Origin of the sequence: Pseudomonas sputi, assembly GCF_021603585.1 — a bacterium.
In the GTDB taxonomy this organism is placed as follows: Bacteria; Pseudomonadota; Gammaproteobacteria; order Pseudomonadales; family Pseudomonadaceae; genus Aquipseudomonas; species Aquipseudomonas sputi.
Genome location: NZ_BQHI01000001.1, coordinates 1 through 57,671 on the forward strand (window position 1 = coordinate 1; position 57,671 = coordinate 57,671).

The 57,671-nt window shown below is 59.6% G+C and carries 47 protein-coding genes (1 of these 47 running past the window's edge); 23 read left to right on the forward strand and 24 right to left on the reverse strand.

Going from position 1 to position 57,671, the window contains the following annotated elements:
* The first annotated feature begins 243 nt into the window (after positions 1–243).
* The 3 genes from L6D81_RS00005 (at position 244) to L6D81_RS00015 (ending at position 5,592) form a co-directional block, all read left to right on the forward strand.
* Positions 244–1,647 (forward strand): KAP family P-loop NTPase fold protein, encoded by a 1,404-nt coding sequence (locus tag L6D81_RS00005; protein WP_236177158.1) that lies wholly within the window; start codon positions 244–246, stop codon positions 1,645–1,647.
* Between the two features lies 1 nt (position 1,648).
* Positions 1,649–4,570 carry a hypothetical protein gene (locus tag L6D81_RS00010; protein ID WP_236177165.1) on the forward strand — a complete coding sequence of 974 codons (2,922 nt, stop codon included), beginning with the start codon at positions 1,649–1,651 and terminating at the stop codon, positions 4,568–4,570.
* Between the two features lie 662 nt (positions 4,571–5,232).
* On the forward strand, positions 5,233–5,592 hold the full coding sequence (locus tag L6D81_RS00015; RefSeq protein WP_236177167.1) for a DUF6124 family protein: 360 nt from the start codon (positions 5,233–5,235) through the stop codon (positions 5,590–5,592).
* A gap of 104 nt (positions 5,593–5,696) precedes the next feature.
* Here L6D81_RS00015 and L6D81_RS00020 read toward each other — a convergent pair whose 3' ends face one another.
* On the reverse strand, positions 5,697–6,101 hold the full coding sequence (locus L6D81_RS00020; RefSeq protein WP_236177169.1) for a DUF7079 family protein: 405 nt from the start codon (positions 6,099–6,101) through the stop codon (positions 5,697–5,699).
* 355 nt (positions 6,102–6,456) lie between these two features.
* Here L6D81_RS00020 and L6D81_RS00025 point away from each other — a divergent pair, with 355 nt between their 5' ends.
* Positions 6,457–6,666, forward strand: a complete 210-nt coding sequence (locus L6D81_RS00025; protein WP_236177175.1) for a hypothetical protein — start codon at positions 6,457–6,459, stop codon at positions 6,664–6,666.
* A 3-nt stretch (positions 6,667–6,669) separates the two neighbouring features.
* Here L6D81_RS00025 and L6D81_RS00030 read toward each other — a convergent pair whose 3' ends face one another.
* From L6D81_RS00030 to L6D81_RS00055, 6 genes are all read right to left on the reverse strand, one after another.
* Positions 6,670–7,461 carry a transporter substrate-binding domain-containing protein gene (locus tag L6D81_RS00030; protein ID WP_236177177.1) on the reverse strand — a complete coding sequence of 264 codons (792 nt, stop codon included), beginning with the start codon at positions 7,459–7,461 and terminating at the stop codon, positions 6,670–6,672.
* A 59-nt stretch (positions 7,462–7,520) separates the two neighbouring features.
* Entirely contained in the window at positions 7,521–8,396 is an 876-nt protein-coding gene (gene copD / locus L6D81_RS00035; RefSeq protein WP_236177179.1) for a copper homeostasis membrane protein CopD, read from the reverse strand.
* A gap of 3 nt (positions 8,397–8,399) precedes the next feature.
* Positions 8,400–8,774, reverse strand: coding sequence for a copper homeostasis periplasmic binding protein CopC (copC, locus tag L6D81_RS00040; protein ID WP_236177187.1), 375 nt, complete (start codon positions 8,772–8,774; stop codon positions 8,400–8,402).
* Positions 8,775–8,805: 31 nt separating this feature from the next.
* Entirely contained in the window at positions 8,806–9,696 is an 891-nt protein-coding gene (locus tag L6D81_RS00045; protein ID WP_236177194.1) for a copper resistance protein B, read from the reverse strand.
* Positions 9,697–9,707: 11 nt separating this feature from the next.
* On the reverse strand, positions 9,708–11,411 hold the full coding sequence (locus L6D81_RS00050; RefSeq protein ID WP_236177196.1) for a copper resistance system multicopper oxidase: 1,704 nt from the start codon (positions 11,409–11,411) through the stop codon (positions 9,708–9,710).
* A 95-nt stretch (positions 11,412–11,506) separates the two neighbouring features.
* The gene (locus L6D81_RS00055) at positions 11,507–11,989 is read right to left on the reverse strand and encodes a hypothetical protein (protein ID WP_236177199.1); all 483 of its coding nucleotides are present in this window, start codon (positions 11,987–11,989) and stop codon (positions 11,507–11,509) included.
* A 165-nt stretch (positions 11,990–12,154) separates the two neighbouring features.
* On the opposite strand from L6D81_RS00055, the gene L6D81_RS00060 reads away from it, so the two are divergent.
* The 4 genes from L6D81_RS00060 to L6D81_RS00075 all read left to right on the forward strand — a co-directional run bounded on the left by L6D81_RS00060 (position 12,155) and on the right by L6D81_RS00075 (position 14,704).
* The gene (locus L6D81_RS00060) at positions 12,155–12,814 is read left to right on the forward strand and encodes a ribonuclease T2 (protein ID WP_236177221.1); all 660 of its coding nucleotides are present in this window, start codon (positions 12,155–12,157) and stop codon (positions 12,812–12,814) included.
* 139 nt (positions 12,815–12,953) lie between these two features.
* Complete coding sequence (locus tag L6D81_RS00065; RefSeq protein ID WP_011335137.1) at positions 12,954–13,451, forward strand: PAAR domain-containing protein; 498 nt, start codon at positions 12,954–12,956, stop codon at positions 13,449–13,451.
* A gap of 3 nt (positions 13,452–13,454) precedes the next feature.
* Complete coding sequence (locus L6D81_RS00070) at positions 13,455–14,183, forward strand: alpha/beta fold hydrolase (RefSeq protein ID WP_197869993.1); 729 nt, start codon at positions 13,455–13,457, stop codon at positions 14,181–14,183.
* Positions 14,183–14,704 (forward strand): hypothetical protein, encoded by a 522-nt coding sequence (locus tag L6D81_RS00075; protein ID WP_236177228.1) that lies wholly within the window; start codon positions 14,183–14,185, stop codon positions 14,702–14,704. The genes L6D81_RS00070 and L6D81_RS00075 overlap by 1 nt, the downstream gene beginning before the upstream one ends.
* 21 nt (positions 14,705–14,725) lie before the next feature.
* Here L6D81_RS00075 and L6D81_RS00080 read toward each other — a convergent pair whose 3' ends face one another.
* Complete coding sequence (locus L6D81_RS00080; RefSeq protein WP_236177246.1) at positions 14,726–15,583, reverse strand: LysR substrate-binding domain-containing protein; 858 nt, start codon at positions 15,581–15,583, stop codon at positions 14,726–14,728.
* 110 nt (positions 15,584–15,693) lie between these two features.
* Between L6D81_RS00080 and L6D81_RS00085 the strand changes: the two genes are divergently transcribed.
* From L6D81_RS00085 to L6D81_RS00095, 3 genes are all read left to right on the forward strand, one after another.
* A complete protein-coding gene (locus L6D81_RS00085) occupies positions 15,694–16,401 on the forward strand; it encodes a haloacid dehalogenase type II (protein WP_011335133.1) in 708 nt (235 codons plus the stop codon).
* 12 nt (positions 16,402–16,413) lie between these two features.
* Positions 16,414–17,187, forward strand: a complete 774-nt coding sequence (locus L6D81_RS00090) for an aldolase (protein WP_236177247.1) — start codon at positions 16,414–16,416, stop codon at positions 17,185–17,187.
* A gap of 188 nt (positions 17,188–17,375) precedes the next feature.
* Positions 17,376–18,947 (forward strand): sensor domain-containing diguanylate cyclase, encoded by a 1,572-nt coding sequence (locus tag L6D81_RS00095; RefSeq protein ID WP_236177248.1) that lies wholly within the window; start codon positions 17,376–17,378, stop codon positions 18,945–18,947.
* Positions 18,948–19,046: 99 nt separating this feature from the next.
* Here L6D81_RS00095 and L6D81_RS00100 read toward each other — a convergent pair whose 3' ends face one another.
* From L6D81_RS00100 to L6D81_RS00110, 3 genes are all read right to left on the reverse strand, one after another.
* Positions 19,047–21,476: a TonB-dependent receptor gene (locus L6D81_RS00100; RefSeq protein ID WP_236177256.1), complete on the reverse strand. Its 2,430-nt coding sequence runs from the start codon at positions 21,474–21,476 to the stop codon at positions 19,047–19,049.
* A 99-nt stretch (positions 21,477–21,575) separates the two neighbouring features.
* A complete protein-coding gene (locus L6D81_RS00105) occupies positions 21,576–22,535 on the reverse strand; it encodes a FecR domain-containing protein (RefSeq protein WP_236177258.1) in 960 nt (319 codons plus the stop codon).
* Entirely contained in the window at positions 22,535–23,041 is a 507-nt protein-coding gene (locus L6D81_RS00110; RefSeq protein ID WP_236177260.1) for a sigma-70 family RNA polymerase sigma factor, read from the reverse strand. The genes L6D81_RS00105 and L6D81_RS00110 overlap by 1 nt, the downstream gene beginning before the upstream one ends.
* Positions 23,042–23,281: 240 nt before the next feature.
* Here L6D81_RS00110 and L6D81_RS00115 point away from each other — a divergent pair, with 240 nt between their 5' ends.
* The gene (locus tag L6D81_RS00115; RefSeq protein WP_236177262.1) at positions 23,282–23,722 is read left to right on the forward strand and encodes a carboxymuconolactone decarboxylase family protein; all 441 of its coding nucleotides are present in this window, start codon (positions 23,282–23,284) and stop codon (positions 23,720–23,722) included.
* 4 nt (positions 23,723–23,726) lie between these two features.
* Here the strand turns inward: L6D81_RS00115 and L6D81_RS00120 are convergent, their stop codons facing one another.
* Positions 23,727–25,319, reverse strand: coding sequence for a DHA2 family efflux MFS transporter permease subunit (locus L6D81_RS00120; RefSeq protein WP_236177265.1), 1,593 nt, complete (start codon positions 25,317–25,319; stop codon positions 23,727–23,729).
* Complete coding sequence (locus L6D81_RS00125) at positions 25,316–26,437, reverse strand: HlyD family secretion protein (RefSeq protein ID WP_236177267.1); 1,122 nt, start codon at positions 26,435–26,437, stop codon at positions 25,316–25,318. Before L6D81_RS00125 ends, L6D81_RS00120 begins: the two co-directional genes overlap by 4 nt.
* Before the next feature lie 235 nt (positions 26,438–26,672).
* Here L6D81_RS00125 and L6D81_RS00130 point away from each other — a divergent pair, with 235 nt between their 5' ends.
* From L6D81_RS00130 to L6D81_RS00155, 6 genes are all read left to right on the forward strand, one after another.
* Positions 26,673–28,400 (forward strand): ShlB/FhaC/HecB family hemolysin secretion/activation protein, encoded by a 1,728-nt coding sequence (locus tag L6D81_RS00130; protein WP_236177269.1) that lies wholly within the window; start codon positions 26,673–26,675, stop codon positions 28,398–28,400.
* A gap of 94 nt (positions 28,401–28,494) precedes the next feature.
* Positions 28,495–32,964 carry a hemagglutinin repeat-containing protein gene (locus L6D81_RS00135; RefSeq protein WP_236177281.1) on the forward strand — a complete coding sequence of 1,490 codons (4,470 nt, stop codon included), beginning with the start codon at positions 28,495–28,497 and terminating at the stop codon, positions 32,962–32,964.
* Positions 32,965–33,222: 258 nt separating this feature from the next.
* Positions 33,223–34,059, forward strand: coding sequence for a hypothetical protein (locus L6D81_RS00140; RefSeq protein ID WP_236177294.1), 837 nt, complete (start codon positions 33,223–33,225; stop codon positions 34,057–34,059).
* Between the two features lie 94 nt (positions 34,060–34,153).
* The gene (locus tag L6D81_RS00145) at positions 34,154–34,654 is read left to right on the forward strand and encodes a sigma-70 family RNA polymerase sigma factor (protein WP_236177296.1); all 501 of its coding nucleotides are present in this window, start codon (positions 34,154–34,156) and stop codon (positions 34,652–34,654) included.
* Positions 34,655–34,694: 40 nt separating this feature from the next.
* Positions 34,695–35,678 carry a FecR family protein gene (locus tag L6D81_RS00150; protein WP_236177298.1) on the forward strand — a complete coding sequence of 328 codons (984 nt, stop codon included), beginning with the start codon at positions 34,695–34,697 and terminating at the stop codon, positions 35,676–35,678.
* A 98-nt stretch (positions 35,679–35,776) separates the two neighbouring features.
* Positions 35,777–38,197, forward strand: a complete 2,421-nt coding sequence (locus L6D81_RS00155; RefSeq protein WP_236177300.1) for a TonB-dependent siderophore receptor — start codon at positions 35,777–35,779, stop codon at positions 38,195–38,197.
* A gap of 65 nt (positions 38,198–38,262) precedes the next feature.
* On the opposite strand, the gene L6D81_RS00160 is transcribed toward L6D81_RS00155, so the two are convergent.
* From L6D81_RS00160 to L6D81_RS00175, 4 genes are all read right to left on the reverse strand, one after another.
* On the reverse strand, positions 38,263–39,414 hold the full coding sequence (locus L6D81_RS00160) for an MFS transporter (RefSeq protein ID WP_236177302.1): 1,152 nt from the start codon (positions 39,412–39,414) through the stop codon (positions 38,263–38,265).
* Between the two features lie 209 nt (positions 39,415–39,623).
* Positions 39,624–40,961 carry a hypothetical protein gene (locus L6D81_RS00165; RefSeq protein WP_236177304.1) on the reverse strand — a complete coding sequence of 446 codons (1,338 nt, stop codon included), beginning with the start codon at positions 40,959–40,961 and terminating at the stop codon, positions 39,624–39,626.
* Positions 40,961–44,365: a hypothetical protein gene (locus tag L6D81_RS00170; protein WP_236177306.1), complete on the reverse strand. Its 3,405-nt coding sequence runs from the start codon at positions 44,363–44,365 to the stop codon at positions 40,961–40,963. Before L6D81_RS00170 ends, L6D81_RS00165 begins: the two co-directional genes overlap by 1 nt.
* Complete coding sequence (locus L6D81_RS00175) at positions 44,362–46,842, reverse strand: type VI secretion system Vgr family protein (protein WP_236177308.1); 2,481 nt, start codon at positions 46,840–46,842, stop codon at positions 44,362–44,364. Before L6D81_RS00175 ends, L6D81_RS00170 begins: the two co-directional genes overlap by 4 nt.
* A 269-nt stretch (positions 46,843–47,111) precedes the next feature.
* Between L6D81_RS00175 and L6D81_RS00180 the strand changes: the two genes are divergently transcribed.
* A complete protein-coding gene (locus L6D81_RS00180) occupies positions 47,112–48,107 on the forward strand; it encodes a diaminopimelate epimerase (protein ID WP_236177309.1) in 996 nt (331 codons plus the stop codon).
* A gap of 10 nt (positions 48,108–48,117) precedes the next feature.
* Here the strand turns inward: L6D81_RS00180 and L6D81_RS00185 are convergent, their stop codons facing one another.
* The 7 genes from L6D81_RS00185 to L6D81_RS00215 form a co-directional block, all read right to left on the reverse strand.
* Positions 48,118–49,683, reverse strand: a complete 1,566-nt coding sequence (locus L6D81_RS00185) for a glucan 1,4-alpha-maltotetraohydrolase domain-containing protein (protein WP_236177310.1) — start codon at positions 49,681–49,683, stop codon at positions 48,118–48,120.
* 136 nt (positions 49,684–49,819) lie between these two features.
* Complete coding sequence (locus L6D81_RS00190) at positions 49,820–50,476, reverse strand: carboxymuconolactone decarboxylase family protein (RefSeq protein ID WP_236177312.1); 657 nt, start codon at positions 50,474–50,476, stop codon at positions 49,820–49,822.
* A gap of 113 nt (positions 50,477–50,589) precedes the next feature.
* On the reverse strand, positions 50,590–51,825 hold the full coding sequence (codA, locus tag L6D81_RS00195; protein WP_236177314.1) for a cytosine deaminase: 1,236 nt from the start codon (positions 51,823–51,825) through the stop codon (positions 50,590–50,592).
* 13 nt (positions 51,826–51,838) lie between these two features.
* On the reverse strand, positions 51,839–53,110 hold the full coding sequence (gene codB / locus L6D81_RS00200; protein ID WP_236177316.1) for a cytosine permease: 1,272 nt from the start codon (positions 53,108–53,110) through the stop codon (positions 51,839–51,841).
* Positions 53,111–53,284: 174 nt separating this feature from the next.
* Positions 53,285–54,097, reverse strand: coding sequence for an alpha/beta fold hydrolase (locus L6D81_RS00205; protein ID WP_236177319.1), 813 nt, complete (start codon positions 54,095–54,097; stop codon positions 53,285–53,287).
* A gap of 84 nt (positions 54,098–54,181) precedes the next feature.
* The gene (gene queD / locus L6D81_RS00210) at positions 54,182–54,538 is read right to left on the reverse strand and encodes a 6-carboxytetrahydropterin synthase QueD (protein ID WP_007955941.1); all 357 of its coding nucleotides are present in this window, start codon (positions 54,536–54,538) and stop codon (positions 54,182–54,184) included.
* A gap of 86 nt (positions 54,539–54,624) precedes the next feature.
* Positions 54,625–55,704, reverse strand: coding sequence for a patatin-like phospholipase family protein (locus L6D81_RS00215; RefSeq protein ID WP_236177321.1), 1,080 nt, complete (start codon positions 55,702–55,704; stop codon positions 54,625–54,627).
* Between the two features lie 147 nt (positions 55,705–55,851).
* Here L6D81_RS00215 and L6D81_RS00220 point away from each other — a divergent pair, with 147 nt between their 5' ends.
* The 4 genes in view from L6D81_RS00220 to L6D81_RS00235 are tightly spaced (at most 3 nt apart) and all read left to right on the forward strand, a layout consistent with a single transcriptional unit that may run on beyond the window.
* Positions 55,852–56,160, forward strand: coding sequence for a PepSY domain-containing protein (locus L6D81_RS00220; RefSeq protein WP_236177323.1), 309 nt, complete (start codon positions 55,852–55,854; stop codon positions 56,158–56,160).
* A complete protein-coding gene (locus tag L6D81_RS00225; RefSeq protein WP_236177325.1) occupies positions 56,160–56,471 on the forward strand; it encodes a PepSY domain-containing protein in 312 nt (103 codons plus the stop codon). The genes L6D81_RS00220 and L6D81_RS00225 overlap by 1 nt, the downstream gene beginning before the upstream one ends.
* 3 nt (positions 56,472–56,474) lie before the next feature.
* Complete coding sequence (locus tag L6D81_RS00230; RefSeq protein WP_011335105.1) at positions 56,475–57,143, forward strand: response regulator transcription factor; 669 nt, start codon at positions 56,475–56,477, stop codon at positions 57,141–57,143.
* On the forward strand, positions 57,140–57,671 hold the start of the coding sequence (locus L6D81_RS00235) for a sensor histidine kinase (RefSeq protein WP_236177327.1). Its footprint extends 782 nt past the window's final position; the window shows 532 of its 1,314 coding nt (coding positions 1–532); its start codon is at positions 57,140–57,142; its stop codon lies beyond the right edge, outside the window. The genes L6D81_RS00230 and L6D81_RS00235 overlap by 4 nt, the downstream gene beginning before the upstream one ends.

Below are 57,671 nucleotides of genomic sequence, written 5' to 3' on the forward strand. Positions count from 1 at the left end.
GGGGAGAGTGGCTGGAGGGCGCCTAAACAGGGCGTAAATAGGGGGGGGGCGTAGCTTAAAAAAGGGCCTCAAGGAATAAATCAGTTCAAATTTTTCCTTAGGTGACGGACCTAAGCGTAGACACCTGCCAAAGAGTAGAATTTTTTTCGGGGCCTCTGCAACATGGGAAGTAGCGCTGCTACTATGCTTCGGAATAATTGAAGGGGCAGGCTTTTTGGGCATCCTTTTATTGGTTCTCTGTATATGGAAATTTTAATTATGAATCAAGAAATTCTGCTTGATGACCTTCCTACTCTTGAAGATAAACTGGAGTGGGGAGGGGAATTGAAGAGATTGATTCATCGAGTTGAAAACTGTCCTACTCCACACGTTTTAGGTATTCACGGAAACTGGGGGAGCGGGAAAACTAGTTTTATGAGGCAGCTCCAATATGGTTTGGGTGGTGAGTGTGAAGACGATGGCTCAATAAAAAAGGGGCAAGTTGCGAGGAAGCAAAAAGCGAAAAAGGCTATTGCGACGGTTTGGTTCGATTCTTGGCGGTATCAGCACGAGCCGACACCGGTTGTAGCTCTACTTCAGGAGATGCGAAGGCAGCTTGCAATAATGCCAGCTGTAAAGGAGAAGTTTTTAAAGTTTAGTGAAATTGCACTACGTTATACACTCGATGGTCTTAGTGATGTAGGTAAGGCAATTGGGATTGAGGCGCTGCCAAGTGGAGAGAAAATTCAGAAAATTGGTGAGGCCTGGGAATCAAGGCATCATGCTCAAGCACTAAATACGGATTCAATAAGAAAGCATTTGCATGAAACTATAGTTAGTTTGTTACCTAACGGTGAACGATCGAGAATTGTCGTATTTATAGATGATTTAGATCGTTGTAATCCGAAGGCTGCAATTAGACTTCTGGAAGGTTTGAAGATTTATTTGAATCTGCCTAACTGTGTTTTCGTTATTGGTATGAATGAAAGTGTTGTTCTTGATGCGATAAGAGATGAGATATCAGCCCCAAGTAATGCTACTCCACAGGAGATGCATTTGCATGCTAGCCATTATTTGGAGAAAATCTGCACTGATGTGTATCGACTTCCGTTGCCCGATAATTCAACTGCTTTGTTTAGTAAGCTATTGTCTGCTTCCGTTTCTGTAGAGTATGTGAATGCATTTAACTTGTGTGTCGGAAATACTGTATGCTTGCCTCCCAATCCCCGGCGTTTAAAAGCACTGGCCAATCAATGGGCAAGGTTTTCTGGTTGCATTGCTTTTCCCTCAACTGTAGAAGAGCAAAAGATCTGGGCTGCGAGAGTTATTGTGGCAGCTTATATTCATCAGTTTCACCGAGATATTTGGGAGCGATGGCATCATAATTTGGATTTTTGGGGAGATTTTTTAGCTTGGTGTAATGGAGAAAGAAGTTTTGCTCCAAATGGTGCTGTAATGACTCCGAGTTGGGCTCAAGCCCTCAAACTGACGACGAGAGTTTCTAATGCTGGGGCAGGGGGAGCTCCAGCATGGGCATTACAGTATCCTAATCCTGGAGATATCGATGTTTTTTGGGTGGATGAATTGATTCGTGAGTATCGTGATCATTTGCGCCCAATAGATTTTCAAGGTTTATTGTCCGGAAAACAGATTGTGAAGAAGGTCTAAAATGAAAACTACTTCAGCTCAGCTCATTGGCTTGTGGGACGACGTAGATCTTCGAGTTTATTTAGGGGAAGTCAAAAGGCGCCACGGCGTTGTTGAAGTGTTGGCATTGCCTTCGATGCATGATCTTCCTCCAATTCAAATAGAAACGCTATTTGTTCAGCCACAAGTGTCTACGGAACCTGTGAGTGCTGACAATGATCCCACCACTTGGCCCTCAGGAGATACACTTCTTTCTGAACTTCAGAAATTTGGGCAGTTGGTTGTTTTAGGGGATCCGGGCGGTGGAAAGACTACCTTGAGCAACTGGCTCGCTTGGAGACTTTCGTCGGGATTAACAACGCCTCTTCCTGAATATTTGGATAATCGTGTTCCTCTGCCTTGTATTCTTCGAGATATTCATGCGTCAGTATTTTCGGAAGATTTCAGTATATCCGATTTGGCTTGCTATATTTCAAAGCAATTGCTGGGTGAGAAATCTTCAGAAAAGCTGGAGGCTTCTTTAAGGAAGCGTGTCGAAGCAGGAGAATATGTACTTATACTGGACGGTGTCGATGAGATACCACTTGAGAATAGATATGTTGTCTCAAACTGGATGAGGATTGCTCATGGACAGAACGCCTGTGTTCTTGCAACCTCTCGAATTGTTGGTTACGAAGATGGGCCTGTTGATCGTCCGGCAAAAAATATCTCTGTAGAAGATGCGAATAAAAAGCTAGTCGATTTTAAAAGTTCGGTAGAACTGGTTTCCTCCCATATAATAAAAAAGGGAAGGCCCTATGGGAGTGGGTATAAATCCCTTGATATGAATTTTGATTCTTATCGCTGGGCTCAAATCAGATACCTAATGCCCTTTGATCAGAATAAAATCGCTCTATTTTCAGAAAATTGGTATAGGCAGCGTTGTCATACCGAGCAAGAAGCACGCCAGCGTACGACGGATTTACTTGTCTCATTGAGTCAGTCGGAAGTGACGCAAAAGTTAGCGCGCACTCCAAATTTGTTGAGTTTGATGGCTATTGTGCATCGAGAACGTGCACATTTGCCTGATGGAAAAGCGTTGCTTTATGATGAAATTGTAAATGCATATATTAATACTATCGACAAACAGCGAAAAATTGATCCGGGTGATGCGTTAGCTCCATATACTTGGAAAGAACGGAAGTCTTGGCTGGCTTATGTCGGCTTCAAAATGCAGCAACTACGTGGGACGAGTGGAGTACAAGAGCGAAACTCTGGCGTGTTAGTGGATGAGAGTAGTGTGGAAGCGTGGTTGACTGAAGCATTAATGGTTTCAGGAGTTGCTTCCGCTTCTAATGCAGCGAAAACATTCTTGAGTTGGGTAGCACGACGAAGTGGCCTGCTACTTCCTCGAGGAGAAGGTAAGTATGCATTTGTTCATTTAAGCTTCCAAGAGTATTTTTGTGCATGCTATTTGGAGTCTTGTATAGTTCGACCAGCGTTTATACGTAACAAACTCTCAAAAGACGAAGTGGTGACTAGAGAGAGCTTGGCTAGCTGGGGTGAGTACTATGCATGGCTTGAGACCTTTGTATTTTTATTTGAGTTGATCTCGGCGGAGAGGGGGGCGGATTGGGTTGAGGATCTTGCGAGTATAATGTTCGATTCGCAATCTGAGTTTGATTCTAATATCGCCGAACTGGCTGCGAGGCTACTGAAAAATAAACATATTCGGCTTGATGAGTTTTGGAGAGATCGTCTCGCAGATGGTTGTAGTGTTATTGCTCTTCGTGAGTGGGAACATTTGGGGATGTCTAGTTCAAGTACGGTTTTATTGTCCCTTGTTGCGCAAGGGTATGCCCATGTTGTGAGTCAACCTAGAGAGGAAGAGGGGGAGGATCAAGCAATTGATAAATATACCTCCTCCGTGGCTGGTATTTTTTCTCCCGAAAAAGTTAGGGTTTTGATAGTTTGTCAGTCATCGGAGAACTTCTTAGGTGTAGATTCTTCTATTTTGTTCAGTAGTCTTAAATGCTTGGTTTTAGATGGTGGAAACGTTGCTGATTTGTCACGGATAAAGTTTTCTAAAGGTTTGAGAGTTTTGAAGTTGCGTGACTTGCCCGTTCAAGAAATTTCACCAATTGCTAGCCTTAAAAATTTGGAAGAGTTGGAGGTGGATGGCCTAGCGCTTTCAGACTTGTCTGCAATTTCTTCACTTAAAAAGCTGTCTTCTCTGGAATTGTCTGGAATGGATGTTGGTGATCTGACTTCGGTCAGTCTTCTTAAGAAGATTAATTCGCTCACTGTCCGCAGAATGCCAGTAGCAAATCTAGACTTCTTATCAACAGTAAAGAAGTTAGGGTATCTGGTTCTGGATACGGTAGAGGTTTGTGATTTGTCAGGTTTGGTGTCTATTGGGAAATTGGGAGGCTTGACGCTTGAAAAGCTACCGTTAAAGAGCATTGAAAGTTTACGGGGTATGAAAAGGATAGAGCGACTTTGCTTAGAAGATCTTGAGATTACAAGTCTAAGCGGGATTGAAAGTATTAGTATAGAAGGGTTGGTTGTTTCCCGTTGTTCTATAGTCGATTTTTCTGATGTGCAAGAAGCTACACTTCGTAGCTTGATGCTGGATACCGTTCCGGTTAATGGTCTGAAATTCGTTTCGCGGTTTAAGAATTTGTTTTCGTTACATCTTTTAAATTTGAATGTTGATGATGTTTCGCCTCTGCAAAAACTGAATAATCTTAGAATTTTAACTATTTCGGATCTGGAAGTTTCTGATGTGTCGCCTTTATCCAAGCTTTCGCAGCTAAGGTACTTGGAAATTTGCTCTAAGTCTGTCTCTGATGTTTCATCGCTGGTTTCACTTTCTTCACTTCGGCATCTCGATCTCACTGGCTCAAGTGTCAAGGATTATTCTATGTTGGAGAGTACTGTGGGACTCAATATCGCAATGCATTAATTCTGTGTAGGGTTGATTGCTTTTGACGACGAGGGAGCCGTTATGCAGCTTCATCGTAGCTTTTTTGCGATGCTTAACCGACATGGCGGGAATGGTAGCGTTGTAGGGAGTTTCGCCATTGCATTTGTTTTAGCGTAGTGAGGAGGGGCGCAGGGCGAAAGGGCAGGGTTTGTTAATTTTGGATTTGGAGATGTAATTAATCTGTCCCCAATTCCGCTGCTGACGAGTGTGGGATATGCGGAATTGATCGCAATTACATTATTTATGAGAAGTATTTACTCAGCATTCGCACCAATTTAAACAATAAAAAAATTTATTGTTTAAATTGGTTTCACCATGAGCAGTCAATGCCTACACATCCTTGCGCCACCCCCTACACCTAAGACAGAATCCGCCGGCTTGTGCCTCTAGCACGGGGGTTCTATCGTTCCTGGGTCACTGAAAACCAGTGATCGGGTTTGGTAGCCCGGATTCCGTCAGAAGCACAAGACTACTGTCTTGCGGAGGCTTTCAGTGCCTTCGTTTTATGGTGGTCATGCGCAGGGCATCTTCGGATGCGCCGGGGTTCCTGACGGCCGGTCTACCAACCTGCGTATGGCCTCCACCCTAGTTTGGTAGCGAAGGTGGCGGCTCCTAACCTCTTATCCGTCGGGAGTTACTCCATGTTCAAACCAACACCCAACCCACCAGAAACCGATCCGGTTTCCCCCTACAAATTCCCCGATTCACGAACCCTGAACGAAGCCGCCGAGCGCGCCCTCGATCACTACCTCACCCCGCAGCAACGGATCATGGGCAGCCACACCAAACATGACCCGATGTACTTCGCCAACCCGGCCTACGACACCGAATCCCTGCTCGCCAACGCGAGCGAATCACTGGGATCGGCGAGCGAAATGCTCAACAACCTCGCCGCCACCCTGGAACCCGCCCACCGCAAAACCGCTATCGGCATTGCGCAGTTGGTGATGTTGGGATCTTTGGCGGTGAATCAGGCGCTGGATAACGTCGAGCCGAAGTAGGTCGTTGCGACCCTCTGTGGCAAATGGCGCAGCTTGCTGTCGCGGAGGGTCCGTCACCCGCGTGATGAAGGGAAGGGGAGTAGAGAATGTGCGCACAGCGCAGATTATTTTCGATAGTGCCTGGAGATTTCTTTCCATATGTATCTGTACCGGAACTCAAGCCAACGTATCAGCAGTTTGTCTATTTGGCGTCGATAACGGCTGCGCTCTCGGGCGCTCAGATTTTCACTAATGTCAGACGTTAGTTGTTCAAGGTTGAACGCAGACCAGATCATCGGGATCACTGTCTCAAGGTTCGAATGGCAGACAGGTGCGACCTCCTCGTAGAGAATTCGCTTTATTTCTTGCGGGTCGTAATCTTCGGTCTGGCGCGCGATGGATTCGTAGTTGACCTCGTTGTCTACAAACGCGTCGGACAGTGCCCAATAGACGTGGGAGCGCTCTTTCTCAGTCGCTAACGCCCAGTCACGCTTGATGGAGGATGTCTTCCCAGTGGTTGGTTCAGCCATTTTTTGACGTCCTGTCATGCGATGGTGTCAGCCTTGCTTCTAAGGGCGGCCGTGAATGTGGCTCTCAAACCGCGCAAAAAAACGAAATCGAGTTGATTTTTTCCGACGCTTAGAGCCGTTAAAAACCTATTATCAGGTCAGGATTTACCAACTGGCTGTTCGACGGCATTGCGTATTCTCTAGGTCTCGTAAGTTGCAAAAAACTATACCGAGCGAACTGGAAAGCCGATGTAAACCTTTGTGAAAGGCCGAACCTGAACCCACGCTGAAACCCCCGCAAGTTTCATCTCCCCGCCACCCGCGCAGGCCTACGATCCCTCTACAAGATCCCGACCCCACCTGAGCGCCACACACCATGAACAATCCACTCAAAGCGCTACTGCTCGTCGCCACCATCTCGGTTTTAAGCGCCTGCTCCGGCTCCGGTGGCTTGACCACCACTAGTTGTTTCTCCAGCGACTGTCAGTCGCCGCAGGCGCGGAACGTGAATACGTTGAAGTTCGGCGGGAGCGATATCGGTAACAGTTTCAACCAGTACAGCTCCGGCCTGATGCATGACGACTGAGGTTTACGGGGCCGCGGGTACGGCGATCCATTCGCTCAGGACTTTCTGGTATTGGCCGGTGACTTTGCTCAGGTGCAGCCACTGGTCGACGTAGAGTTTCCAGCTGATGTCGTCGCGCGGCAGCAGGTAGGCTTTTTCGCCGTATTGCATGAACTGGCTCGGGTTGACGGCGCACAGGCCGGGTTTGAGTTTCTGCTGGTAGAGGGCTTCGGAGGCGTCGGTGATCATCACGTCGGCCTTGTTGTCGAGCAGTTGTTCGAAGATGGTCACGTTGTCGTGCAAGGCCAGTTGCGCCTTGGGCAGGAAGGCGTGGACGAAGGCTTCGTTGGTGCCGCCGGCGGGTTCGACCAGGCGCACGTTCGGCTGGTTGATCTGGTCGATGGTCTGGTATTTGGACTGGTCGGCGCAGCGCACCAGCGGGATCTTGCCGTCGACGTCGAGGGTGTTGCTGAAGAAGGCTTTTTTCTGGCGTTCGAGGGTCACCGAGATGCCGCCGACCCCGATGTCGCATTTGCCGGCCTGCATGTCCGGCATCAGGGTTTTCCAGGTGGTCTGCACCCATTCGACCTTGACGCCGAGGCTGTCGGCCAGGGTTTGCGCCATGGCGATGTCGATGCCTTCGAAGCCGCCGTCCGGGCGTTTGAAGGTGTAGGGTTTGTAGTCGCCGGTGGTGCAGACGCGCAACTGGCCTTGTTGTTGAATGGTGTCGAGGTGCGAGGCCGGTTCCTGTGCCTGGGCCGCGCCGGCCATGGCCAGCAGGCCGCAGAAGATCATCGTGCTTTTTGGAATCGTCATGGAGATCGGGCTTGTGCAGTGGAGGTGCGGGCCAGTGTAGTGAATGCGTTTACCGGGTGTCATCCCGGTTCCGGGCTTAACGTGCCCAGCCACGCCACCAGTGCCACGATCAACAGCGCAATCACCAGTTCCAATGCCACACTGCGGCGCAAGGCGTTGGCCGCCACTTGATGCTGCCCGGCGCGCAACGATTGTTCGAGCAACGGCCCGAGGTGGAAGCGGTTCAACGCGGCCAGCACCAACATGCCTCCGAACAACACAACCTTGATCGCCAGCAGAATCCCGTAGGTGCCGAGCAGGACTTCGCCCAGTGTCGGGCCGACAATGAACAGGTAGTTCGCCACGCCGGTGACCGACAGGATCAGCACAATCCCTGCGCCGACGCCTTCGAAGCGTTTGACGGAATCGGCCAGCGAACGAATGCGCGCCTCGCTGCACAGTGCGTCGAGCCGCGACATCAAGATCAACGCGAGCATCGCGCCCAGCCACGCCCCCGCCGCGAGCAGGTGCAGGATGTCGCTGAGAAAATGCCAGAAGCGCTGAGATCCCTCGTCCATCGCCCCGTGCCCGCTCCAGGCCAGCGAGGCGAGGGCGACGGCGCCGGCCATCGATGCCGGCCACAATCGCGGCGAGATCATCACGGCGATCAGCGCAATCATCCGCAGCGTCCACGCCAGCCCGACGTCGGTTTCCAGCACCATCATTTGCAGGTGCGGCCACAGCGCCGCGAACGCCGTTTCGCCACTCATGGTGCGGGTCATCAGCACCAGTCCTGCCACTGACAGCAGGGCCCCGATCAACGCCATCCCGCGCAGCATCGGCCGAAACCGCAGCGCCGCGTCAACGCTGTACAGCCCGAACAGCGCCAACCCGAACAACAGCAGCAAATCCACGTACAGCGCCAGACGCAGAAGGATGTTGATCAGTTCAGCCATCGCTCACTTCACTTTGAACGTGACGTTGCCGGTGATCGGGTGTGTGTCCGACGACACCGCGCGCCATTCGACCTTGTAGGTGCCGGCCGGCAGAGGCGAAAGCGGGGTGATGAGCATGGTTTTCGGGTCGCTGCCAGCGCTGACTTTGGCCTTCATCGGCATCGGCGAGTGGGCCATGCCGGGCATTTCGGTCATCACCAGTTTGGCGCCGGAGAACTGGGTCAGCAGATCCTCCGAAAAACGCAGTTCGATTTTGCCGGGCGCCGCGCCGTCGGCACCTTCGGCGGGGGTCGAGGACAGCAGTTTCGGATGGGCCTGGGCCAGGGTGCTCAGGAGCAGGCCGCTGACGAGTACAAGGGTGATTTTCAATGTGCGCATGCAAGACCTCGGTGTTGTTTTTTTAGGGGATTCAGAACCACAGCCGCACGCCGAGGACGAGTCGCGCTTCACTGCGATCCTCGCCTTCTTCCCGGGCGTAATCGGCGGTATTGCCGTAAGAGCGGTTCCAGGTCACGCCGATGTACGGCGCGAATTCGCGGCGGATTTCGTAGCGCATGCGCAACCCGACTTCGGTGTTCGACAGGCCTGAGCCGATCCCGCGTTGCGGGTCGTTTTTGCCGTAGACGTTGAGTTCGGCGGTCGGCTGCAGGATCAGGCGATTGGTCAGCAGGATGTCGTAGTCGCCCTCCAGGCGCACCGCGCTCTGGCCGTTTTCACCGAGGAACGCCGTGGCTTCGGCTTCGAAGTTGTACAGCGCCATGCCCTGCAGACCGAACGCGGCCCAGGTTTGCGGGGCGCCGGGTTTGAAGTCCTGGCGCACGCCAGTGACCACGTCCCACCACGGCGAAACCGCATGACCCCACAGGGCCTGGATTTCCGCATTTTCGGTCTTGCCGTTGCTGCGCTCGCCCTCGGAGCGCAGCCACAGCCGATCGATGTCGCCGCCGATCCAGCCGGACAAATCCCAGGCCAGGGTGCTGGCGTCGTCGGCGTCCTGCCATTCGAGTTTGTCGGCGAGGAAGTACGTGTTGATGGCGCTGTCGTGGACCTGGTGTCCGGCGTGGCTGGTGAACACAGCGGCGCGGTCGGCATCGGTCAGCGCCGGGATCGGCGTGCGGCTTTCGGTCGGCGCGGCGGGCTGCATCATGCCGTCGTCCATGCTCTGCATGTCGGTCATTTGACTGTGATCCATGCCTTGCATGTCAGCCATCCGGCTGTGATCCATGCCCTGCATGTCGCTGGCGGCGAAGGCCGGAGCCATCGACAGGAGCGACAACGAAAACACGGCGAATCGGGTCATGGTCGGCGTCCTCATTCTTCTACCCGCACTTCGCGGAACATGCCCATTTCCATGTGGTACAGGAGATGGCAGTGATAGGCCCAACGGCCGAGCGCGTCGGCGGTCACGCGGTAAGTGCGGCGGGTGCCGGGCGGCATGTCGATGGTGTGTTTGCGCACCTGGAAATTGCCGTTTTCGTCTTCCAGGTCGCTCCACATGCCGTGCAGGTGGATGGGGTGGGTCATCATCGTGTCGTTGACCAGCACCAGGCGGATACGCTCGCCGTACTTCAAGCGCAGCGGCTCGGCGTCGGAGAACTTGATGCCGTTGAACGACCAGGCGAATTTCTCCATGTGGCCGGTGAGATGCAGTTCGATGGTGCGGCTCGGATCGCGGCCATCCGGGTCTTCGAAGGTGCTGCGCAGGTCGGCGTAGGTCAGGACGCGACGCCCGTTGTTGCGCAGGCCGAGGCCGGGGTCGTCGAGTTTCGGCGCGGTGGTCATGGCTTGCATGTCCACCAGCGGGTTGTCTTTTTCGCTGTCGGGGTGCGCCTGCATCGGGCCCATGTTCATGCTCGAGTGATCCATGCCGCTCATGTCCATCGAACCATGATCCATGCCGCCCATACCCATGTCGTCCATGGTCACCAGCGGGCGTGGGTCCAGCGCCGGCACCGGAGCCGACAAACCGGCGCGGGTGGCGAGGGTGCCACGGGCGTAGCCGGTGCGGTCCATGGCCTGGGCGAACAGGGTGTAGGCGTCGGCGGCGGGCTCGACGATCACGTCATAGGTTTCCGCCACGGCGATGCGCAACTCGTCGACGCTGACCGGTTTGACGTGCAAACCGTCGGCGGCGACCACGGTCATTTTCAATCCGGGAATGCGCACGTCGAAGTAGCTCATGGCCGAGCCGTTGATCAGCCGCAGACGCAATTTTTCGCCGGGGCGGAACAGGCCGGTCCAGTTGTCATCCGGGGCGTGGCCGTTCATCAGGAAGGTGTAGGTGGCGCCGCTGACGTCGGCGATGTCGGTGGGATTCATCTTCATCTGCGCCCACATCGTGCGATCGGCGACGGTCGCGCCCCAGCCTTTTTCGCTGACGTCATGGATAAAATCGCCGACAGTGCGCTTGTGGAAGTTGTAGTAGTCGGACTGCTTTTTCAGGGTCTTCATCAGGCTGGCCGGGTCTTCGTCGGACCAGTCGCTGAGCATCACTACGTACTCGCGGTCGTACTGGAACGGCTCGGGCTCCCGGGCATCGATCACCAGTGGCCCGTAGACGCCGGCCTGCTCCTGCAAGCCGGAATGGCTGTGATACCAGTAGGTGCCGTGCTGGCGAACCTTGAACTGGTAGACGTACACGCCACCCGGCTCGATGCCCTTGAAGCTCAGGCCCGGCACGCCGTCCATGTTGGCCGGCAGCAGAATGCCGTGCCAGTGGATCGAGGTGTCTGCCTTGAGCCGGTTGCGCACCCGCAGCGTCACGGTGTCGCCTTCGCGCCAGCGCAGCAGCGGTCCGGGCAGGCTGCCGTTGATAGTCATGGCGGTGCGGGGCCGGCCGGTAAAGTTGACTGGGGTTTCGCCGATGAACAGCTCGAAATCGGTGCCGCTCAGTTCATTTATCTGGCCGGGGCTGTTCAAGGCCCAGACCGGCGTGCGCCACAGGCCGAGGCCGCCGAGCAGACCGCCGGCGGCGAGGCCTTTGACGAAGGTGCGTCTTGAGGTGGTTGAAGGCATGCGCTGGAAGTCCCCGTTTGACCAATGACGGAGAAGCTAACCCGCAGCAGCTTTCAGCTGGCTGAGGCGTGGATTACAGTTTTGTCAGGTTCGACCTACAACCCAAGTCCCTCCTGAACCACCAGCAGCAGGTTGTTTTCCGTCAACGCAATCGCATCCAGCTGTTGCCCGGTCTCGGGCGTCTGCAACCACCAATGGCTTTCGCCGTGTTCGTCGACGGTGCGCAGCAGCGACGCTTCGCGTCCTGACAGGACGATTTGCACACGCCCGGAGCCATCTTCGGTGAACCGGGCAATGGGGTCGAACGTCAGGCTGTGGTGGTTGGCTTCGATGATCAACTGGTCGATGGCGTAGTCATGGGTCTCGCCATCCGGTGAACTTTCGCAAACATGCGTAGGATTGCGCCGGATCTTCAGGCCGACCTCGGTGACCGGTTGCAACCAGCTTTCGATTCGGTGATACAAGGCGTAGACCTGCGCCGGCCAACAATCGATCTCAAGTTCGGCGCAGGTGATTTCGTCAGCATGGGTGTGCCGGGTTTGTTTGAGTTTCGCGGCGAGTTCGTCTGCTTTACTCATGTCGGTTCCCTGTGGTGATTTCAACATCATCGTAGTCCTTTCAAAGTAATGCAGGTTTTGCCCTGCGTCATGCGCCTGCAACACGGGCATGACTCAATCAGCGTCTGGCCAAGTGATGGTCAGACCACAGAAACCACGGACGCAAGCGTCCCAAGGAACGGGAACATGAAAAAGCTTTTTACAATTATGGCGCTGATTGCGCTGACGGTCGGTAGCATCGGCCTGAGTTCGGCGCGCCAGTCGTCCGCCAGCAAGGCGGAATCGGTGGCGGGGGTGTTCGATTACTACCTGCTGACGTTGTCCTGGTCGCCGACCTTTTGCCTGACCCACAAAGGCGACCCGCAATGCACCGGCAAGGGTTACGGTTTTGTCCTGCATGGCCTGTGGCCGCAATACGCCAAGGGCGGCTGGCCGCAATCCTGCCCGCCGCAGACCAACCTGTCGGCCACCGAAACGGCCAAAGGCCTGACGTTGTTCCCGACCAAGAAACTGCTCGATCACGAATGGAGCAAGCACGGCACCTGCAGCGGCCTCGGCGCGATGGGCTATCTGGACGAAGCGGACAAAGCCGTGGCCGCGGTGAAAATTCCGGAAGAGCTGCAACCGTTCAGTAGCTCGTATTACTTCGAAGCGCAGGAAATTGCCGACCTGTTCCGCAGGAGCAATCCGGGCATCCCGTCAAACGGTATCGCCGTCATTTGCAACGGCCCGGAACTCTCGGAAGTGCGTGTGTGCATGGGCAAGGACCTGCAATTCGGCGCGTGCGGCAAGGACGTGAAAACCCAGTGCCGGGCGGGGGATATTCGAGTACCGCCGTCGCGTTGACCGGAGCGGTTACCGGTCATAAAAAACAGGCGCCTTTTCAGGCGCCTGTTTTTTTTGCAATCGGGTTTGATCAATGGAAGGACTTTGTTCATGCTGCGCGCCCCACGGATGATGACGCGATACTGCAAGGAGCTTTTTCATGAGCGGAAAACCCGCTGCCCGAGTGACCGACCCGACCGCCTGCCCGTTGCCGGGGCATGGCACCAACCCGATTGTCAGTGGTTCGCCGAATGTGAATTTCGACGGGCTGCCCGCTGCACGAATGACCGACAAGTCGGCGTGCGGCAGCCCGATTACCGGTGGCGTTGCCTCGACGGTTTTTATCAATGGCCTGAACGCCGCCACCCTGGACAGCACCGGTGGGCATGGGAATGTGGTCATCGGTGGATCTGGCACCGTGATCATCGGCGATACCGTGGTGAACGCCCCTTTCAGCGGCCTGCTGCCAATGCCGGTGCACTTCACCGACAAGTTGCAGCTGGTGAACGACACCACCGGCGAACCGATGCCGAATCATCCGTACATGATTCAGCGCGCGGACGGTCGGATGGAGCACGGCGTGTCTGACGCCGCCGGTTTTACCCACACGATCAGTTCGCACCTTCCGGAAACCATCAAACTGTTTCTGGAGGAATGAGGCATGGGTGCGGAAACGGTCACGTGCGAGAAAGGCAACAATTACAAGCTGCACAAGGAACATACGCTGACGGACAAGAAGGATGTCAGTGTGAAGGCTGTGCCGGTGGAGAGTACCAAGGCGGTTGTTGTGTTTGTGGGAGGCGCTGGGGATAAGGAGAGTTATTACTTTTCAGGGCCATATGGAAACATCCAGGAGGCACGACGGCGCTTTGATAAACGAACTGAAAAACTGTTGAAAGAAGGCAGGTATCGATCAGAGTGGTTAGGCTACAACGAGGTCAGAGGAAAACGGGATATTCAGAGATATGTTCTAAGTCTAATTCCCTATAAAAGTTGCCCTGTCTATATCGTGGGTCATAGCCTTGGCGGATGGAATGGCGCGCATCTGACAAAAATCATGTCGGAGTGGGGCTATAGAGTCGAGATGTTGATTACGCTCGATCCCGTAGGTGAAGGTACGTTGGTTTGGTTGGGGTCAGATATATATCGCGAGCGTCCTGAACCCATCACCGCCGACTGGATTAACATAAAGGCGACACCTAGCCAAAGAAATCCATCAGACGGTGTGGCTGACTTTGGAGAAAAATGGCTTATCTCCTGCGGGCCATCACTCAATGTTAATGTCGACACGAATCATGCAAATGCTTTGGGGCTATTTACTGCGCAGATAGCTGGAACAAAATCAGCGAGTGATTTGTTGTATGACTCCATCATGGAAGAGTTTTCCTAATGTATAAGTTTATCCTTTGCGTGTTTTTAGCTGCTTGTTCGGGGTGCGCCAAAGATCATGCAAAACCCCCGGCCACTTTAAGTTTTATATCTGTTGGCAGAGAAAGCGGATCGCTTCTGTACGACATTAGATACGAGTCTGATATTGATGTTTTAGATCTTTTTGGTAGAGGTGAAAGAGTAGGGATGGTTTCGGGAACTCTTAACTGTGCTTTGGCAGATGATGTGGATTTTTCGGTGGGCAAGGCCATCCAGTTTTCCGCAGTTGGTTTGGTTGACTCTGACAAGGGACGGGGAGAAAGCGCCGGATTTTCCTACCTTACCAACGCGTTTCTGGTCGAAACGTCCAGCAACCGTAGTTCACAACGACAATTATCAGCGGCCGAGCTGAACCAACTCCTCTCAGGCAAACAACAAATCCCCTGCAAAGTCGTCGTCACCGCTTACGGCTACAAACCCTACTACTCAAACACCATGAACCTCCCGGTCGCAGACCTGCTGCGCGAAGTCAACAAGCCCTGAGCTCATCGCCCATCGGGGGGATCAAGCAAATCCCCCCGCATCCACTCCCAGTTCCCCGCGCAAAAACTCCACCAACCCCCGCTGCAATCCGCTCAACACCCCCTCGCGGCTGACCAGCGCCAGCTCCGTCGGCGGCAACAGCGGCAAATCCGTGCACACCCGATGTTCCGGCAACACCGCCGAAGCCGGCAGCACCGAAACTCCTAGCCCTGAAGCGACCGCCGCTTGAATGCCGGTCAGGCTGTGGCTGCCGAAGGCCACGCGCCAGGGGCGTTGCGCCACGTCGAGCAGGCGGATCGCCCGTTGCCGGTACAGGCAGCCTTGGGGAAACAATGCCAGCGGCAACACGCCAGTGGATGAGTCGAATTCCACGCCTTTGACCCAAACGAGTCGTTCCGGCCAGGTCGCCCAGGCGGGGCCGCTGTCGGGTTCGCGTTTGATCAGGGCGATGTCGATTTCGCCGCTGTCGAGGCGTTGGCGCAGGTCAAGGCTCATGCCGCTGACGGTTTCCAGCCGCGCTTGCGGGTGGCTGCGGGTGAAGCCGGCGAGGATCAGCGCCATGCGTCGGGCGTCGAAGTCTTCTGGCATGCCGATGCGCAGGATTTCCAGATCCAGGTCGCTGGCCAGGGCTTCGCTGGCCTCGGCGGACAAGGCCAGTAGTCGGCGGGCGTAGTGGATCAGCAGTTCGCCGTGCTCGGTGACGCTGACGTTCAGCCCGGTGCGATCACGCAACAGCAGGGCGTGACCGACCAGGTCTTCCAGTTTGCGCACCTGTTGGCTGACCGTGGATTGGGTGCGGTGGACGCGTTCGGCGGCGCGGGTGAAGCTGCCTTCATCAACCACGCAGACGAAGGTTTTCAGCAGTTCCAGATCCAGCATGGCGGCGGTCTCGATATTGGTTTGGCAACTGACGGTTGGCTATTTATTTAATTTCACACTATCACCCCGAGTTCATAAGCTGAAGCCCTCACTTGCAGAGGAATGCCCCCATGACGTTGATCAACACACCGCGCCCGCAATGGCTGACTTTCGATTGCTACGGCACCTTGATTCAATGGGACGAAGGCCTGCGCGCCGTGGCCGAGCGGATCCTGAGCGAGAAGGGCGAACACCGGGTCGATGCCGGTCGCCTGATCGAGGTCTACGACCGCCACGAACATCGCCTGGAACAGACACCGCCGCACCGCTCGTTCCGCGAGCTGAGCACCCTCGGCCTGCAACTGGCGCTGGAGGAACTGGGGCTGGCGAGTGCCAGCCAGGACAGCCAGCGCCTGGCCGCCGCGATCCCGCAGATGCCGCCGTTTCCCGAAGTCGTCGAGACCCTCGCGCAGCTCAAGGCCAAGGGTTTCAAGCTGTGCATCGTCTCCAACACCGATGACGACATCATCGCCGGCAACGTCGCTCAACTGGGTGGCCACATCGACCGGGTGATCACCGCGCAACAGGCTGGCGCCTACAAACCGGCGCCCCGGCTGTTCGACTACGCTCATGAGCAATTGGGCGTCAGCCGCGATCAGGTGGTGCACATCTGCGCCAGCCCGATGCTCGATCACACGGCGGCCCGCGACATGCATTTTCGCTGCGTATGGATTGATCGAGGGACCGGTCGTCAGTTGCTGCCGGACTATCGGCCCGACGCGATCCTCAACACGCTGGACGAAGTGCTGCCGCTGTTCGCATCCCTTGGCTGGTCATAAAGGAGGTTCGCCATGGCCCATACCCTGACCGGCAGCGCCCGACCCGCGCGTTACGCCTCGGTGAACCTCGACAGCGAAGCCATCATCACCGCTCGCCAAGAGCTGGCGGCGTGCTTTCAACTGGCGGCGCTGCACGGGTTGGAAGAGGGGATCTGCAATCACTTTTCGGCGATGTTGCCGGGGCACGCTGATCTGTTTCTGGTCAATCCCTACGGCTATGCGTTTTCCGAGGTGACGGCGCATAACCTGCTGGTCTGTGACTTCGACGGCAACGTGGTGGACGGCGAGGGCCAGCCGGAGGCCACTGCTTTTTACATTCACGCGCGCCTGCATCAGCGACTGCCACGGGTGAAAGTTGCGTTCCACACGCACATGCCGAACGCGACGGCGTTGTGCCTGCTGGAGGGGCCGCCGCTGTTGTGGCTGAGCCAGACCGCGCTGAAATTCTACGGGCGTACGGCGGTGGACGAGCATTACAACGGGCTGGCGCTGGACGCGCGTGAAGGCGACCGGATTGCCGAGATGATGGGCGATGCCGACATTCTGTTCCTCAAGAATCACGGGGTGATCGTCGCGGCCCCGACCATCGCCGAGGCCTGGGACGATCTGTATTACCTGGAGCGTGCCGCGCAAGTGCAATTGCTGGCGATGGCCACGCAACGGGTTTTGAAACCGGTGCCGCACGCGGTAGCGCAACGGGCGTACGAGCAGATGCGCGAGGGCGATCCCGAGAGTGCGCGGGCGCATCTGCACAGTGCAATGCGGCGGTTGTCGAGCCGGGGGTGAAAGCGAGGAAAACGGGCAGGCAAAAATAATTCGCGCCGCAGGTCATCCAATTGCCCTGCGCGCCGATAGCAACAGGGTCGGGATCGTCGCGGGGGCACTTGGTTGCCCCACACAACCCGGTGGGCTACGCTCACAAAATACAAGGGTTTCGGGCTTTCGCCCCTGTCGTACCTGCCCAGGACACGCTTTTGCCTATCCCCATTCACGATCCGCACCAGGCCCCCGGCGGCACTCTCAAGCGCTTGCCCCTGCGCAAGGCAGCGGTGTTGTTCATCGTTGCCGTGTGTCTGAGCCTGTCCGGCCTGCTGTATTTGCAGATCGAGCAATCGCGGCGCCAGGATCTGGCGAACGCGCAAGTGGCCTCGGCCAACCTGACCCGGGCTATGGCGCAGCAGGCCGAAGACACCTTTCTGGCGGCGGATCTGGTACTGACCAGCCTGGTCGACTGGATTCAGGACGACGGCTACGGCGCAGCGCAGAGGCCACGCCTTCAGAAGACCCTGGCACGGCGGGTGCAGCAACTGGAGCAGTTGCACGGCATGTTCCTGTTCGACCGCGAAGGGCAGTGGGTGATTACCTCGTTCCCGGATCTGCCACATGGCAATGGTGTGGCCGATCGCGAGTACTTCAGGTTTCACCAGCAGAACGTGTCGGGTGTGGCACACATCGGTCCGGCGATCCGCAGCCGCGAGAACGGCGAGTGGATCATCCCGATCTCCAAGCGGGTCAGCGACCACGCCGGCAACTTTCAGGGGGTGTTGCTGGCCGGGATCAAGATGTCGTATTTCGACAAGTTCTTCAAAAGCTTCAGCCTGGATGACAACGGCACCATGTTTCTTGGCCTGACCGACGGCACCGTGCTGGCTCGCCGGCCGTTCGATGAGGCCTTGATCGGCACCTCGATGGCCAAGGGCGAGATCTATCAGAAGCTGCTGCCCAATGCCACCGCCGGCACCTCGATGATCGATTCGTTGGTTGATGGTGTCACGCGCCTTTATGGTTACCGGCAGTTGGAAAGTTATCCGCTGGTGGTGTCCGCTTCGTCATCTCGGGACACGATTCTCCAGGGCTGGCACGACCGGGCTTTCCAGTCCAGCGTGATCGTGGCGCTGGTGATGCTCGGCGTGGGGCTGTTCGGCTGGGTGTTCATTCATCAGGTGCGCGATGGCGAGCGGATCGAAAAAAACCTGCGCAAGGCCCAGCGGGCGCTGGAGCAGATCGCCACCCACGACAGCCTCACCGGGCTGGCCAACCGGCGTCTGTTCGAGCGCTCGCTGGAAGTGGAGTTTGCCCGGGGTGCTCGGCAGTCGAGCCCGGTCAGCCTGATCATGCTCGATATCGATTTCTTTAAACGCTACAACGATGCCTACGGCCACGTGGCCGGCGACCATTGCCTGACGCAGGTCGCGCAGGTGGTGAAAAACTGCTGCCAGCGCAAGTCCGATCTGGCGGTGCGTTACGGCGGCGAAGAATTCGCCGTGTTGCTGCCGGACACCGACATCAACGGCGCGCTGGCGATTGCCGGGCAGATCCGTCGCAGCGTCATGGATAAACACATCGCCCACAGTGGCTCGCCCACCGGTTATCTCACGGTGAGCCTGGGTTGCTATTCGTTTATTCCGATGGGCAACGACAGTCCGGAGCTGTTCATCCAGCGTGCGGACGCGGCGCTGTATCAGGCCAAGAACGCCGGCCGCAACCGCGCGGCCGTGTTGTCGATGGACGTTGGTGTTGGCGAATTGATGCGTTCGGATCGCTGACAAAAAACCAATCGGGTTCGGACACAGGCCCTGGCCTTCACCCTGACCTGCTCTTGTTCGTTCAGCCGCCAGTGTCACCGCCGGCGGGATGACGAGCGGTCAGAAGTCCACGGTGGCGGAAACCTTCAGCGTGCGCGGCGTGCCCTGGGTCAGGTAACCGCCGTTGGCCGAGGCCCAATAGGCTTCGTTGGCGACGTTCTCCAGATTGGCCCGCAGGGTGATCTGCTTTTCATCCAGTTTGAAGGCGTAGCGCGAACCGAGGTCGAAGCGGTTCCACGCTGGAATGCTCTGGGTGTTCGCCGCGTTCAGGTACTGGCCGCCGGTGCGCAACATCCGCGCGCTGAGGGCGGCGCCTTCGAGGCCCGGAATGTCCCAGTCGGCGCCGAGGTTGAACTGGAAGCGCGGCACCCCGACGGCGCGGTTGCCGTCATTCACGCCGTTGCTGCTGCCTTCCAGCTCAGTCTTCATCAGTGTCGCGCCGCTGAGCAGGCGCAGGCCGTCGAGCGGTTCGCCGTAGACGTTGAGTTCCATGCCTTTGTTGGTCTGCTGGCCGTCGACCCGGAAGATTCCGTCCTGGGTGTAGCTCGACGGTTGCTCGATGCGATAGACGCCGAGGTTGGCGCCGTAGCTGCCCATGTCCAGGCGCACGCCGGCCTCGATCTGCTTGCTGCGCACCGGGGCGAAGGTTTCGTCGCGGTTGATCGCCGTGGTCGGCGGCGTTGGGCCCTTGGCCAGGCCTTCGATGCGGTTGGCATAGAACGACACGTGTTCCCACGGCTTGATCACCAGGCCGTAGACCGGAGTGGTGATCGACTCTTCATAACTTGAGGTGCGGGCGCCGGTGGCGGTGCTCCAGCCGTCGACTTTCAATTCCTGGCGACGCACGCCGAGGGTCAGCAGGATGCGGTCATCGACGAAGCCGAGGGTGTCGGAAATCGCCTCGCTGCGCAGGGTGTTCTTGCCGGTGATGCGCGGGTCGTTGATGTCGCTGGCGAACGAGGTGGGCGCCGGGCGCGGTTTGTCGGTGACGTTGTACAGGTTGGTGCTGTAGCGCCCGGCGGTGCTGATGGTTTCGAACGCCGAGCGCTGCTCGCCCCAGATGCCCGCCCAGCCGAGGTTCAACTGGTGCGTGACGGGGCCGGTGTCGAAACGGCCGTTGAGTCCGGCCATGGCGCTCTGGTTGTCCTCGTCGTGGGGCGAATAGAGCATGCCGCCACGGGCGCTGCCGTTGAGGTCGGTGACGGTCAGCGATGAATACACGCCGTTCTCGCGGGTGTGCTTGGCGCCGCCGGAGACGTAGGCCGTCCAGTTGTCGTTCAGGTCGTACTCGGCGCGGGCCATGCCGAAGGTGTCTTCGAGTTGCGAATAGCTCCAGCTCTGGGCGTAGCTGGCATTGGCGTGCGGCACCTTGGGGGCTTTGGTCAGGCTCGAATCGACGTAGATCACCGAGCGCCCCTGGTTGATGACCTGCTTCTGATAGCCGAAATCGGTCGAGACCCGCAGGCGATCGCCACGATAGTCCAGGCCGACGCTGAACAGCGACGAGCGCTGGTCTTCGTCATCGACGGCAGTATCGCCTTCGCGCTGCATCAGGTTGACCCGCGCGCCGAAGCGGTTGTCCTCGCCAAAGCGCTGGCCCAGATCCAGATGCCCGCCGACCCGGCCGTCGGCGCTGTAATCGAGGGTGACGCTGCGGGTCGGCGTGTCCATCGCGCGTTTGGGTTGCAGGTTGATCCCGCCACCGATGCCGCTGCCGCTCGGGGTCACGCCGTTGACGAACGCGTTCGGGCCTTTGAACAGTTCCACTCGATCCAGCGCTTCGACGGCGATGATCTGCCGGGGCAGCACGCCGTACAGGCCGTTATAGGAAATGTCATCGGAGGCCAGTGGCAGCCCACGGATCATGAACATCTGCGAGAAGTTGCCGAAGCCGTTGGACTGACGCACAGAGGCGTCGTTGAGCAACACATCGCCGACGGTCTGGGCCTGTTGATCGGCCATGGTCTTGGCGGTGTAGCTGGTGACGCTGAAGGGCAGGTCGTTGACCTCCTGGTCGCCGAGCATGCCGATCTGCGCACGGCGGGCGACCTGTTCGCCGCCGTAGGTGGCGCCGCTGTCGTCGCGCAGGGCGCTGACGTTGGTGGCGCCGAGTTCCAGTACGCCGTCCGCCGCAACTTTCGGCGCCACGGTGTAACCGTTGTGGCCGGTGTTGAGCAGCTCGAAACCGCTGCCTTCCAGCAACCGGGCGAAACCGCTCTGCGCGGTGTAACTGCCTTGCAGGCCGGGGCTCTGGCGATTGCCCAGTTGCGCCGGATCGAACGACAGCGGCACGCCGACGCTGACCGCAAATTGCGCCAGCACATGGCTGAGCAGGCCGGGGCCGATGTTGACGCTGCGGCGGGCGCTTTCACTGACGCTGTCGGCGGCGTGGGCGGCGCTCGGCAGCAGGGCGCTGAAGGCCAGGGCCAGGCTCAGGTTCAGGGCCTTGAGCGCAAAATTGGCAGGGCGGGGCGATGGCATTGCGGTCATTCGGTGTTCCTGTCGGGGGCGTGGAATGGGAAGGTCTATCCACTCACCGGACGAGTCGCGAAAAGGTATCAGTGAATACGGAGAATATTTTCCGAGGGCTCAGACACGGGGCTCCACCGACAGCCAATAACGGGTCAGGCTGGTGATCTTCAGCGGCAATGTATCGCTGAGCAGACGCAGGCTGGCGTCGGTGTCGCGCAGGGAAAACGCTCCGGACACGCGCATCGCCGCCACGTCCGGATCACAGCGCAGCACGCCTGGGCGATAGCGGCTCAACTCGCCGAGTAATTCGTCCAGGCGCATGTTGCTGGCCAGCAGCATGCCTTTGTCCCAGGCCAGGGACGCAGTGTCGAAAGGTTCGGCACTGTCGAAGCCGTTGAGCTTGAAGCGCTGGCGCTCGCCGGCCTTGAGAATCGTGCTTTGCTGGAGCAATTGCGGGGTGATCTGAACCTGGCCTTCGAGCACCGACACCTGGCTGCGCGAACCCTCGGTGCGCACGCAGAATCGCGTGCCCAGCGCGCGGGCCACGCCTTGCGGGGTTTCGACAATGAACGGGCGGGCGCTGGCGTCTGCGGCGGTGTTGATCAGCACTTCGCCGTTGAGCAGCAAGACCCGACGCTCCACCGGGCTGAAGGCGATGTCCACGGCGCTGTCAGTGTTGAGCATCAACTGGGTGCCGTCCGGCAGTTGCAGGTTCTTTTGCTCGCCGACGGCGGTGCGTTGGTCGGCGGTCCATTGCTGCCACGGCACATGCTGCGAAGCGATGCCCAGCGGCCCGGCCATCAACAGCAAGCCGAGGCGGGTGAGGGTCTGGCGACGGCTCAAGCCCTCTTTGCGGGATGCGCGTTTCAAGGTCTGGAGCGCGACGTTGGCCGGCACGCTGCGCAAGTCCCCCAGCAACGCTTCGGCCCGCTGCCAGGCGATGGCGTGCTCGGCGCTGCGGGTGCGCCATTGGGCGATGGCCTGATGGTCGGACGGGGTCGCGGTGCCGGAATGCAGTTGCACCAGCCAGTCGGCGGCTTCGCCAAGAATCTGCGGGTTGATCATCGACGAATGCATCAGGCGACACTCAGGCAGGCAATGAACGCGGCACGCATGTGCCGTTTGACGGTGATCAGCGAAACACTCAGGCGCGTGGCGATCTGCGCGTAGGTCAGGCCTTCGATCTGCGACAGCAGGAAGGCCTCGCGGGTCTGCTGCGGCAGTTCGCGCAGCAGTGCTTCGATGCGCCACAGGGTTTCGAGAATCAGGTAGCGGGTTTCCGGCGACGGCACTTCGGCGGCGGGCAGGTGCGCGATGGTTTCCAGATACGCGCGCTCCAGGTCCTGCCGCCGCCAGCGATCGATCATCAGGCCTTTGGCGATGTGCGTCAGCAATGCCCGGGGTTCGCTGCCCAGCGGTTTGATCACCTGACGGGTGAGCAGGCGCAAAAAGGTATCGTGCGCCAGATCGGCCGCCTCGCAGCGGTTGCCCAACTTGCGTTGCAGCCAGCCCTGCAGCCACCCGTGGTGTTCGCTGTAGAGCGTCTGGACTTGCTGATTCAACGGCTGATCGAGGGACGACATGAGGGGCAGATACTCGTTTCGGGCGTCCGTTGCCAAGGGTGCGGTCGTGAGTGCGAAAACTGTGCAATTAAGAATTGATCGCATTCTAGTGGCGCGCAACGAGTGCTGGCAATTGCCTATTCACACTTTCTTTTCTGACGCCAACGCAGTGGCCTACCCATCTTCCGGGAGATTGGCTATTTGCCGGTCCGGGTGCCGGGACTAACGTAGCCCCACATTCACTTGCCCCGGAGATCCTCGATGAAACCTCGTATCGATTTCTACACCGCGTCCCCTGATGCCCTGAAAGCGATGATGGCCCTGGAAACCGCCGTCTCGAAACTGCCGCTGGAAAAGACCCTGATCGAACTGGTCAAGCTGCGCGCTTCGCAGATCAATGGCTGCGCGTTCTGCATCGACATGCACACCGCCGACGCGATCAAGGGCGGCGAAACCCCGCGCCGGTTGTTCGCCGTGACCGCGTGGCGTGAGGCGCCGTTCTTCACCGAACGTGAACGCGCCGCGCTGCTGTGGACCGAATCCCTGACCCAACTGAGCCTGACCCACGCCCCCGACGAAGATTATGAAGCCGTCGCCGCCCAGTTCTCGCCCAAGGAAATGGTCGACCTGACGGTCGCGATCAGCACCATCAACAGCTGGAACCGCCTGGCCGTGGGCTTCCGTAAAACCCCGCAAGCCTGATCGATCAATGTGCATCGGCACTCGGCGCGGCCGGTGGCTGCACCTTGCGCATCAAGGGCACCATCGCCGTGGCGAGGCCGAAGCACACCATGATCATCAGGAACGTGTCGCCGTAGGTTTGCGTCTGCGCTTCACGGTAGGTCAGCAGCCATAGCTGACGCAGACTGGCGGTGAGGCCGACATCGCCGCTCTGACCCAGTGCGGCAAAGTTGCCGCCGACCTGAGCCAGCCACTGATTCACTGCTTCGTTGCTGCTGTTCAGATGTTCCGCCAACCGGGTGAAGTGCAGGTTGGTGCGGTCGTTGAGAATGGTCGCGCACGCTGCAATCCCGATTGCACCGCCCAGATTGCGCATCAGGTTGAACAGGCCCGAGGCATGCTTGAGCCGCGCCGGTGCCAGGCCACCCAACGTCAACGTTACCGCCGGCGGCACCGCCAGTTGTTGGGCGATCCCGCGCAGGGCTTGCGGCAGCAGCAATTCTCCGGCGCCCCAGTCGTGGGTGATCGGACTGAATTCCCACATCGACAGGGCGAACAATGCCAGCCCTGCCATCATGATCCAGCGCAGATCGATGCGATTGGCCAAAAAGGCGTACAGCGGAATCGCCATGATCTGGAACACTCCGGTGGAGAAAACCGCCAGACCAATGTCCAGCGCCCCGTAGCCGCGCACCCGGCCGAGAAACAGCGGCGTCAGGTAAATCGTCGCGAACAGGCCGATCCCGGTGACGAACGAAAAGAAGCAGCCGAGGGCGAAATTGCGATCCTTGAGCGCGCGCAGATCGACGATCGGGTTGGCCACGTGCAGCGTGCGGCCGATGAACGCCAGCCCGGCCAGGCCGCTGATCCACGCGGTGGTCAGGATCGTCTGGTCGCTGAACCAGTTCCAGCGCGGGCCTTCTTCCAGGGTGTATTCCAGGCAGCCGAGAAACAGCGCCAGAAACACCATGCTCAAATAGTCCGCGCCTTTGAGCAGCGACAGTTCCGGCTGATCGATCCTGACCAGCATCGGCACCGCCACGGCGACGAAAATCCCCGGCACCAGGTTGATGTAGAACAGCCAGTGCCATGACGAAATGTCGGTGATCCAGCCGCCGATCACCGGACCCAGGGTCGGTGCCAGCGACGCCACGGCGCCGATGGTCGCGGCGGCGATCACCCGTTGTTTGCCGGTGAAGAAAAAGAATGCCGTGGTGAACACCAGCGGAATCATCGAGCCGCCGAGAAACCCTTGCAACGCGCGAAAGGCGATCATGCTCTGGATGTTCCAGGCGATGCCGCAAAGCAGGCTGGCGAGGGTGAAACCGACCGCTGAAGCGCAGAACAGCCAGCGGGTGGAGAACACGCGGGACAGCCATCCGGACAGCGGAATCACGATGATTTCGGCGATCAGGTAGCTGGTCTGCACCCACGCGGTTTCATCGGTGCCGGCGGACAACCCGCCGCCGATATCGCGCAGCGAGGCCGAGACGATCTGGATGTCCAGCAGCGCGATGAACATGCCGATGCACATCGTGGCGAAGGCGAACACCTTGGTCGCCGTCGCCATCTTGGCGGCATTGAATGGCTGCGCGGCGGCGGTGAGGGCGGTGCTCATGGCGCGCTGGCCACGGCGGTGGTTTCAGGCTGGGCGCGGGTGTCGACTTCAGCCGTCACCGACAGGCCCGGACGCAGGTGGCCGAGCACGCCGTCGGCGGGGTCGAGCAGGATCCGCACCGGCACTCGCTGGACGATCTTGGTGAAGTTGCCGGTGGCGTTTTCCGGCGGCAGCACGCTGAATTGCGAACCGGTAGCCGGGGCGAGGCTGTCGAGGCGACCGTGGAATTCCTGGCCGGATAACACGTCGGCGCGAATGCTCACGCGCTGGCCGGGTTTCATCCGCGCCAGTTGGTCTTCCTTGAAATTGGCATCGACCCACAGACCGCTGGCCGGGACCACTGATAACTGCTGCGAGCCGGCTTGGGCATAGGCACCGACCCGCGCGCGGCGGTTGCCGATCACGCCATCAACCGGGGCGCGCAGTTCGGTGTAGCCGAGGTTCAGTTGCGCCAGATCACGCTCGGCCCGGGCTTGCTGCAGGGCGGCGCGGGCCTGTTGTTTCTGGGTTTCGATCACCGCGAGTTGGCGCTGCGCGGCCAGCAGTTCGGCCTGGGCCTTGGCGCTCAAGGCTTGCGCGGTCTTGAAGGTGGCGTCGGCCCGTTGCGCGCTTTCCACCGAGACTGCGTTGGTGGTCACCAGACGCTTGTAGCGTGCGTTGTCATCCCGCGAACGAGCGGTTTCGGCGCTGGCGGCATCAATGCCGGCGCGGGCCTGGCCGATCACCGCTTGCTGCAGCTGTTCAGTGGCGTCGAGGTTGGCCAGCAGCGCTTCTTCGGCGGCGACCGCACCTTCGGCCTTGGCCAGGTGGGCGCGGTAGTCGCGGGCGTCGAGGCGGATCAGCACGTCGCCGGCCTTCACCTTTTGGTTGTCGCTGACCAGCACTTCCTCGATGTAACCGGCGACTTTCGGCCCGATCACCGTGACGTCGCCGCCGATGTAGGCATCGTCGGTTTCCTCTAGAAATCGCCCCGTGCCCCACCAATGCACGGCATACAGGCCGGCGAATACCAGCGCGGCCAGACCCGCAGCGGGCAACAGCAGGCGTTTGAGCAGGGGAGGCTTGGGAGCACTGACCGGAGCGGTGAGATCGGGTTCTACGGTGGGCATGCTGGTCATGGCGTAATACCTGAAGAAGCGGAATGGCTATTACGGTCGTAATATGACGCGAGTAATATTTTGTGGCAATTGATTTTTATCGCCGGCCGTCAGATGGAGGGCGTTTAAAAAAAGCTGATCATTTGTTTAAGAAATGTAAGCGCTGTAGGAAGCGTCTTGCATTTGTGTAGGAAGGCTCTGACTATCACCGCAATTGATGGGGTGGCATTAAGCCAGTTGATTGCAAGGATGTTGAGTGTCGTATTCGCTTTACGCAGTTTCTCGTAGTCGTTCTCTGCCGCGCCCGCTGTTGTCGGCCTTGTTGCTGAGTGTATCTGCGCCCAGCGTTCTCGCCGCCGAAGCGCCAGCCTCTGGCCAGGAAGTGTTGCGCCAGCAGCAACTGCAACAGCGCGATCTGCAACAGCTGCAACTCGAACAGCGCAAGCGCCAACTGGAGCGCGGCGCGTTCGGCCCGACGCCTGCCACTGCGGCCATTCCTGAATCGATCAAACCCGACGAGCACTGCTGGCCCCTGAGCGGCACGCGCATCGGCGGCGTCACGCTGATCGACCGCGACCAACTCAACGCTCGCATTAAACCGCTTCTGGCGCCGTGCATGGGCGTCGGTCAGATCAACCATTTGCTGGCAACCCTCACCGCGCTGTACGTGGAGAAGGGCTACATCGCCAGTCGGCCGTACCTGAGCAGCGCGCCAGCGGCGGGGCAGTCGCTGGATATTCTGATCGACGAAGGCTACATCGAGTCCATCGAACTGGCCGACCAGAGCCTGCCGGTGTCCCTCGGCGGGGCGTTCCCGGGCATGCTCGGCAAGCCGCTGAACCTGCGGGATCTGGAACAGGGGCTGGATCAGTTGAATCGTCTGCGCTCGCTCGACCTGACCGCCGACATCGCCCCCGGAAGCCAGCCCGGCGCGTCAAAAATCATCCTGCGTTCGCGTACCTCCGGGCAGTCACGCTGGGCCCTCGGTGCCGGTTTCGACAACCTCGGCAGCGCCAGCACCGGCCGCGATCGCGACACGCTGAGCCTGACCCTCGACAGTCCGCTCGAACTCAACGACCTGTTAAGCCTCAGCGCCAGCGACACCCTCAACCAGGGCGACCGCTACAGCCGCAACGCCAGCCTCTACTACGCGATTCCCTACGGTTACTGGACGTTCAGCACCTTCGCCAGCCACGCCGAATACCGCGCGCCGTTCAAGCTCAGCACGGCGACCCTGTACAGCACCGGCATCACCGATCAGCTCAGCCTGCGCGCCGACCGGGTGTTGTGGCGCGACCAGAGCCACCAGCTCAGCGCCAACCTGCAACTGGCGCACAAGGACGTCGACAGCTATCTGGAAAACGTCCGCCTCGGCATCCAGAGCCCGACCCTGACCGTGGCCGAAGCCGGGCTGAATCTGTTCTGGCTCGATCGTGCGGTGTGGAATCTCGACATCAACTACGCCCAGGGCTTGCGCGGGTTCGGTGCCGACGATGATGCCGATCATCAGGTCAAGAATCTGCCCAAGGCCCAGTTTCGCAAGTACCGGGCCGGCCTCAGCCAGTGGCGCAACGGTCAGCTCGGCGCGCAAGCCTGGCAATGGCAGAGCCAACTCAATGTGCAGTACAGCCCGGATCCGTTGCCGGCGATCGAACAGTTGCTCGGCACCGACGATTCCGCCGTGCGCGGTTACCGGGTCAGCAGCGCGTCCGGCGCCAGCGGCGCGATCTGGCGCAACACCTTGCGCCTGCCGCTGCGCAGCGATTTGCCGGTGCAGCTCACCCCGCGCGTCGGCCTCGACCACGGCTGGATCAAGGCCGATCACGGCGCCTCGGGCAAACGCCTGAGCGGCGCCAGCGTCGGCCTCAACCTGGGTTGGAAAAACCTGCAAGTGGATGTCGATTACCAACGCAGCCTGAACACCCCGACCGGCCTGCACCGCGAGCCTGAAACCTGGCTGATGCGGGTCGGATTACAGATATGAACGTCAGTGAACAACAGCCATCGGACCTGAGCGCGACAGCCGTGGCCTTCAACTCAACGCGCAACGTGATGCCGCACTACATGGAGAGTTTTTTATGCCAATGAACACCTTTGCGTTTCATCTTTCCCCACGGGGCAAACTGCGCTGGGCCATCGCCAGCCTGTTTCTGGTCGCCCACCTGCCGGGCGCCATGGCCGGCGGTGTGGTGGTCGCGCCCGGCCCCGGCGGCACCGCGCAACTGCAAACTCAGGGTGGCGTCCCGATCGTCAATATCGTCGCGCCCAACGGCTCGGGCCTGTCCCATAACCAGTTCCTCGACTACAACGTCGACCGTCAGGGCCTGGTGCTGAACAACGCCTTGCAGGCCGGGCAATCGCAGCTCGCCGGGCAACTGGCGGCCAACCCGCAATTGCAGGGCCAGGCCGCGAGCGTGATCCTCAACGAAGTGATCAGCCGCAACCCGTCGGCCATCAACGGTGCGCAGGAAATCTTCGGCCGCGCCGCCGACTACGTGCTTGCCAACCCGAACGGCATTTCGGTGAACGGCGGCAGCTTCATCAACACGCCGAACGCCAACCTGGTGGTCGGCCGTCCCGAGCTGAACGACGGCAAGCTGCAAGCTCTGAGCACCCGCGATGCCACCGGCCAGTTGCAGATCCAGGGCGGCGGCCTGAGCAATGGCGAAGGTTCGATCAACCTGATCGCGCCGCGCATCGACAGCCAGGGCGCAATCACTGCGCGTGACCAACTGAACCTCACCGTCGGGCGCAATCAGATCGACTACGCCAGCGGCCAGGTGAAGGCCGTGGACCCGGCGGGCAACACCACCGATCAACGGATCGACGCCAGCCTGTTCGGCGCGATGCAGGCCGGGCGCATCAACATTGTCAGCACCGCTGAAGGCGCGGGCGTGAAGGTCGGGGCTGTGCAAGTCGCCGGGCGCGACGGCGTGCAGATTCGGTCGGCGGGCGATTTGAGCGTCAGCGGCCAGGCGATCCCGGACAGCCTCGACGTGACCCGCGCCGGCATCCGCAGCAGCCAGGGCGACGTCGGCCTGCACAGCGGCAAGGACCTGACGCTGGCGGCCACCGATGTCAGCGGTCGCGACGTGAAGGTCGAGGCCAAACGCAACCTGACCCTGACCACCGTCGAAAGCCGCAAGCTCCAGGAACAGCGCGAGAACTGGAACAACAGCACCCTCGGCATCACCTGGGAAACCTACGAGCGCACCCAGACCGACAGCGATTCGCGCCAGCACGGCAGCCAGATCATCGCCAGCCGCGACGCGCAGTTGGCGTCCGGTAAAGACACCGAACTGAAAGCCGCCAAGGTCGAGGCGAAGAACAATCTCAGCGTGCAAAGCGGCGGCGATCTGCGCCTGACCGCCGCCACTGAAAGCCACACCCAGACCGATCAAGGCAAGCACCGCAAACATCTGTGGAAAGCCGATTGGGACAGCAGCAGCGAAGAGCAGCGCAGCATCACCAGCCAGTTGAAGGCCGGCAACATCGCCCTGCAAACCGCCGCACTGTTGCGCGCCGAAGGCGCCGAGCTGAACAGCGCCGGCGATCTGCAACTGGCCGGCAAACAAGTGGACATCACCACCGCGACCCGCACCCATCGCAGCAGCGACAACCGCTATTCCGGTGATCTGGTCGGCGGTGGCTTTTTCGGCAAGACCGGCGATGCCGACAAGGGCCAGACCCAGCATCAGGGCAGCAAGGTCAACGCGGCCGGCAAACTGCTGGTCAAGGCTGACGACGTGCGCATCAGCGGCAGTCAGGTGCGGGGTGGCAAGGACGCCAGCGTGATCAGCGACAACGGTTCGCTGACCATCGACGGCGTGCAGGACACCTCACACAGCAACAACCACGACAAGGACAGCAAGTTCTTCGGCATCACCAAGGACGAGTCGCGCCAGAGCAGCAAGGACAGCACCACGGTGCGCAGCGAGCTGGCGTCCGACAGCAACCTCAAGCTCAAAAGCGCCAAGGACATCGAAGTCGCCGGCTCCACGGTCAAGGCTGACGGCGCGCTGGTGGCCGAGGCTGCGGGTGACGTGAACGTGCATTCCACGCAGAACACCCACGACAGCAGCAACAGCACGCAAACCCGTGGTTTCGACGCCTACGCCAAGGAGCACACGGCGGAGCAATATCGCGCCGGCGTGCATTACGCAGACAAGGCGCAAACCTTCACCGCCAACGATGTCACGCAGCAGGGTTCCAGCCTCAGCGGCGGCAGCGTACAGGTGAAGGCGGGCGGCGACGTGACACTCAAGGGCGCCGAGGTGAAATCCACCGCTGGCGACACCACGCTGAGCGGCAAGAACGTCTCGCTGCTGGCCGAGCAGGACAGCCACACCACCTCAACTGAAACCCGCAGCACCGGCGGCGGTTTCTATTACACCGGCGGCCTCGACCGCGCGGGCAGCGGTGTGGATTTCTCGCACAGTACTTCGCAGGACACCACCGCTAAAACCACTGCACAAACCACCGGCGTGCAGAGCAGCGGCAGCCTGAACATCAACGCTGACAAGCTCGCCACCGAAGGCGCGCAACTGAAGGCCGGCAACGGTCTGAACGTCGTCGCCAACCAAGTGGACAACCGTGCTGCCAGCCACACCGAAAGCAGCACCCACAGCGAGAGCAACTGGTCGGCGGACATCGGCACCAACGTCGAGTACAAAGACATCACCCGGCCGATTGCCGGCGCGGTGAAAGACGTGCTCGACGGCAAAGTGCCGGACAAGGACGCACTGACCAATCTTGGTCAGCCGAACGTCGGTATCGACGTGGCAATCGGTCATGCCGACGCCGATAAAACCGAGCAGGGCAGTAACGCCGTGGTCAGCCGGTTCGACGGCCAGACCGTGGAGGTGAAGGTCGGCGGCACCCTGCACGACCAGGGCACCCAGTACAACGCCAGCGCCGGTAAAGTGAACATCAGCGCCGATAAACTGGTGGCCGATGCCGCGAACAACACCCGCAGCAGCACCGACCATTCGGTCGATGCCAAGGTCGATGTGCGCGTCTACACCAAAACCGGTGAAGACGTGAACGTGGCCGGCAGCGGCGCGGGTGGCAGCAGCCAGTCGAGCAAGAACAGCGCCACGGCGGTGGTCGGCGGTTACGCTGGCAATCAGGGTGTGAACATCAATGTTGGCCGCGACGCACAGTTCGAAGGCAGCCGTTTCGACGGCGGGCAGGGCGGTGTCAGCGTCAAGACCGGCGGTGACCTGGCCCTGAATCAGGCCAACGATCGCCAGAGCAGTGACAGCTCCAGCCTGCGCGGCAATGGCTCGCTGACCGTCGGCACCTTGCCGGGCACCGACGGCACCAATGTCGATCTCGGCGCCGGGTTCCAGCTCGATCACGAGGACAACAAAACCAGCGACAGCCAGGCCCATGTCGCCAGCCTCAGCGGCAACGGCCCGGTGCAATTGAGCAGCGGCGGCAATCAGGTGCAACAAGGCACGAAGATCGACAGTGCTGGTGCTATCGACCTGAAGGCGGACGGCAAGCTCGACCTGCAAGCGGCCACCGACTCGCACGTCGCCAACGGCAGCCATCTCGGCGGCGGCCTGAAGGCGGGTGGCAGCAAGACCAGCAGCGAGAAGAGCCACGATAAGGGCGGCAACCTCAGCGGCAACTTCAACGTCGGCCGGGTCAACGAGAACACCCAGACCCTCAGCGGTGGCCAGCTCAACAGCCAGAACGGCATCGCGCTGAGTGGCGATTCGGTGCACCTGCAAGGCACTCAGGTCAGCGCGCCAAACGTCAACATCGACGCGCAGACGGGCGGTTTCGTTCAGGAGTCTGCGCAGTCAACCGACAGCCGCAACAACTGGAATGTGGCGTTGAACGCCGGTGGCAATCTGAGCAAAAGCACCCCGACCGCCGCCGATGAAAAAGTCAGCAGCGATCACGGCTTCAGTGCCGGGGCCAAAGTCGGCGTGGACTACCTGCAAGGCACCACCCAGCAGAACAGCCAGATCAAGGCTGACACTGTGGTGTTGAACAGCGGTGGCGATGCAAGCCTGGATGGTGCGCGGATCGATGCGCGCAATGTCAGCGGCAACGTGGCGGGTGATCTCTCGGTCGAAAGCCGTCAGGACTCCAGCACTCACGCCAAGGTTGATGTGGATCTGGGCCTGACCGCCAAGAAGACTCCGGCCGATGACAAGGGAAAACTCGCGGGCACCGACTACAAACCAACGCTGAAAGTGGACGGGGAATACGCGCACAAGGACAGCGTCAAACAGGCCTCCGGCATCAGCGCTAGTCAGGGTGTGAACCTCACTGTCGGCGGCGCTACGCAGCTGACCGGTGCGCGGATTTCCGCCACCGAAGGCAAGGTCGATCTGGGCGGTTCGAAGGTCAGCAGCCGCGACCTGAACAACCGTGGTTTCGGTGTGAAGGCCGGCCTGGACCTGCCGCAGAAAACCGAGGAAAGCGCACCGAAGGTGTCCCTTGAAAACGGCAACCTGAAAGTCGGTCCGGTGACTCTGAGCGGTCACCTGGACAGTCAGGTACTTCAGGCCGGGATCGACAAGAAAGGCTGAGTGCTTACTGGTTGGAGGTGGCGAGTGTTGCCTCCACTGTCAATCCCTGTGGGAGCGGCCTGCACGCGATCGCGATGTGTCAGTCAACCATGGTGTTGCTGACGAGCCGCGAGCTCGAGCAGGCTTGCTCCCACATTTTTTTGTGCGGCAGAAACCGCCATGAGCCTGGCGTGTCGCGGTCTGTTGGAAAAAATGCCGGATGACGACTAGCGTCATGAAACGGATGCTCACTGCAAGGGACTGACGGAGTGCAATTTCATGGGCAAGAAGTTTGGCAGCAGTTGGTGGATCGATGAAGGGGTGTTGATGTCGGATGAGCGGGCGCAGGATCTTGCGGCGGCCGCCGATCATTTTCCGGACGAATACGACCCGATGATCTTTCTCACTGGCGATGCCCACCGGGAACCTCCATTTCAGTGGGCAGCGCAGGGCGTCTGGGCAGACTTTTTCGGCCCGTTGATCGAGGACAACAAGATCGTCTGCCATGTCGAACAGTATCCACAGGCCGTCACGCGTCAGTCGGTGCCGCCGCTGTTCGCGCCGGTTTTCGACCGGGGCAAGGTTTTCGGCTGGGAGCACAAGGTGTTCCCGATTCTCGAAAACCTGATGAAGAACTACTTCAACAAAGCCCATGACTTTCCAGCCAATGTCAACGTTGCATTCGTCCGAGGCATGCTGGACGACTGCAAAAAAGTCGCGGACATGGGGTTTCTCAAGACTGAGTACAAGGCCCTCGTCGACTTTGCCAGGCCCTATGTGGGGGAGAGGACCGGGTTCGAGAAATTCCAGGCTCTGTTCGGTTCCGCTCCATCCCCGAACACGCTGCTGTCGGCCAAGGACGGCGGCCAGTTCAAGGAACTCTATTCGAACTACGTGAAGGCCGGCATGGGGTTGCGCACGGGCATTCATCCCTACATCGCGCCTTCGATCCAGCACCTCATCGACACTTATCGTGACCACATGCACCTGATTACTTGCGGCGATGCCCACCTGCTGGTCAATCCCCTGTATCAGTACCTGCACCCACCGGTGGGCTGCTTCGGGATTGTCGACCCGGATCAGGGCAAAAGCGTTGGCAAGGTCAAAGGCAAATAGGCTGTTTGCATCCTCTTGTCGAGGGACCCAGGAATGATTTGCCGGGCTTAATAGGAAGTATTACCATTAACGCCCCTTTCCTCAGCACGCCGCAATGATCCCCATGCTGCCCCGCAGACCCGGCTTTCTCGAGCATTACGAAGAGTTGATCGGCACCTGGACCCGTCGCCTGCGCAATCGCTCGCAGGCCGAGGACCTGGCGCATGACACTTTTGTGCGGGTGCTCGAATCCGATTCGTCGGCGGTGCAGCAACCCCGGGCGTATCTGCATCAGACGGCGCGCAACATCGCGGTGGATGGCTATCGGCGTCAGGACCGGCGGGGGGCCATGGAGTCGGAGGCGATCGATCTCAGTGAGTCGCCGACCGGCGACCCGGAGCATTACATGCATGCGATCCAGCTGGCCGATTCCATCGAACGGGCGCTCACGGAGCTTCCGGTCAACTGCCGACGAATTTTCGTCTGGCAGAAGATCGAGGGCCTGACCCAGGCGGAAATCGCCGAACGGCTGGGCCTGTCCAGGAACATGGTGGAAAAGTATATGATCCGCACCCTGCGGCATCTGCGTGATCGCCTGGACGGGGCGCAATCATGAGCCGTGGCGTCTTTTCATCCCCAGCCAAACAGGACATTCCATGATGGATACTCGTGATTGCGCGTGCGGGCAAACAACGGTGCGCGATGACGCGGCACGCTGGTTTGTGCGTTTGCAGGAGCCAGCGGTCGATGCCGAACAATACCGGAACTTCGAGGCCTGGCTGAACGAACATCCCCAGCACCGTGACGAATTTCAGTTGCTGCAAGGCTTGTGGACGGCGGCAGATCTGCTGCCGGCGCCACGGCTCAAGGCCCTGTGCGAAACCCCGCCGGCGCGGCGCCAACGCCGTCCATTATTGCGTTATGCCGTGGCGGCCAGTGTGGTGGCGGTGGCGCTCGGACTTGGTCTGTTCAGCGGTCTGAATCATCCGCAGGGTTACAGCGCCGAGTTCGTCACCGCGCTCGGCGAGCGCAAGCATGTGGCGCTGCCGGACGGTTCGATGATCGACCTCAACAGCCGCAGCCGTCTGCAGGTGCGGTTTGAAAAGGATCGACGGCTCATCGAACTGACCGAGGGCGAAGCGATGTTCAGCGTCGAACACGACACGTCCCGCCCGTTCGTGGTCGAGGCCGGCAGCGGCAAGGTCACCGTCACGGGCACCCGCTTCGATGTGCGCCGCGACGTGACCCAGACCCGGGTCGCCGTGGAGCAGGGCACGGTCAAGGTGCAGGGCCGTGATGCGGCCGATGCCGATTTCATCAGCCTGACCGCCGGCCTCGGCACGCGGATCGATGCCCAGGGCAAAGTGGCGCCAGCCTATGCGGTCAACCCGGCGGAACTGACGGCCTGGCGCAGCGGCAAACTGGTGTTCAACAACGCCAGCCTCGGTGAGGTCGCCGAGCAAGTGTCGCGTTACCGCGACAAGCCGCTGACAGTCGCCAACCCCGCCGTGGCCAATTTGCGTCTGACCAGCGTGTTCAAATCCGATAACACCGATGCCTTGCTCAAGGCCTTGCCGAGCATCCTTCCGGTGGCCGTGCGCACCCTTGCCGACGGTAGCCAGGAAATAATTTCAAAATAAAATTCAGGTTTTTTTCGAGTTCGTCGTCTTCCTGTTCAACTGCAACTGGTTTGCATTAACAGCCGCACACTCTTGCGATCCACAGGACTCCGTTCGACGTGAAAAACTCCACCGCCAAAAACAAAAAATCACCTTGGTTGCCGCTAGCGCTCGCGTTGGCGGTCAACGCCGCCATGCCGATGGCTTTCGCCGCCGAAGCCATTCACATCCGCGCACAGCCGCTGGGGCAGGCCTTGAGCGAACTGGGTCAGCAAACGTCCTTGCAGGTGTTTTTCAGCCCGGACCTGGTCGCCGGCAAACAGGCGCCGGCCGTGGACGGTAACCTTTCTCCGGAGCAGGCCCTGCGCCAGTTGCTGCAAGGCAGCGGTCTGGATTATCAGATCAATGAAGGTTCAGTGACGCTGTCGCCGGCCCCGACTGCCGCCACCGGCCCGCTGGAGCTGGGCGTGACCGACATCAAAGTGGTCGGCGACTGGCTGGGTGACGCCGACGCCGCCGTGGTGCAGAACCACCCCGGCGCACGCACGGTGATCCGCCGCGAAGCGATGGTCGAGCAGGGCGCCATGAACGTCGGCGACGTGTTGCGCCGTGTGCCGGGCGTGCAGGTGCAGGAAGCCAACGGCACCGGCGGCAGCGATATTTCGCTGAACGTCGGCGTGCGGGGTCTGACTTCGCGCCTGTCGCCGCGCTCGACGGTGTTGATCGACGGCGTGCCGGCCGCTTTTGCCCCGTACGGCCAGCCGCAGCTGTCGATGGCGCCGATCTCTTCCGGCAACCTCGACAGCATTGACGTGGTCCGGGGTGCCGGCTCCGTGCGTTACGGGCCGCAGAACGTCGGCGGCGTGATCAACTTCGTGACCCGCGCGATCCCGGAAAAAACCACCGGTGAAATCGGAACCACTCTGGAAACCTCGCAGCACGGTGGCTGGAAACACATCGATACCGCATTTCTCGGCGGCACCGCCGACAACGGCATCGGCATGGCGCTGTTGTACTCGGGCGTCAACGGCAACGGTTACCGCGAGCGCAACAACGGCAACGACATCGACGACGTGATCCTCAAGACTCACTGGGCGCCGACCGATCAGGACGATTTCAGCCTCAACTTCCACTACTACGACGCCAGCGCTGACATGCCCGGCGGCCTGACGCAGAAGCAGTACGACGACAAACCGTTCCAGTCCGACCGCGACTACGACGGCTTCAGCGGCCGCCGCAAGGACGTGTCGTTCAAGTGGATCCGGCAGATCGACGAGCGTACTCAGGCCGAAGTGCTGACCTACTATTCCGACAGCTTTCGCGGCAGCACCATCGCCGCCCGCGATCAGAAAACCCTCAGCACGTTCCCGCGTTCCTACTACACGCTGGGCATTGAGCCGCGTGTCTCGCGCGTGTTTGACGTCGGCCCGACCACCCAGGAAGTCAGCGTCGGTTACCGTTATTTGAAAGAAGCGATGCACGAGCAATCGAGCCGTCTGGCGCTGGTCAACAATGTGCCGGTGGTTACCAAGACCTCCGATGGTCACGTGTTCCAGGATCGCACTGGTGGCACCGAGGCCAACGCGGTGTACATCGACAACAAGATCGACGTCGGCAACTGGACCGTGACCCCGGGCATTCGCTTCGAGCACATCAGCACCGACTGGCACGACCGCGCCGTGCTCGACACCGCCGGCAAACGCGTCCCGGAGAAAAACCGCAGCATCGAAAGCAACGAGCCGCTGCCGGCCCTGAGCGTGATGTATCACCTGTCCGATGCGTGGAAATTGTTCGCCAACTACGAGACCTCGTTCGGCAGCCTGCAATACTTCCAGCTCGGCCAGGGCGGCTCGGGTGACCAGACCGCCAATGGCCTGGAACCTGAGAAAGCCAAGACCTACGAAATCGGCACGCGCTACAACGATGATGTGTGGGGCGGGGAAGTGACGCTGTTCTACATCGACTTCGATGACGAACTGCAATACATCAGCAACGACGTGGGCTGGACCAACCTCGGCGCGACCAAGCACCAGGGTATCGAAGCGTCGGTGCACTACGACATGGCAGCGCTTGACCCGCGTCTCGACGGCCTGACCGCCAACGCCGGTTTCACTTACACCCGTGCGACCTATGAAGGCGAGATCCCGGGATTCAAGGGCCGCGACCTGCCGTTCTACTCCCGCCAGGTGGCGACCGTCGGCCTGCGTTACGACATCAACCGCTGGACCTACAACATCGACGGTTTTGCCCAGTCCAAACAGCGCTCGCCGGGCACCGGCGTGAATGCTGATGGCAGCTTCAATGGCAATTACATCACCGAAGGCACGGCGGACGGTCAGTACGGCGACATTCCGGGCTACGTGACCTGGAACGTGCGCGGCGGCTATGACTTCGGTTCGCAGCTCTCCAACCTGAAACTCGGCGCCGGGGTGAAAAACATCTTCGACAAGCAGTACTTCACCCGCTCCAGCGACAACAACTCGGGGATTTACGTGGGGACGCCGCGGACGTTCTTCGTGCAGGCCAGCGTCGGTTTCTGATCTGCACTGATTGTTCCCACGTCGAATCGTCTGCGTGGGAACGATCTGAACAGATCAGATCAGTCTCAGACCTTCAGCGCTTTCCCGCCGATTGCCACCGCCACCAGCAACGTCGCCATCAACCCGAAGGCAAAACTCAGGCTGCTGGCGTGGGCGACAAATCCGATCACCGCCGGCCCCGCCAGAATCCCCGCATACCCCAGCGTAGTGATTGCCGGCACGGCGATGCTTTCCGGCATCACCGTCTGCTTGCCCACCGCCGTGTACAGCACCGGTACGATGTTCGAACAGCCGGCGCCGACCAGCGCATAACCCAGCAGCGCGGCTTGCCAGCTCGGGGCGAAGGTCGCCAGAAACAATCCCGCCGCCGCCAGCAGACCGCCAAACAGAATGATCCGGGTCGCACCCAATGCGCGTACGATCCGGTCACCGGTCAAACGGCCGGCCGTCATGGTCAATGCGAACGCTGCGTAACCCAATCCCGCATAGGCCGTGTCGATCCCGCGCTCCTGCGCCAGGAACACCGCGCTCCAGTCCAGCGCTGCGCCTTCGGTGAGGAACACGATGAAGCACATGCCGCCGATGAACAGCACGATCCCGTGGGGCACCGCAAACGCCGGCCCCGAGCTTTCACTGCCGTAAGGCAGCATGTGCGGCACCGCCATGAACAACGCCGCGATCAGCACCACGACCACCACCAGCATCGCGGCCAGCGGCGACAGCCCGAGACCGAGCAGGGCGCTCACGCCCGCCGCGCCGACAATCCCGCCGAGGCTGAACAGGCCGTGAAACCCCGACATCATGTTCTTGCCGCTGGCCCGCTCGACGATCACCGCTTGCAGGTTCACCGTCGAATCCACCGTGCCGAGCCCGGCACCGAACATGAACAGCGTGGCGATCAACGCCGGGATCGACGACACCGTCGCCAGCAACGGCAACGCCGCGCAGATCAGCAGCGTGCCGCCGGTGGCCACCTTGCGGCAGCCAAACCGGGTGGCCAGAATCCCTGCCAGCGGCATCGCCAGAATCGAACCGACGCCCAGGCACAGTAGCAACAACCCCAGCGTCCCTTCATCGAGCCCGGCCCGTGCCTTGGCATACGGCACCAGCGGTGCCCACGCGGCAATGCCGAGCCCGGCGATGAAGAAGGCGATGCGCGTGGACATCTGTTGCAGGCGTCCGGGGGCGAGGGGAGGCGGGGTGTTGATGGCAGTCATGAAACGTCCTTGGTCTTGCGGTCAATGGCGTGATGCAGGGCAACATCGTTGCACATCAGTCCATGGGCCGCGACCTTGAGTTCCTGATGCGGGTGGTTTTACTCGGTTTGAGGGAGGGTAGTCCCTTGCAGGCAAGGGACTTTTATCAAAAAAGAGAAAGCACACAACAACCTGGGTGCTTGTCCTGACATCCTTGAATGACATGCATGCTATTGGGTAATCCCAGGTAGTGGGCGCACGCTTTTCAGTGTGCGCAACAATTGTTCTTTTACTTCTTCAAAACCCAGTGGTTGACCATTGGCGAAGCTTTCGACTTTCAGCACCAGCTCAGGTCTGTTCTCAGTATTTGTATGCCCGGCGGTGAGGGTAAAACGTTCCGAGGTCTCGCGCTTGCCGGTATCCGGATCGACCCCTCGATAGCGAGACCCTCCGATAACTCCGTCGATATTCCCTATCTTGGTAGATTCTGGACCAAAGCGATTCAGCTCCACCGAATTCGGAAACGGGTTGGTGAACATCGCGGAGGTTAATAAGGGCAAAAGCTTGAGGGATTTATCAATGTTATTACTCAAGTTCAGACTGTAAAGAAGACTTGGGTTTTTTATGGGGTGCCATGCCAGTGTGATGGCGTAGTTCTCGGTGCCATTGTCGCGGATAAAACCGAAAGGCAGGCAGAATCCTGATTCTAATGGAACCTCGAATTTCTGGCGTGAGCGGAAACTTCTTAGAACTTCGCGAGCTTTTGGTGCGATAGTTTCCAATGTCTGTTGGGTGTTGTCGTCTGAGTTGTTGGAATTAAACGTGAAGCGATAAATTCGCTCATTGCGCCATAATAACGCGATCAGTTTTCCGGGCGTCCAGGTAATTTGGGCATCGACTATGTTCCAGTCGATGTAACGCTCTTGCTCATATTGTGAGTCAGTCGGGTAAGTCAAGAGTTCTTTTTGATAGCCTTGAAGTTCTGTCCTGAGCTTCTCGGTTGGACGCCCATTTTTATCAAAGTCATCGATAAGGTCGTTGAGCAGAACGATTTCTGAATAAAGTTTGCTCAATCGTACTTGTGCGTCTTCCAGTGCATGCCGCTCTGCTTTCAAAACGTTGAATTTTTCGGGGTTACTCTGCTCCAGATCCCAAGTCAATTTTTGCTTTAGGGAATCTATCTTTTTTTCGATGACGCGTGATTGCGCGCCTTCGATATCAGGGCCATGGCGATTCTTAAATTGCTGAAATATAGCCAGCGTCGTCACTGGGCTGACTTCAATGTCAAAGAGGTAGCCGTTTTTATTGAAGGGGGTATTGCCATAACTCAGCTGTTTGTCGCTGGGATCGATATTTGGCGAATAAATACCAAATTCCGGATAATTCCAGTGCCCACCCGCGACGTGCCATTCAATATCGCCCGGTACTTCGAACTGTGTACGTCCGAGGCATTCGGTATGCCATTGGGCAGGAGCTACAATTTGTGGAGGGAGCTTTTCCGCAGGCGCTGAATTTGCCCAAACCTCTATCGGCGTCAGAAGTGCCAGTATCAGGCGCAGTTGGCGCATCAGGTTCTTTCCTTGTTCTGAGTATCTTGCGCCAATACGGCATAGTGCTGAGACGGTTCCGTCCTGTCGCGCATGGGTTCGATTTTAGCCAGAATCGTAAGGTTGAATCCGGAGTTGTTGTTTTCGTACTTTGTCCAGTGGATCGGAAGCGCTGTAATGAATCCACGGATGGTGGTTGGATGCTGGCCGACCATGGGTTTTTTCCAGAATTCTTTTTCAAAGGGCATGGCGTTGCTTGAACCCTCACCAGCGGTCCCAGTTGATGAGGGAGGCGCTACTTTAACCTGGCCCCATTGTGGCCATATCGATGCGTTATTGCGAGGGATGTGCAGGAAGGCTTGCTCATAGGCTTGCGCATTTTCTATGGCTTGCTGCTGGATCGCCTGCCAGGTCGAGGGCGCAGCAGGCTTCTCGATGACTTTCTCCAGATCACTGGCGGGTTTGATTGAATCTTCCCGTGGCTGTGCATCCAGGGCAAAAATTTTGCGCCACAAGTCGGTTCGCAATTGTTTGATTTGAGGGCATACCGGATATTGCGATCGGCCATTGATCGACGTTGGAAGGGACGCTGATCCTGCCACGATAACCGCCAACTCGGAGTCGCGGTCTCCCATCTGGCTCCGATCGTTTATGTTGGCGCTACCGAGAATGGCGATCCGGTCGTCGGCGATCAGCAATTTGCTGTGAATATAAATCTGTTCAGTCACCGGTTGACCATTGAGCTTCTCCCAGGAACGGAGATTCAACAAAGTCAGGTAGCGACTCCATTTTTCGTCTTCAAATACTTTTGTAGGTCCGGTGCCTTTGACAAATTCGATACCCGCCACAGCCTGGGCTTCTGTCTTGCCTCTGTCCATTTGAGCCTTGATAGCCATCGCTCTCTGGATACGCTTGATCAGACTCTTATCACCCAGCGAAATGCTTTGCATGGTCAGGTGTACTTGTGACATCAGGTTCAACGCATTCAATGGTCCCTCCGGATGAACGGGAAGGACCATATAGACGTGGAAGTCCTCGCCCATTTCGATGGCCCGTTCAATACGATCAGCGAGAGCCTCGCAAAGGGTGTTCTTTATTACGCTTTGTGGTGTCTGCATACCTTTGAGAGTTTCGACGGTGGACTGGTTGCCCAGCACTTGTAACATCCCTTGGGTGAAAGTCTCCGCCTCCTTATTCCGAATCATCTTTGCGAGTTCGAAATAGTTCACATTGGCCAGTTTTTTCGGATCGCTTTTTATATCTCCCAACCGCAAGCGCTCTTTGTACAGGTCGTAGCCGGGTAATCCTTCAATCTTCATCAAGCTTTGCATAGGCCCGGCAGTGACTGCTGCAGTTTCAGCACTGTCTGCACCGTATTCACTTTGGAAGAACTGGTTTTCGATGTAAATGAAATGCTGGGCGCCAGAAATGGCCTGAAGCATGGCGTGCATGCAATTGGCCTGAACGCCTGAAGGGGAGGACGATGTGAGGCTATGCCCTGCTTTGGTAGCGCCTTGGCGCTCCTCGTTTTGCATGCGAAGTGGAGCGCTGCGTAACACCTGTATGTTCATGCCTCCCTTGGGCGCCACACGCTCAGGCTGCGCAAGGTAGTGCGCCTTGAACGGAATCGGTTCCAGGTTCTTGTGGGCAAATTTCAGCAGGCCTGTCAGCACGCTTGGCATCTTTTGCACCTTGCCGTCGAAGCGTGCCTGCAAGCTGTTCCAGCGGTCGATGAAGTTGCGCGACAGGTCATAAACAGAGCTGCCCTCCAGGCGCATGTGGACGTCGTGCCAGGGCATGCGCGGTTGTTTTTCGCTGTTGAGCATCATCCCGCCGGGTGGCAGCAAGCGGGTCGCGGGATCCGCCAGGAACGAATAGGGTTTGCCCACCTGTTCAGTGCTCAAGCGGTCGAGAACTGAATGCAGGTAGAGGATGAAGGGGGTGGAGATCTTCTCGAACTCATCGATCGCCTTCGCCGTGAGGATCGGGGAGGGCGTGTTGTTGATCCAGGCGTAAAAGGCTCCCAGCCCGGTTTGCTGGATCCACAGACTGGTCAGCTCGCTGCCTTCGTTCAGCAGCTTTTCTGTGAGTTGCCCCCCGGACTTGATGATCTGGGTGGCCCAGGCAGACAAGTCCTGCTGAAGCTGATCGGCGTGTGGCGCGACGCTTTGCTGCCAGGCTTGCACTTCGCCCTTGAGCCGGTTGACCTGCGTTTGCAGTTTGGCGCGACCGGGTTGAGTGACGGAGGTCACGGCCGGGATTTTCTGTTGCGCGCGCACCAGCCAGTTCTCGACCCGTTGCTGAATCGCCGAGGCCTGCTCCGGTTTATCCAGCGCCACGCCGATGGCCGTGCTGATGGATTTCGCTTCCTGGCGCAGTTCGGTCAGGGCGCTGTCGGTCTTTTGCAGCGTCTGGACTTCCTGATCCATGGTGCTGACGGCGCCATCGAGCGACGTTTTCCACTGGCGCAGGCTCTTTTTCCAGTCCTCCAGATTGTCACCGGTCAACTGTTTCTGAAGGAATTCGGCAATGTAGATCACGCCGCCGGTGGAGTACGCCGCGCCTGCCCCGAGCAAGCGCAAACCATCCTTGCCCTTGTCTGCGAACCACTCGCCCGTGTCTTTTTTTGCCTGGCGCAGGACGTTGAACATCTTGTTGTCCATGGCCCAGGCAAAGGCGCGCTGGCCCTTGCTCAGAGCATCGCCTTCCATCAACGCGGCGCCGATCAGTTCGACGGTGGTCATGTAAGGGTATTGCTTGTGTGCCTCGATTTCCGTGAGTGGCGGGATGCACGGGTTGTAAAACTCGTTCGCGGTTCTGCCGTTTGCAGCCAGGCGAAAGTTGTTGTCATCACGGCGACCGTAAGCCAGATCGATCCCGCCGACGTAGGCAATTTCGTTGTCGATCACCACCATTTTCTGGTGATGAGAAAAGAACAGTCCCAAGGTGCCCATGTCACTTTGTTGAATCGCCGGCAGGCACCAGACTTTTTTCTTTGGCAGACCGGCGTTCAAAACGAAGGCGGCCACCATGGTCTCCAGGTCACCGGTATCGACGGCAGCCTTGGGCGACAGCCAGGGCATGAGATAAATGTCGGGTGTTTCGCCCGATTTGCGCAATGCATGATTCAAACAGTCCCAGAGGCGAACATCACCTTCCAGCCGCACTTCGTAGTTGATCTGCCAGCCGGAAATGAAGATCGATTTCTTGGCATTTTTTATCGCATTGGCAACGTCCTTGAAGTAATCGCTACCGGTGGTGAAGAACTTGACCTGGTTCCCCGAGCGCTCAGGTGAAAAGGCTTCCCCGAATTTGCCATTGCCTTTGATGAACCAGCCCGGGGCGGATGTCGCGGTGTAGGCTTCGCCGTCTTTCGAGTTCAACTGGTTCAATTGTTTGGGCTGAACGCCATTCAGGTTGCTCATGCCTTGAATCCTTTTAACTTGTCGAAGAGTGCGAGGCCGTCCGCCAGGGACAGGTTTTCCAATGCACTGTTTTTGTCGGTACCGGCTTGCGGGTGATGAGGCGCGGCGTGGGGTTCGCTGCTGAAGTCCATGCTCGCCAGCGCCAGCAGTTCCCGTTGTTCGTCACTCCAGCCATTGTCGGTGTGGGCCTTCAGGGCCACACACTGACCCGGGTACACCAACCAGAACATTTCCGGGTTTTGCGGATACTCAAGGGAGAGCTTTTTCTGAGCGGCGTCTGACAAAGTGACACGCCCCGTGTCATCGGTTTCGCCTTGGGCAATCACATCGCTTTCCGGAACACGACCGATTTTTTTCCAGCTCGGCTCGCTCATCCTGATGATTCGCCACGGCGTGTTCGCCAGCGCAAAGGCGCCTTCGCCCGGACGGTCGGCCAGGCGAATATCGAAGCTCAGTCTGGTCGGTTCGACCGGTGGCACCGGCAGGCGTTGGCCCGGTTGCGCGGGCGCCATGAGGTTGCCGGCCTTGGCCGACGCTGCGGGAACCGGCAACAGCGGCATCAGAATCGCAATCCCGGAGCCTGATCCGGCCGAGCCGCCGGCGTTGATCTTCACCACCGGCCCGACCACGGTAATGCCGCCGCCATCGAGTTTGATGAAGCTGCCGCCCGCCTGGAGGGTCAGTTCGCTGCCGGCCTCGATGACCATTTTGTCACCGGCCTTGAGATGGATTTCCTTGCCCGCGCTGGTCAGTTGCGCGGTGCCGAGCTTGATGTGCTGGTTCTGCTTTACCGTGAGGTGGTCGCTGGTTTTCACCTCCACTTTGCGATCGGAAATCGTGGTGCGGTGTTCTTCAGCCTTCAGCTCGGTGTAGCTGTTCTTCACCACCGTGTCGTGACGTTCATTGCCGACCCGAATCTTCTGGTCGTGTTCGACGTTTTCATCCCAGTCGCGCTGGGCGTGGATGAAGATTTGTTCGGCGCCTTTTTTGTCTTCGATGCGCAGTTCGTTGTAGCCACCGCCGCCCGGGGAGCTGAGGGTTTTGAAGACGCTGCGGGTTTTGTTCGCCGGCAGGGCGTAGGGCACCGGGTTTTCCTTGTGGTACAGGCAGCCGGTGACCAGTGGCTGGTCGGGGTCGCCTTCGAGGAAGGTGACGAGGACTTCCATGCCGATGCGCGGGATGGAGATGGCGCCGTAGCGGTCGCCGGCCCAACTGCTGGAGACGCGCAGCCAGCAGCTGGTTTTGTCGTCGGCCAGGCCTTCGCGGTCCCAGTGGAATTGCACCTTGATGCGGCCGTATTGGTCGCAGTGGATTTCTTCGCCTTTGGGGCCGGTGACCATGGCGGTCTGGCTGCCGAGCACGCGGGGTTTCGGGTGTTCAAGGGCCGGGCGGTAGAACACGTCCCACGGGGTGGCGAGGAAGGTATTGCGGTAGCCTTGGTGGAAGTCGTCCTTGTGGTCGGTGGTGTCGCTGGTCACCGATTCTTCGAGGACTTGCGGCTGTTTGCCTTCGTGGAAGATTTCGGTGAGCAGCCACAGGTCGTTCCACTCGCTGCGCGGGTGGTCGGACATTTCCATGAAGTGGCCGCTGACCAGTCGGGTCTGGTCGCCGCGACCTTCGGCCTGGCGATAGTCGGCACGGTGACGTTCGAGGGCGCGCTGGCTGAGGAACTTGCCGCGGGCGCGGTCGATGAAGCGACCTGGGTAGTCGTAGTCTTCGAGATCCGGTTCGGTGCTCTCGCCGTCCGGTTTGTACGCCGCCTCCATTTGCAGGCGCGGTTTTTCAAAGTCGTAATCGCGGCGGGTGGTACGGCTGGTGCGGGTTTCCAAACGCAGCTTGAAGCCTTTGATCACCGGCTCTTCGGCGACCATGCCGCTGCCCTGCACATAGGCGGTCGGTTGGCCGAGGTTCGGGAATACGGTCTGGTCATCGCCAAACACCAGCAGATGACCTTTCTTGCTGTGCTGGAAGTGGTAGTGAATGCCTTCCTCTTCGCACAGACGCTGGACGAAATGCAGATCGGTTTCGTCGTACTGCACGCAGTAGTCGCGATCCGGGCATGGCTGGCTCAGCTGGAAACTGTAGGCGTTGCCTTTGATGCCGTGCTCGTCGAGGATCAGCGCGATGATTTTCGGCGCCGACATCTGCTGGTAGATGCGCTGGTTGGTGCGGTGATGCAGGTATTGCAGCTGCGGCACCAGCGAGACTTTGTAGCGGGTCAGGCGCTTGCCGGCATCGCCCTGGGCGACACGGTAGATCTGGCCGTGGATGCCCGAGCCCTGCGGATCGAGGGCGAGGAACGCCTGTTTGTGCAGGAGTTTTTCCAGGTCCAGATCCGGGTTTTCGCTGACCAGTTCCAGGTCGAAACGGAACGGCTGGCTGATGCCTTCGGTGCCGGTGAACGACAGGACTTGCAGGTCGCCTACGTAATCTTCAACGGTCAGGCTGAAGTGCGTTTCGTTGGCTGGACTGAACATGTGACGCTCCTTGAGGTGAAACGAAATCTCCTGAAAGTTCTACCGTCGGCGAAAGCCTGATCCAGAACCGAGTCGGATCATAAAGGCTTAAAGTTGCGCAAAAAGTTGCGCACATACCCTGAAGGCCACGGTTTATAAGGGCTGTTTGAAGTTGCTACGAGATATTTCTTGGCAAAGTGACATCACTTTTGTTGAGGTTTCCACGTGATTGTCGATCCCGTCAGGCAGTAGAGTGGAGCGCTGACAGGAACCTGAGCGCAGGAAAACAGATGGCGAAGTTCTACGATGCACGGGGCAATATCTACGGCGTGGTTTCACCCCGACAAGTATGCGAGGCGGGCATCACCCTGCCGGCCAGCGCTGAAGACGCCGCTTCCTCCAGAGCAGCGTGGAGCGAGCGGGTCATAGAGACATTTTGCCAATGGCCGGACGGGATTCGTCCCGCCGGCGCCAAACACCATCGCAGCGATGGCTTGCTGATCGGCCCGTTTCAATCGTCGCCACCTTTCGATCTGCTGATCGTCAACACCGACGGCACGCTGGCCGAGCGGAGTGGCAACGGTTTGACGATTTTCTCCCAGGCGCTGCTTGACCAAGGTTTGATGCCGCAAGAGGGCGCGATGCTGCGGGTGCATCACGACAAACAGGATGCGCCGTCGCCTGTGCCGACCACGGTCAAACCGGCTGTAGTGGCAGGCGTGCAAGGCTTCTGGCTGGATCTCGGCCAACCCGGTTTCGGCCCGGCAGCGGTCGGTGCGCTTGGCGTTGAACCCGTGTCTTTAAATGGTGTTGAGGTCAATCGCATCGAGCCACTGGCACAACTCGATACCGCCTGGACGCACAGCCAGTTCGTGCGAATCGGCAATCCGCACTGCGTGACGCTGCTGGAGGATGAGGCGGCATTGCCGAGCAATGAACAGATGCTTGAATCGCCGCTTTCGGACAGTCTGACCGCCATCGCCTACGCCCTGCCCACCGGCGCCGGCCAGCCGTGCCCGGCCGGGGTCAACCTGCAATGGGCGATGCGCGTCGGGGATCAACGGATTGTGGCGCGGGTGTTCGAACGGGGCGAAGGGCCGACCGCTTCATCCGGCACCAGCGCCAGTGCGGTGGCGAGTGCGGCATGGCGGGTGGGCTGGGTGGCGGCGGGAGAGGTGCGAGTGGTGATGCCGGGCGGGACGGCGCCGATCCTGCTGGAGGAGCGCGACGGAGAACTGACCGGCGTGCGTCTGTTCGGTACTGCGGTGCGCGATGAAACTCGCTGAAACCTCAAGATCAGAAGCGCCCGACAGTGGCGCTCACGGCTCCGCTGGTAAAGGTGTTGTTCGCGCCCGCCTGCCAATGCACCGCCGCCGGCGTCTGTCCCCGCACGATGCACTTCCATTCGAGCTTTTGCTGGCCCGGCACCTCCACGGTTGTGCTCCAGCGGTTGTTGTTCAGTGTCAGCGCTAGCGCATGCTGTGGATCCCAGGCCCCGAACTCCAGCGATGAACCCGCCGCATAGACGCGTTCACCGGGCTGCGGATTGGCGTTGTCGCAATGCACGTTGACTGCCACAGTCGCCGGTTCTACAGGGCCGCTCCAGATCCGGATATCGCCTTTATCCCAGTTCAAGGTCGGTGCGCCCATGCCTTGCGGCAACTGTTGCAGATCGGATTTGAGGGCGATCACCAATGTGCCGCGTACACCTTGTGTGGTGGCGACCAGTCCCGAATAGGCAGTGTTGAAGCGAATCGGCGAATCAGCACGGATACCTGCGCTCTTGCGCAGTTTGATCAATTGCCGGATCAGTTGATCACGCTGCCAGTCATACATGTGCGGCCAGTAAACGGCCGGCGTGCCGGGACTGCTGAGGATGTAGGCGTAAGCCAGATTGACCAGTGGATCGGGCAACGCCCAGTGATGTTGGCCGCCGTAGGCACCAGGTGAATAACCGGTGTCGTGATTGTCGACGAAGGTCACGGCGATTTCGCGCCAGGCACGATTCGGATTGCCATTCAAACCGTGACGCCAGTCGGCGAGCTGACCGTTTTGCATTCGCTCCTTGAGGGCAAAATCAAACACCGTGCAGTGCGAGCGATCCGACCAGTCCTTGAGCACATCCTGCCAGCTTGCATTGTGTCGCCAGTCGCCCTGCGGATATTCGTCGGGGCCTTTCCAGTTTTCGCCGACGCAGAATTGCTGGTTGCCGAAGGCGTTCATCCAGCGATCCACCGTTTCCGGCGCATAACCACGGACGAAGTCGAAGCGCAGGCCTTGAGCACCGTAGTTGTCGCGCAGATTGATGAATTCTTTTTTGAAGGCGTCGAAGACTGTCGGATTGGCCGTGTTCAGATCCGCCGAGCCATCCATGAACGCATCACCTTCATCACATTGCATGCAGTCATGCCGCCATTCGTTGCTCCCTCTCGGGAACATCGAATAGACCGCTTTATCGCTCATGTGATTGGGCACCACGTCGTAGACGACTTTTACACCCGCGTTGTCGAGCGCCAGTACCGCTTGTTTGAGTTGCTGATCAGTGCCGTAACCACTGTTCTTGTCGAAGCTGTTCCAGAAATATCCTTCACCGCCGCCGGCAGCCGTGGGTGTATTCCACTGCGAAGCGTCAGTCCATGGTGGCGGCATCCAGATCCGGGTGAATCCGTCGTTGCCGATGGCCGTTGCCTGTTGCGCCAGTACCGAATACCAGGGGATTGGATGGCGGCTTGAATTCCAGTGGAAGCCTTGGAGCAGAACTTCTTCACCGCTGCCGTTGCGAACGCCGGCCATCGCCGCTGTCGCCGTGGCGATGGCCAGTGAGACAGCGAAAACCAGGCGAAATGATGAAGTCCCTTTCATGGTCGTCCCCCCGGGAACGATGGATCCCTTGGGGCTTACTGTGAGCCGGCTCGCGGCGCTTGTCGCCTGTCAGATCTGACAGGTCGGCTCTATCGTTTTGCGATAAAGCCGACTCGATCCATAACCCTGAAACCGTTCATTGGCCCTTGAACAGTTTCACGGTGGCAACCATGTCATCGACCACCGTCACATACAGCAGGGCTTTGGGCTGCGTCTCGGGGCTTTGAAAACACTCGACGATCACAGCCTGCGCTGTGCAGGCTTGCAGGGCCAAATGGTCCGCGTGCCGCAGTTGGCGTTTCACGGCGGCGCTCAGCGGGATCGGTGAATGGCCCGCGCGAACGTCTGCGCAAAATCTTGAAGTGACTTCTCTGGGCGTGGGGAGTGGTGGTGATTCAAGGCCCGCGTCTGCAAACAGATGATTGAGCTGCTCCGCCGCGCTGACCGCTCGGGGGAAACCGGCGAAGGCCGAAGCCTGCAGCAGTACTTCAGTCAATTCACCCGGTGCGAGGCCCGATGCCAGGCCGGTTTTGAGGTGCACGCTCAGCGCAGGCCCGACCATGCCCGAGGCGACAATGGCGGCAAAGGACACCGCTTCGCGCAATCGCGGATCAAGACCAGGCCGCGAGTGTAAATGTCCGTACACCACGCCGACGGCCAGTTGGCCCAATGCGGGAGCGGTATGGAACAAGGCGTCGAGCCTGGCCCCGCCATTGGGTACGAGTTCGACAAACGTATGGCGGCCTTCCTGGTAAAGGGTGTCGATGGGATCGGAAGTTGTTTTTTGATTCATGTTGCGTCCTCACGGATCAATGAGGATGGCAGCGGAGCAACAGCGCGCGAACTACGGCATGACAGGCGTCCATCGGAAGAAGTCGGCGCCGTTGCGGCGCCGACTTCTCCACCTTAGACGAATTCCACCACGGGCATCTGCCGCTTCATCAGCACTTTGCCGCCACGGATCGAATACAGCGGCAGGCCCTGGCTGCGGATCACTTCGTAATCGCTGTCGGCCGACAGGATCAACAGGTTGGCCGGGCGGCCCTGTTCCAGGCCGTAGCGCTCACCCAGGTGCATGGCTTTGGCGCTGTTGTCGGTGACCAGATCCAGCGCGCTTTGCAGGTTGCGGTAACCGAGCATGTGGCAGATGTGCAGGCCGGCTTCGAGGACCCTCAGGATGTTGCCATTGCCCAGCGGATACCACGGATCGACGATCGAGTCCTGACCGAAACAGACATTCATGCCGGCTTCGAGCAGTTCGTTGACGCGGGTTACGCCGCGGCGTTTCGGGAAATTGTCGAAGCGACCTTGCAGGTGAATGCTTTCGGTCGGGCAGGAGACAAAACTGATCCCCGAATGCCCGAGCAGGCGGAACAGTTTGGCGCAGTAGGCGTTGTCGTAGGAGCCCATCGCCGTGGTGTGGCTGGCGGTCACAAGGGCGCCCATGTCGCGACTGCGGGCCTCTTCGGCCAGCACTTCGAGAAAGCGCGAATGCGGGTCGTCGGTTTCGTCGCAGTGCACGTCCACCAGGCAACCGGTGCGTTCGGCCAGGTCCATCAGGAACTTCACCGAGCTGACGCCCTGGTCGCGGGTGTATTCGAAATGCGGAATCCCGCCGACCACGTCCGCGCCCATGCGGATTGCTTCTTCCATCAGCTCGCGACCGTTACGAAACGACTCGATGCCTTCCTGGGGGAACGCGACGATCTGCAGGTCGATCAGGTGACGGCTTTGCTCGCGCACTTCAAGCATCGCTTTGAGTGCGGTGAGTTGCGGGTCGGTGACATCAACGTGCGTGCGCACGTGCTGGATGCCATGGGCGGCCAACGTCTGAATGGTTTTCTTCGCCCTGGTTTGGGTGTCTTCCTGGGTGATGGTGACCTTGCGCTCGCCCCAGCATTCGATGCCTTCGAACAGCGTACCGCTCATGTTCCAGCGCGGCTCGCCGGCGGTCAGGGTGGCGTCGAGGTGGATGTGCGGCTCGACGAAGGGCGGCACCACCAGATTGCCGCCGGCATCGAGGTCGTCGGGGCCCAGGGGCGGCGCTTCGGTCTGGCGCGCGATGCTGCGGATCAGGCCGTCTTCGAGGTGCAATTCGTGCAGACCTTCCTGGTTGCGCAGTCGGGCGTTGATGATGTGCATCGGGCAAATCCTTTTATAGATCTTGTAGAGGGGCGGCCGCGTTGCGGGTGCCCAGCAGGCCGGTCACTGCGATATACGTTAACGCGGCAACGGCGATGCCGACCAGCGGCGCGACCCACGGCGAGCCGAACGCCGCGACGGTTCCGGCTGCGTAAGCCGCCAGCCCCGGCCAGTTGAACGTCGGTAACCGTGTGTCGGCCAGACGCGGATAACGCCCGCGCCAGCGGAAGAAGAAGTCCGCCATGATCACCCCGCCAATCGGTGGAATCACCGTGCCGAGCAGGATCAGATAAGGCACCAGCATGTCGTACATGCCCAGCAGCGCGAGCACCGTGCCAATCACCGCACCGGCCAGGGTCACGGTCCTGCGGCGCCCGGTGCGCAGCAGGTTGCAGCCGGCGACGGCGAAGTTGTAGATGGTGTTGTCCTGGGTGCTCCAGATGTTCAGCAACAGCATCGCCATCGCCGCCATGGCGAAGCCTTGCAACAGCAGCACTTCGACCACGTCAGGCTGTTGATAGACGATCGCACCATAAGCGCCGATCAGCACCATCAGGCCGTTGCCGATGAAAAAACCGATCAGGCTGGCCAGCACCGCGACCCGCGCCGAACGGGAAAAACGCGTCCAGTTGGTGGCTTGGGTCGCACCACTGACGAAGGTGCCGAACACCAGCGTGATGGCGGTCGACCAGTCCAGCGAACCCGTTGGTACGACGCCGAGCAAACCGTCGAGGCCGCCGATTTTCACGGTCGCCACCCACATCGACAGGATCAGCAGCAACATCATCGCCGGCACCGCGATGTACGACAGAATCTCCAGCCCGCGATAACCGACATACGCCGTGGCGCAGAACACCAGGCCGAACAGCACCATCAGCCCCAGCACCGTGGCTTCATTCAGGTCGAAATACTTGCCCAGCACCACCGCCGCCGTTGCGGTGCCCCAGGCGTACCAGCCGATCTGGGTGAACCCGAGGATCAGGTCGCTGAGCTTGCTGCCGACTTCACCAAAACAGAAGCGCCCCATCAGCACCGAATTCAGCCCGCTTTTGAAGGCGATGTAACCCAGGCCTGCGGCGTACACGCCGAGCAGCAGGTTACCGATGACGATGACGGCGAGCATTTCGCCGAAATTGAACGCCACGCCAAGCTTGCCGCCGGCGAACATGGTCGCGGTGAAAAAGGTGAAGCCCAGCAGCACCATCGCCGTGGAGGCCAGGCCTTTGCGCGCGTGCATCGGCACTTCGCTGAGGGGGTAATCATTGCCGGGATCATTTTGCGTCATGGGGCGTTCCTTGCTGGAAAGGGGGAGGACGCGAAGAGGTTGCAGCGGTCGTGCCAAACGCGATGTTGCGAGTATTTATAGACGAGGCACGGATGATCGGCGCGAAAGCAGTGCATGGGGCGCCGTACCGAACCATGTGGGAGCAGGGCTGTTCCCACAGGGGCGCGGGATTGATCAGAGAAATCGCAGCAGGGCGGCAACAATGGCTTCAGGCGCATCCTCCTGCACCAGATGCCCGGCATTCGGGATCGGATGAAATTGCGATCCGGGAATCATGCTGTGCAACTCGCGTCCGCGTTCGAGGGGAATCCACTGATCGTCCTCGCCCCAGAGAATCTGCACCGGGCAGCGGATCGTCGGGTACAGCGGCTGGACTTCCAGCGTGTAGCGCTGGTCCATCTGCGCGATCTGCCGGTAGAACGCCGCTTGCCCCGGATCACCCAGCCACGGCCTTACGTAGGGCGCCAGTTCCGCATCCGGAATATCCCGGTGAATCGCCCCGCGAATGTAGGTCGGCACGATGGCGCGCTGGATGTAATCCGGCAGACCGCTGAACGCCGCTTCATGCTGGCGCACGTGCTGCACGAACGGCGAGCCCCAGGGTGTCAGCGCTACCGGATCGATCAGGGTCAGGCTGCGGAAATCCTTGCCGTTGAGCAGATGCGCGCGCAGTGCGGTGGCGCCGCCGAAGTCGTGGGCGACCACGTCCGGCCTTTCCAGTCCCCAATGATCGAGCAACTGCGCGAGCAATTCGTTCTGCACGCCGAGGGACACATCCGCGTCCGGTTGCTCGGACTGCCCGTAGCCCAGCAAATCGAAGTAATGCACCCGATGGGTGGCGCAAAAATGCGGCGCGATGCGGTGCCACACGTAGGACGAGAAGGGCGTGCCGTGCACGAACACCAGTGGCGGACCGTCACCGCGCACCCCGTGGCGAATCTGTCGCCCGTGGAAATCAAAGACCTGATCCAGCAGCCAGTCCGTCATGGGCCTGTCCTCTTGGCGGGTTCGAGCCAAAAAGCATAGGCGTAAAAAAACCACCGGTCTCGGTGGTTTTTTGTGTCGCAGGATTTACTCGCCGCGATAGATGCAACCGCTGGTGCAGGTCTCGTGGATGCGGATCGCGCTGAGTTCCGGCAGCAGGGGCTTCAATTCATTCCAGATGAATTTGGCCAGCACTTCGCTGGTCGGGTTTTCGAGGCCCGGAATGTCGTTGAGGTAGTTGTGATCCAGACGCTCGTACAGCGGCTTGAAAATTGCCTTGATCTCGGAGAAATCACGGATCCAGCCGGTGTGCGGATCGAGGTCGCCGCTCAGGTGAATCGCCACTTTGAACGAGTGCCCGTGCAGGCGTCCGCACTTGTGGCCGTCCGGTACGTGGGGCAGGCGGTGGGCGGATTCGAACGTAAATTCCTTGAAGATTTCCACAGTGATTTCAGCTCTGTTCAGATGGCGTTCGCCGCAGCGAATTCGGGCAGGCGGCGAGTTTACCAGCTTGTCCAGGGCTGTGCTGACTAAAGGGTCAGCAAGCGTTCGGCGAGGCGACCATTGGCACTCAGTTCGAGGAATTCGTCGCCCAGCCGGCGGCTCTCGTCCATCGCTGCGCGCCAGTATTTCTGCCGGCTCGGCGCATCGCCCATGAAGCGCTTGAAGTCGTTACGGTCGGGGAGTTTGCCGTAGGGCAGGCGCGCCAGGTACTCCTTGGACGGCGCCAGCAACAGCACGTCTTGCAAGCGCTCCACCGAGGCTTTGCGCCAGGGCAGGGTCTTGTCGAACCAGCCGGGGATCACCCGGTCGGTGAAGTGCGGGTAGAGCACGATGCCGTCGCCGTTGTAGGGCAGGTCGAGGTGATAGTCCAGCAGACCGCCGTCGCGGAACGTGCCGGCACCGGCGCCCGGCAGGTCGCGCACGCCTTCCATGACCATCGGGATCGAGCCCGAGGCCAGCAGCGCCTGGCGCAGGTTGCCGGCATCGAGGGCGACGAAACGCGACGGGAAATCGTTCAGCGCATGCACTGGCGGCGCCAGGCGCGGGTCGTGGATGATCAGCCGTTCGAAGTGCCGCGACAGCCGCGCGCGGCCGCGCAGGTTGTCGGCGATCACCGAACCCAGCGCCAGCCCGAGCCGGCCGCGATGGTCGTCCGCCAGCCCGCCGTGGCTTTTGACCACCATGATGTTCAAGCGGTAGTGGGCGTTGGCCAGAAGGCTGGCGTCGCGGCCGTCGAGCAGGTCATCGAGCATGCGCTGCGAACTGCGGCTGACCTCGCCGATGGTCACGCCTTTGTTGAAGTTCTGCTCGGTGTACAGATGACCGAGGCGGCGGATGCCTTCGGCAGCATCCGGCAGGCAGGCGCTGGCGAACCGCCAGGAACCCACCGACGCACCGATCAGCGAACGCTCGCGCGGTGCCGCCGGCAACCACTCGCCGAACAACGCCAGATCCAGCCCCTGAATCCCCAGCGCCTTCGGCCCGCCGGCCGCGCCGGGCAGGGTACCGACGTCGGCGGCGTCCAGGCCTTGGGCACGAATGCGCGCCATCGCCCGGGGGCCGGCCTTGAGGGTGAGGGCGGGGAACTTGATGTGAATGGCGGTCATACCGGTCTCGATCGTTAGCAAGCGAAAGATTATAAGCACATGTTGCCGGGCTCTGCAGGGGCAGGCCAAATGATGGCCATTCAGTTTCAGTTAAGTTCGCACCGTTAAGGTGCCGCCCGTAGCAACACATAAAAATACGGAGACGCCATGAAAACCCTGACTGCCCTGACCCTCGCCTCGCTCATCGGCCTCACCGCCAGCACCGTTCACGCCCGCGATCTCGGCCCGGATGAAGCCCTGCGCCTGCGCGACGCTGGTACTATCGTCTCCTTCGAGAAACTCAACGCCACCGCGCTGGCCAGACACCCGGGTTCGACGATCACCGACACCGAGCTGGAAGAACAGTACGGCAAGTACATCTACCAGATCGAACTGCGTGATCCGCAGGGGCTGGAATGGGATCTGGAACTGGACGCGGTGAGCGGGCAAGTGCTCACGGATCATCAGGATACGTAATGAAGGTGAATGTTCGCGCCACCCACCGTACGGCACTGGCGCTGGTGATGTTTTGCTCGACGGCCATGGCCCGCGACCTGGGCCCCGACGAAGCCCTCAATCTGCGCAAGCAGGGTGTGATCCTGCCGCTGGAGCAGGTATTGCACCAGGCGATGGACCGTTATCCCGGCGCGAAACTGTTGGAAGTCGAGCTGGAAGAAAAACACGACGTCTACATTTATGAAGTCGAGTTGCTGACCGTCGAAGGTGTGGCCCGTGAGCTGCATCTGAAGGCCGACACCGGCGAACTCGTGAAAGACAAGGAAGATTGACCGATGCGCTTGCTTCTGGTGGAAGACCACGTACCGCTGGCCGACGAACTGCTCGCCGGCCTGCAACGTCAGGGCTACGCGGTGGACTGGCTGGCGGACGGGCGCGATGCGGTCTATCAGGGCAGCAGCGAGCCCTACGACCTGATCGTCCTCGACCTCGGCCTGCCCGGCGTGCCGGGGTTGGAGGTGCTGGCCCAGTGGCGGGCCGGCGGGCTGACGATTCCGGTGCTGATCCTCACCGCCCGCGATTCTTGGGCCGAGCGCATCGAAGGCCTGAAGGCCGGTGCCGACGATTACCTGACCAAACCCTTCCACCCGGAAGAACTGTATTTGCGCATCCAGTCGCTGCTGCGCCGCTCCAAGGGCCAGGCCAACCAGCCGACGCTCAAGGCTGCCGGGCTGCACCTGGACGAGGGCCGTCAGTGTGTTGTGCGCGACGGCGCCGACATTCAGCTGACCGCTGCCGAATTCCGTCTGTTGCGCTATTTCATGCTGCACCCGGAGCAGATTCTTTCCAAAAGCCACCTCGCCGAACACCTCTACGACGGTGAAACCGAGCGCGATTCCAACGTGCTGGAAGTCCACGTCAATCACCTGCGGCGCAAGCTCGGCAAAAGCGTGATCGAAACCCGTCGCGGTCAGGGTTATCTGTTTGGCGGACAGGCTTCGTGAGATCGATCCAGCGCCGCTTGAGCCTGGGGTTGATCAGCGTGCTGGTGGTGGTCGGCGTGCTGCTGGCGCAAACCAGTCTGTGGCTGTTCGAAGTGGGGTTGCAGCGCTATCTCGAAGCCGGGTTGCGCAACGACAGCGAGAGCCTGCTGGTGGCGCTGGTTCGCGGGCCGCAAGGCTTGCAGCTGGATGAGCGGCACTTGTCGCCGGCCTATCAGCGACCGTTTTCCGGGCATTACTTTCGCATCGATTTCGCCGACAGCCACTGGCGCTCCCGTTCGTTGTGGGATCAGGATCTGCCGTTGCTCGAACGCTCCGGCCTGCACAGCAACCTGCAACTGGGGCCGGACGGTCAGCAACTGCTGGTGCTGCGTTCGGACTATCGACGGCTCGGCCAGTCGATTTCCATCAGCGTCGCCCAGGATTACACGCCGGTGCGCGAGAGCTTCCAGCGCATGCGCCAGATCGGTCTCGGCCTCGGGCTGGCCGGGTTGCTGCTGATTCTGTTGTTGCAACGCCTGACCGTACGTC

Coding starts and splice junctions, on each gene's coding strand:
- L6D81_RS00005 (WP_236177158.1), top strand. CDS start 244: ATGGAAATTTTAATTATGAATCAAGAAATTCTGCTTGATGACCTTCCT.
- L6D81_RS00010 (WP_236177165.1), top strand. CDS start 1,649: ATGAAAACTACTTCAGCTCAGCTCATTGGCTTGTGGGACGACGTAGAT.
- L6D81_RS00015 (WP_236177167.1), top strand. CDS start 5,233: ATGTTCAAACCAACACCCAACCCACCAGAAACCGATCCGGTTTCCCCC.
- L6D81_RS00020 (WP_236177169.1), bottom strand. CDS start 6,101: ATGGCTGAACCAACCACTGGGAAGACATCCTCCATCAAGCGTGACTGG.
- L6D81_RS00025 (WP_236177175.1), top strand. CDS start 6,457: ATGAACAATCCACTCAAAGCGCTACTGCTCGTCGCCACCATCTCGGTT.
- L6D81_RS00030 (WP_236177177.1), bottom strand. CDS start 7,461: ATGACGATTCCAAAAAGCACGATGATCTTCTGCGGCCTGCTGGCCATG.
- copD (WP_236177179.1), bottom strand. CDS start 8,396: ATGGCTGAACTGATCAACATCCTTCTGCGTCTGGCGCTGTACGTGGAT.
- copC (WP_236177187.1), bottom strand. CDS start 8,774: ATGCGCACATTGAAAATCACCCTTGTACTCGTCAGCGGCCTGCTCCTG.
- L6D81_RS00045 (WP_236177194.1), bottom strand. CDS start 9,696: ATGACCCGATTCGCCGTGTTTTCGTTGTCGCTCCTGTCGATGGCTCCG.
- L6D81_RS00050 (WP_236177196.1), bottom strand. CDS start 11,411: ATGCCTTCAACCACCTCAAGACGCACCTTCGTCAAAGGCCTCGCCGCC.
- L6D81_RS00055 (WP_236177199.1), bottom strand. CDS start 11,989: ATGAGTAAAGCAGACGAACTCGCCGCGAAACTCAAACAAACCCGGCAC.
- L6D81_RS00060 (WP_236177221.1), top strand. CDS start 12,155: ATGAAAAAGCTTTTTACAATTATGGCGCTGATTGCGCTGACGGTCGGT.
- L6D81_RS00065 (WP_011335137.1), top strand. CDS start 12,954: ATGAGCGGAAAACCCGCTGCCCGAGTGACCGACCCGACCGCCTGCCCG.
- L6D81_RS00070 (WP_197869993.1), top strand. CDS start 13,455: ATGGGTGCGGAAACGGTCACGTGCGAGAAAGGCAACAATTACAAGCTG.
- L6D81_RS00075 (WP_236177228.1), top strand. CDS start 14,183: ATGTATAAGTTTATCCTTTGCGTGTTTTTAGCTGCTTGTTCGGGGTGC.
- L6D81_RS00080 (WP_236177246.1), bottom strand. CDS start 15,583: ATGCTGGATCTGGAACTGCTGAAAACCTTCGTCTGCGTGGTTGATGAA.
- L6D81_RS00085 (WP_011335133.1), top strand. CDS start 15,694: ATGACGTTGATCAACACACCGCGCCCGCAATGGCTGACTTTCGATTGC.
- L6D81_RS00090 (WP_236177247.1), top strand. CDS start 16,414: ATGGCCCATACCCTGACCGGCAGCGCCCGACCCGCGCGTTACGCCTCG.
- L6D81_RS00100 (WP_236177256.1), bottom strand. CDS start 21,476: ATGACCGCAATGCCATCGCCCCGCCCTGCCAATTTTGCGCTCAAGGCC.
- L6D81_RS00105 (WP_236177258.1), bottom strand. CDS start 22,535: ATGCATTCGTCGATGATCAACCCGCAGATTCTTGGCGAAGCCGCCGAC.
- L6D81_RS00110 (WP_236177260.1), bottom strand. CDS start 23,041: ATGTCGTCCCTCGATCAGCCGTTGAATCAGCAAGTCCAGACGCTCTAC.
- L6D81_RS00115 (WP_236177262.1), top strand. CDS start 23,282: ATGAAACCTCGTATCGATTTCTACACCGCGTCCCCTGATGCCCTGAAA.
- L6D81_RS00120 (WP_236177265.1), bottom strand. CDS start 25,319: ATGAGCACCGCCCTCACCGCCGCCGCGCAGCCATTCAATGCCGCCAAG.
- L6D81_RS00125 (WP_236177267.1), bottom strand. CDS start 26,437: ATGACCAGCATGCCCACCGTAGAACCCGATCTCACCGCTCCGGTCAGT.
- L6D81_RS00135 (WP_236177281.1), top strand. CDS start 28,495: ATGCCAATGAACACCTTTGCGTTTCATCTTTCCCCACGGGGCAAACTG.
- L6D81_RS00140 (WP_236177294.1), top strand. CDS start 33,223: ATGGGCAAGAAGTTTGGCAGCAGTTGGTGGATCGATGAAGGGGTGTTG.
- L6D81_RS00145 (WP_236177296.1), top strand. CDS start 34,154: ATGATCCCCATGCTGCCCCGCAGACCCGGCTTTCTCGAGCATTACGAA.
- L6D81_RS00150 (WP_236177298.1), top strand. CDS start 34,695: ATGATGGATACTCGTGATTGCGCGTGCGGGCAAACAACGGTGCGCGAT.
- L6D81_RS00160 (WP_236177302.1), bottom strand. CDS start 39,414: ATGACTGCCATCAACACCCCGCCTCCCCTCGCCCCCGGACGCCTGCAA.
- L6D81_RS00165 (WP_236177304.1), bottom strand. CDS start 40,961: ATGCGCCAACTGCGCCTGATACTGGCACTTCTGACGCCGATAGAGGTT.
- L6D81_RS00170 (WP_236177306.1), bottom strand. CDS start 44,365: ATGAGCAACCTGAATGGCGTTCAGCCCAAACAATTGAACCAGTTGAAC.
- L6D81_RS00175 (WP_236177308.1), bottom strand. CDS start 46,842: ATGTTCAGTCCAGCCAACGAAACGCACTTCAGCCTGACCGTTGAAGAT.
- L6D81_RS00180 (WP_236177309.1), top strand. CDS start 47,112: ATGGCGAAGTTCTACGATGCACGGGGCAATATCTACGGCGTGGTTTCA.
- L6D81_RS00185 (WP_236177310.1), bottom strand. CDS start 49,683: ATGAAAGGGACTTCATCATTTCGCCTGGTTTTCGCTGTCTCACTGGCC.
- L6D81_RS00190 (WP_236177312.1), bottom strand. CDS start 50,476: ATGAATCAAAAAACAACTTCCGATCCCATCGACACCCTTTACCAGGAA.
- codA (WP_236177314.1), bottom strand. CDS start 51,825: ATGCACATCATCAACGCCCGACTGCGCAACCAGGAAGGTCTGCACGAA.
- codB (WP_236177316.1), bottom strand. CDS start 53,110: ATGACGCAAAATGATCCCGGCAATGATTACCCCCTCAGCGAAGTGCCG.
- L6D81_RS00205 (WP_236177319.1), bottom strand. CDS start 54,097: ATGACGGACTGGCTGCTGGATCAGGTCTTTGATTTCCACGGGCGACAG.
- L6D81_RS00215 (WP_236177321.1), bottom strand. CDS start 55,704: ATGACCGCCATTCACATCAAGTTCCCCGCCCTCACCCTCAAGGCCGGC.
- L6D81_RS00220 (WP_236177323.1), top strand. CDS start 55,852: ATGAAAACCCTGACTGCCCTGACCCTCGCCTCGCTCATCGGCCTCACC.
- L6D81_RS00225 (WP_236177325.1), top strand. CDS start 56,160: ATGAAGGTGAATGTTCGCGCCACCCACCGTACGGCACTGGCGCTGGTG.
- L6D81_RS00230 (WP_011335105.1), top strand. CDS start 56,475: ATGCGCTTGCTTCTGGTGGAAGACCACGTACCGCTGGCCGACGAACTG.